General features: G+C 67.4%; 49 protein-coding genes and 14 pseudogenes (1 of these 63 only partly in view). 30 read left to right on the forward strand and 33 right to left on the reverse strand.

The annotated features are described in order from the left end of the window. Positions 1-464: 464 nt before the first annotated feature. Together OG435_RS00005 and OG435_RS00010 are read left to right on the forward strand one after the other, a co-directional pair. On the forward strand, positions 465-1,634 hold the full coding sequence (locus OG435_RS00005) for a DNA-binding protein (protein WP_266874678.1): 1,170 nt from the start codon (positions 465-467) through the stop codon (positions 1,632-1,634). A gap of 151 nt (positions 1,635-1,785) precedes the next feature. Then, entirely contained in the window at positions 1,786-2,577 is a 792-nt protein-coding gene (locus OG435_RS00010; RefSeq protein ID WP_430625541.1) for a TnsA-like heteromeric transposase endonuclease subunit, read from the forward strand. A gap of 641 nt (positions 2,578-3,218) precedes the next feature. On the opposite strand, the gene OG435_RS00015 is transcribed toward OG435_RS00010, so the two are convergent. The 3 genes and pseudogenes from OG435_RS00015 to OG435_RS00025 form a co-directional block, all read right to left on the reverse strand. Next, positions 3,219-3,938, reverse strand: a complete 720-nt coding sequence (locus tag OG435_RS00015; protein ID WP_266874679.1) for an IS6 family transposase — start codon at positions 3,936-3,938, stop codon at positions 3,219-3,221. A gap of 347 nt (positions 3,939-4,285) precedes the next feature. Then, complete coding sequence (locus OG435_RS00020) at positions 4,286-7,519, reverse strand: hypothetical protein (RefSeq protein ID WP_266874680.1); 3,234 nt, start codon at positions 7,517-7,519, stop codon at positions 4,286-4,288. 413 nt (positions 7,520-7,932) lie between these two features. Continuing rightward, positions 7,933-8,055, reverse strand: a pseudogene (locus OG435_RS00025) (IS6 family transposase); the annotation flags it as partial. A gap of 737 nt (positions 8,056-8,792) precedes the next feature. On the opposite strand from OG435_RS00025, the pseudogene OG435_RS00030 reads away from it, so the two are divergent. Further along, a pseudogene (locus OG435_RS00030) lies at positions 8,793-8,885 on the forward strand (IS6 family transposase); the annotation flags it as partial. A gap of 42 nt (positions 8,886-8,927) precedes the next feature. Here OG435_RS00030 and OG435_RS50555 read toward each other — a convergent pair. The 3 genes and pseudogenes from OG435_RS50555 to OG435_RS50565 form a co-directional block, all read right to left on the reverse strand. Further along, entirely contained in the window at positions 8,928-9,410 is a 483-nt protein-coding gene (locus OG435_RS50555; protein WP_430625734.1) for an integrase core domain-containing protein, read from the reverse strand. After that, positions 9,387-9,659, reverse strand: a pseudogene (locus tag OG435_RS50560) (IS3 family transposase); the annotation flags it as partial. The pseudogene OG435_RS50560 and the gene OG435_RS50555, both read right to left, overlap by 24 nt. 35 nt (positions 9,660-9,694) lie before the next feature. After that, the gene (locus tag OG435_RS50565; protein ID WP_430625735.1) at positions 9,695-9,865 is read right to left on the reverse strand and encodes a hypothetical protein; all 171 of its coding nucleotides are present in this window, start codon (positions 9,863-9,865) and stop codon (positions 9,695-9,697) included. On the opposite strand from OG435_RS50565, the gene OG435_RS50570 reads away from it, so the two are divergent. From OG435_RS50570 to OG435_RS00065, 5 genes and pseudogenes are all read left to right on the forward strand, one after another. Further along, entirely contained in the window at positions 9,830-10,648 is an 819-nt protein-coding gene (locus OG435_RS50570) for a hypothetical protein (protein WP_430625542.1), read from the forward strand. The two genes, OG435_RS50565 and OG435_RS50570, sit on opposite strands and share 36 nt — an antisense overlap. Further along, complete coding sequence (locus OG435_RS00045) at positions 10,617-11,822, forward strand: ISAs1 family transposase (RefSeq protein ID WP_266874681.1); 1,206 nt, start codon at positions 10,617-10,619, stop codon at positions 11,820-11,822. Before OG435_RS50570 ends, OG435_RS00045 begins: the two co-directional genes overlap by 32 nt. 13 nt (positions 11,823-11,835) lie before the next feature. Continuing rightward, complete coding sequence (locus tag OG435_RS00050) at positions 11,836-13,272, forward strand: DUF11 domain-containing protein (RefSeq protein ID WP_266874682.1); 1,437 nt, start codon at positions 11,836-11,838, stop codon at positions 13,270-13,272. A gap of 425 nt (positions 13,273-13,697) precedes the next feature. Then, positions 13,698-14,156: pseudogene (locus OG435_RS00060) on the forward strand (IS5 family transposase); the annotation flags it as partial. Between the two features lie 50 nt (positions 14,157-14,206). Beyond that, a pseudogene (locus OG435_RS00065) lies at positions 14,207-15,022 on the forward strand (IS5 family transposase). Between the two features lie 9 nt (positions 15,023-15,031). On the opposite strand, the gene OG435_RS00070 reads toward OG435_RS00065, so the two are convergent. Both OG435_RS00070 and OG435_RS00075 read right to left on the reverse strand, forming a co-directional pair. Then, the gene (locus OG435_RS00070; protein WP_266874683.1) at positions 15,032-15,433 is read right to left on the reverse strand and encodes a hypothetical protein; all 402 of its coding nucleotides are present in this window, start codon (positions 15,431-15,433) and stop codon (positions 15,032-15,034) included. Between the two features lie 125 nt (positions 15,434-15,558). After that, a protein-coding gene (locus OG435_RS00075) for an IS3 family transposase (RefSeq protein ID WP_266874684.1) occupies positions 15,559-16,754 on the reverse strand; the annotation gives its coding sequence in 2 pieces (ribosomal slippage) (positions 15,559-16,475 and positions 16,475-16,754; 1,197 coding nt in all). 490 nt (positions 16,755-17,244) lie between these two features. Between OG435_RS00075 and OG435_RS00080 the strand changes: the two are divergent. From OG435_RS00080 to OG435_RS00095, 4 genes and pseudogenes are all read left to right on the forward strand, one after another. Further along, positions 17,245-17,778, forward strand: a pseudogene (locus tag OG435_RS00080) (transposase); the annotation flags it as partial. A 69-nt stretch (positions 17,779-17,847) separates the two neighbouring features. Beyond that, entirely contained in the window at positions 17,848-18,156 is a 309-nt protein-coding gene (locus OG435_RS00085) for a transposase (RefSeq protein WP_266874686.1), read from the forward strand. Continuing rightward, a complete protein-coding gene (locus tag OG435_RS00090; RefSeq protein ID WP_266874687.1) occupies positions 18,153-19,070 on the forward strand; it encodes an IS3 family transposase in 918 nt (305 codons plus the stop codon). Before OG435_RS00085 ends, OG435_RS00090 begins: the two co-directional genes overlap by 4 nt. Before the next feature lie 28 nt (positions 19,071-19,098). Then, positions 19,099-19,728: pseudogene (locus OG435_RS00095) on the forward strand (IS30 family transposase); the annotation flags it as partial. Between the two features lie 249 nt (positions 19,729-19,977). On the opposite strand, the pseudogene OG435_RS00100 reads toward OG435_RS00095, so the two are convergent. Further along, positions 19,978-20,735 (reverse strand): annotated as a pseudogene (locus OG435_RS00100) (IS6 family transposase). A 245-nt stretch (positions 20,736-20,980) separates the two neighbouring features. On the opposite strand from OG435_RS00100, the pseudogene OG435_RS00105 reads away from it, so the two are divergent. Continuing rightward, positions 20,981-21,205, forward strand: a pseudogene (locus tag OG435_RS00105) (IS3 family transposase); the annotation flags it as partial. A 29-nt stretch (positions 21,206-21,234) separates the two neighbouring features. Here the strand turns inward: OG435_RS00105 and OG435_RS00110 are convergent. From OG435_RS00110 to OG435_RS00120, 3 genes are all read right to left on the reverse strand, one after another. After that, positions 21,235-21,459 (reverse strand): hypothetical protein, encoded by a 225-nt coding sequence (locus OG435_RS00110; RefSeq protein ID WP_266874688.1) that lies wholly within the window; start codon positions 21,457-21,459, stop codon positions 21,235-21,237. A 163-nt stretch (positions 21,460-21,622) separates the two neighbouring features. Beyond that, on the reverse strand, positions 21,623-22,540 hold the full coding sequence (locus tag OG435_RS00115; RefSeq protein WP_266874687.1) for an IS3 family transposase: 918 nt from the start codon (positions 22,538-22,540) through the stop codon (positions 21,623-21,625). Continuing rightward, entirely contained in the window at positions 22,537-22,845 is a 309-nt protein-coding gene (locus OG435_RS00120; protein WP_266874686.1) for a transposase, read from the reverse strand. Before OG435_RS00120 ends, OG435_RS00115 begins: the two co-directional genes overlap by 4 nt. Positions 22,846-23,502: 657 nt before the next feature. Here OG435_RS00120 and OG435_RS00125 point away from each other — a divergent pair. From OG435_RS00125 to OG435_RS00135, 3 genes are all read left to right on the forward strand, one after another. Then, entirely contained in the window at positions 23,503-23,811 is a 309-nt protein-coding gene (locus OG435_RS00125) for a transposase (protein WP_266874686.1), read from the forward strand. Then, positions 23,808-24,725 carry an IS3 family transposase gene (locus OG435_RS00130; protein ID WP_266874687.1) on the forward strand — a complete coding sequence of 306 codons (918 nt, stop codon included), beginning with the start codon at positions 23,808-23,810 and terminating at the stop codon, positions 24,723-24,725. Before OG435_RS00125 ends, OG435_RS00130 begins: the two co-directional genes overlap by 4 nt. A 221-nt stretch (positions 24,726-24,946) precedes the next feature. Further along, on the forward strand, positions 24,947-26,032 hold the full coding sequence (locus tag OG435_RS00135; protein WP_266874689.1) for a hypothetical protein: 1,086 nt from the start codon (positions 24,947-24,949) through the stop codon (positions 26,030-26,032). Positions 26,033-26,219: 187 nt separating this feature from the next. Here the strand turns inward: OG435_RS00135 and OG435_RS00140 are convergent, their stop codons facing one another. The 3 genes and pseudogenes from OG435_RS00140 to OG435_RS00150 all read right to left on the reverse strand — a co-directional run bounded on the left by OG435_RS00140 (position 26,220) and on the right by OG435_RS00150 (position 27,821). Continuing rightward, positions 26,220-26,624: a hypothetical protein gene (locus tag OG435_RS00140; protein ID WP_266874690.1), complete on the reverse strand. Its 405-nt coding sequence runs from the start codon at positions 26,622-26,624 to the stop codon at positions 26,220-26,222. After that, positions 26,621-27,023 (reverse strand): annotated as a pseudogene (locus OG435_RS00145) (IS5/IS1182 family transposase); the annotation flags it as partial. The gene OG435_RS00140 and the pseudogene OG435_RS00145, both read right to left, overlap by 4 nt. Positions 27,024-27,101: 78 nt before the next feature. Next, positions 27,102-27,821 carry an IS6 family transposase gene (locus tag OG435_RS00150; protein ID WP_266874691.1) on the reverse strand — a complete coding sequence of 240 codons (720 nt, stop codon included), beginning with the start codon at positions 27,819-27,821 and terminating at the stop codon, positions 27,102-27,104. A 69-nt stretch (positions 27,822-27,890) separates the two neighbouring features. On the opposite strand from OG435_RS00150, the pseudogene OG435_RS00155 reads away from it, so the two are divergent. Then, positions 27,891-28,196, forward strand: a pseudogene (locus tag OG435_RS00155) (DDE-type integrase/transposase/recombinase); the annotation flags it as partial. Positions 28,197-28,953: 757 nt separating this feature from the next. Continuing rightward, positions 28,954-29,328 (forward strand): hypothetical protein, encoded by a 375-nt coding sequence (locus OG435_RS00160; protein WP_266874692.1) that lies wholly within the window; start codon positions 28,954-28,956, stop codon positions 29,326-29,328. A gap of 3 nt (positions 29,329-29,331) precedes the next feature. On the opposite strand, the gene OG435_RS00165 is transcribed toward OG435_RS00160, so the two are convergent. Then, positions 29,332-29,829 carry a hypothetical protein gene (locus tag OG435_RS00165; RefSeq protein ID WP_266874693.1) on the reverse strand — a complete coding sequence of 166 codons (498 nt, stop codon included), beginning with the start codon at positions 29,827-29,829 and terminating at the stop codon, positions 29,332-29,334. Positions 29,830-29,939: 110 nt separating this feature from the next. Between OG435_RS00165 and OG435_RS00170 the strand changes: the two genes are divergently transcribed. Further along, positions 29,940-30,620, forward strand: coding sequence for a hypothetical protein (locus OG435_RS00170; protein WP_266874694.1), 681 nt, complete (start codon positions 29,940-29,942; stop codon positions 30,618-30,620). 95 nt (positions 30,621-30,715) lie between these two features. Here the strand turns inward: OG435_RS00170 and OG435_RS00175 are convergent, their stop codons facing one another. From OG435_RS00175 to OG435_RS00195, 4 genes are all read right to left on the reverse strand, one after another. Then, on the reverse strand, positions 30,716-32,020 hold the full coding sequence (locus OG435_RS00175; protein WP_266874695.1) for an acyltransferase family protein: 1,305 nt from the start codon (positions 32,018-32,020) through the stop codon (positions 30,716-30,718). A gap of 143 nt (positions 32,021-32,163) precedes the next feature. Beyond that, positions 32,164-33,330 carry an ISAs1 family transposase gene (locus OG435_RS00180; protein ID WP_266874696.1) on the reverse strand — a complete coding sequence of 389 codons (1,167 nt, stop codon included), beginning with the start codon at positions 33,328-33,330 and terminating at the stop codon, positions 32,164-32,166. A 490-nt stretch (positions 33,331-33,820) separates the two neighbouring features. Then, on the reverse strand, positions 33,821-33,985 hold the full coding sequence (locus tag OG435_RS00185; protein ID WP_266874697.1) for a hypothetical protein: 165 nt from the start codon (positions 33,983-33,985) through the stop codon (positions 33,821-33,823). 462 nt (positions 33,986-34,447) lie between these two features. Then, entirely contained in the window at positions 34,448-35,056 is a 609-nt protein-coding gene (locus OG435_RS00195; RefSeq protein WP_266874698.1) for a hypothetical protein, read from the reverse strand. A gap of 244 nt (positions 35,057-35,300) precedes the next feature. Between OG435_RS00195 and OG435_RS50025 the strand changes: the two are divergent. Then, a pseudogene (locus OG435_RS50025) lies at positions 35,301-35,416 on the forward strand (IS5/IS1182 family transposase); the annotation flags it as partial. Here the strand turns inward: OG435_RS50025 and OG435_RS00200 are convergent. The 5 genes from OG435_RS00200 to OG435_RS00220 form a co-directional block, all read right to left on the reverse strand. Next, complete coding sequence (locus tag OG435_RS00200; protein ID WP_266874699.1) at positions 35,398-35,688, reverse strand: transposase; 291 nt, start codon at positions 35,686-35,688, stop codon at positions 35,398-35,400. The pseudogene OG435_RS50025 and the gene OG435_RS00200 overlap by 19 nt on opposite strands. Positions 35,689-35,846: 158 nt before the next feature. Then, positions 35,847-36,023 (reverse strand): hypothetical protein, encoded by a 177-nt coding sequence (locus OG435_RS00205; protein WP_266874701.1) that lies wholly within the window; start codon positions 36,021-36,023, stop codon positions 35,847-35,849. Between the two features lie 223 nt (positions 36,024-36,246). After that, positions 36,247-38,595: an ABC transporter permease gene (locus OG435_RS00210; RefSeq protein WP_266874702.1), complete on the reverse strand. Its 2,349-nt coding sequence runs from the start codon at positions 38,593-38,595 to the stop codon at positions 36,247-36,249. Between the two features lie 2 nt (positions 38,596-38,597). Continuing rightward, positions 38,598-39,386 (reverse strand): ABC transporter ATP-binding protein, encoded by a 789-nt coding sequence (locus OG435_RS00215; RefSeq protein WP_266874703.1) that lies wholly within the window; start codon positions 39,384-39,386, stop codon positions 38,598-38,600. Then, positions 39,383-39,889 (reverse strand): PadR family transcriptional regulator, encoded by a 507-nt coding sequence (locus tag OG435_RS00220; protein WP_266874704.1) that lies wholly within the window; start codon positions 39,887-39,889, stop codon positions 39,383-39,385. The genes OG435_RS00215 and OG435_RS00220 overlap by 4 nt, the downstream gene beginning before the upstream one ends. A 167-nt stretch (positions 39,890-40,056) precedes the next feature. Here OG435_RS00220 and OG435_RS00225 point away from each other — a divergent pair, with 167 nt between their 5' ends. The 5 genes from OG435_RS00225 to OG435_RS00245 all read left to right on the forward strand — a co-directional run bounded on the left by OG435_RS00225 (position 40,057) and on the right by OG435_RS00245 (position 47,000). Then, the gene (locus OG435_RS00225; protein WP_266874705.1) at positions 40,057-41,331 is read left to right on the forward strand and encodes an ABC transporter substrate-binding protein; all 1,275 of its coding nucleotides are present in this window, start codon (positions 40,057-40,059) and stop codon (positions 41,329-41,331) included. Between the two features lie 210 nt (positions 41,332-41,541). Next, positions 41,542-43,245 carry a glycoside hydrolase family 13 protein gene (locus OG435_RS00230; protein ID WP_266874706.1) on the forward strand — a complete coding sequence of 568 codons (1,704 nt, stop codon included), beginning with the start codon at positions 41,542-41,544 and terminating at the stop codon, positions 43,243-43,245. Positions 43,246-43,346: 101 nt separating this feature from the next. Continuing rightward, the gene (locus OG435_RS00235; RefSeq protein WP_266874707.1) at positions 43,347-44,672 is read left to right on the forward strand and encodes an ABC transporter substrate-binding protein; all 1,326 of its coding nucleotides are present in this window, start codon (positions 43,347-43,349) and stop codon (positions 44,670-44,672) included. A 10-nt stretch (positions 44,673-44,682) separates the two neighbouring features. Continuing rightward, entirely contained in the window at positions 44,683-46,038 is a 1,356-nt protein-coding gene (locus OG435_RS00240; RefSeq protein ID WP_266874708.1) for an ABC transporter permease subunit, read from the forward strand. Then, the gene (locus OG435_RS00245; protein WP_266874709.1) at positions 46,035-47,000 is read left to right on the forward strand and encodes a carbohydrate ABC transporter permease; all 966 of its coding nucleotides are present in this window, start codon (positions 46,035-46,037) and stop codon (positions 46,998-47,000) included. The genes OG435_RS00240 and OG435_RS00245 overlap by 4 nt, the downstream gene beginning before the upstream one ends. 189 nt (positions 47,001-47,189) lie before the next feature. On the opposite strand, the gene OG435_RS00250 is transcribed toward OG435_RS00245, so the two are convergent. The 4 genes from OG435_RS00250 to OG435_RS00265 all read right to left on the reverse strand — a co-directional run bounded on the left by OG435_RS00250 (position 47,190) and on the right by OG435_RS00265 (position 50,572). After that, on the reverse strand, positions 47,190-47,909 hold the full coding sequence (locus OG435_RS00250) for an IS6 family transposase (RefSeq protein ID WP_266874710.1): 720 nt from the start codon (positions 47,907-47,909) through the stop codon (positions 47,190-47,192). A gap of 202 nt (positions 47,910-48,111) precedes the next feature. Next, the gene (locus OG435_RS00255) at positions 48,112-48,315 is read right to left on the reverse strand and encodes a cold-shock protein (protein ID WP_266874711.1); all 204 of its coding nucleotides are present in this window, start codon (positions 48,313-48,315) and stop codon (positions 48,112-48,114) included. A 232-nt stretch (positions 48,316-48,547) separates the two neighbouring features. Further along, on the reverse strand, positions 48,548-48,886 hold the full coding sequence (locus OG435_RS00260) for a MerR family transcriptional regulator (protein WP_266874712.1): 339 nt from the start codon (positions 48,884-48,886) through the stop codon (positions 48,548-48,550). Between the two features lie 429 nt (positions 48,887-49,315). Then, a complete protein-coding gene (locus OG435_RS00265; protein ID WP_266874713.1) occupies positions 49,316-50,572 on the reverse strand; it encodes an IS256 family transposase in 1,257 nt (418 codons plus the stop codon). Positions 50,573-51,181: 609 nt separating this feature from the next. On the opposite strand from OG435_RS00265, the gene OG435_RS00270 reads away from it, so the two are divergent. After that, the gene (locus tag OG435_RS00270) at positions 51,182-51,571 is read left to right on the forward strand and encodes an ATP-binding protein (RefSeq protein ID WP_266881481.1); all 390 of its coding nucleotides are present in this window, start codon (positions 51,182-51,184) and stop codon (positions 51,569-51,571) included. Positions 51,572-52,075: 504 nt separating this feature from the next. Further along, positions 52,076-52,918, forward strand: coding sequence for an IS3 family transposase (locus OG435_RS00275; protein ID WP_266874714.1), 843 nt, complete (start codon positions 52,076-52,078; stop codon positions 52,916-52,918). An 11-nt stretch (positions 52,919-52,929) separates the two neighbouring features. On the opposite strand, the gene OG435_RS00280 is transcribed toward OG435_RS00275, so the two are convergent. Then, positions 52,930-54,627, reverse strand: coding sequence for an ISAzo13 family transposase (locus tag OG435_RS00280; RefSeq protein WP_430625543.1), 1,698 nt, complete (start codon positions 54,625-54,627; stop codon positions 52,930-52,932). Positions 54,628-54,737: 110 nt separating this feature from the next. Between OG435_RS00280 and OG435_RS00285 the strand changes: the two genes are divergently transcribed. From OG435_RS00285 to OG435_RS00290, 3 genes and pseudogenes are all read left to right on the forward strand, one after another. Beyond that, positions 54,738-55,142 carry an IS3 family transposase gene (locus OG435_RS00285; RefSeq protein WP_266874715.1) on the forward strand — a complete coding sequence of 135 codons (405 nt, stop codon included), beginning with the start codon at positions 54,738-54,740 and terminating at the stop codon, positions 55,140-55,142. A 12-nt stretch (positions 55,143-55,154) separates the two neighbouring features. Continuing rightward, positions 55,155-55,286 (forward strand): annotated as a pseudogene (locus tag OG435_RS50575) (IS3-like element ISTesp3 family transposase); the annotation flags it as partial. Positions 55,287-55,347: 61 nt separating this feature from the next. Beyond that, a pseudogene (locus tag OG435_RS00290) lies at positions 55,348-55,626 on the forward strand (IS30 family transposase); the annotation flags it as partial. Here OG435_RS00290 and OG435_RS00295 read toward each other — a convergent pair. From OG435_RS00295 to OG435_RS00305, 3 genes are all read right to left on the reverse strand, one after another. After that, a complete protein-coding gene (locus OG435_RS00295) occupies positions 55,626-56,024 on the reverse strand; it encodes a hypothetical protein (protein WP_266874717.1) in 399 nt (132 codons plus the stop codon). The pseudogene OG435_RS00290 and the gene OG435_RS00295 overlap by 1 nt on opposite strands. Then, positions 56,021-56,875, reverse strand: a complete 855-nt coding sequence (locus tag OG435_RS00300; RefSeq protein ID WP_430625544.1) for an IS5 family transposase — start codon at positions 56,873-56,875, stop codon at positions 56,021-56,023. The genes OG435_RS00295 and OG435_RS00300 overlap by 4 nt, the downstream gene beginning before the upstream one ends. A gap of 145 nt (positions 56,876-57,020) precedes the next feature. Continuing rightward, positions 57,021-57,114: the end of a transposase gene (locus OG435_RS00305; protein WP_430625736.1), read on the reverse strand. The gene runs 251 nt beyond the window's last position; 94 of the gene's 345 nt are visible here — the last part of the coding sequence; its start codon lies off the right edge, out of view — the gene reads right to left on this strand; it ends in the stop codon at positions 57,021-57,023.

A 57,114-nucleotide genomic window follows, 5' to 3' on the forward strand; every position in this document is an offset into this window, starting at 1 on the left:
ATACGGATTGAACCGGTGCATGCCACGGCACAGTCGATGCTTCATTCTGGACACCAGATACATACGGGGATACGGGCCCTGGCCCAGCGCTGCTGTTCGGCTTCCGCTATTGGCGATCAGCGAATCTGCTCAGCACTCAACAAACCCGCTCAGTCCAACACATGGTTTGCGTAGGTGATGCTGGCACTCGCCGGCACCGCGCGCAACAGGAATCGCCCAGAGGTAAGTTGGGCATCGAATCGGCATGCTTGCCGTACCCCAGGAGCCTGCCCCGCGGCTAACGGGACCCTTCCGCATCGCGCCCATTGCCAGCGAGACGACCTGGTCACTGCTCTGCCGGATTGCCACCCTCTACGGCCAGGAGCCCGGCTTCATGCTGGGGCACTGGCGGTGGAAGAACCACCAGCCCCGGCGGCGCGCTGCGCGCAGACGCAGAAGTTCTGCTCAGTCCAGCAGGCCGGACCGTGCTGGCTGGACTGTGCGGAGTCTCCGAGGAGACGCTCAGGCGCGCGCTGCCGTCCTGGGGAAACGAAGAGGACGATCTCTCCGGCCAGGACTCCGCAGGTGCCCCGCTGGCCCTCTGGCGCGTTGGCGGCGCCGTCGTACGTCCAGTGGCATTCGGCTGCCAACTGTGCGCGGCGCGGCGTACCGGACTGGCCGTGCAGGTGGTCCGTTATGCCGAGCGGTGGGAGCGGGTGTGCGGGCGGCATGGACGGTGGCTGCTGGACGCGGACGCCGACCAGCCCCTGGAGAACCTCGATCTGCGTGGCAGTCCGGAGGTCGTCGCGGCGCAGCAACGCTGGGGTGTGATGGAGCGTCGTGCTCGGCGGGTGGGGGTGGAGCCGGCCGAGGTGTTCGTTCTCGCGCGGGCGGTGGTGTGCCGGTGGTGGGAGCAGTCTCTTCACTGGGAGCAGGAAGAGATTTGGCCCCGACGTCTGCAGCAGGTCGTCGGCGGCAGGGTGAGCGGTGACATCGCCCGGTGGCGTGCCGTCGGCCGGGACGCGGTGCTCTTTCCCGAGGTGGTCGCCGTGGCCGGTGCGCTGCTGGATCCGGCCATCGAAGAGCTGGTGTGGGCCGACAGCGGTTGGGAGCGTCCGCGGCCCCTGCCCGGGGACGGCGAGTTCGGCCGCCGTCTGGGAGAACTGGTGGGACGGCCCTGGCTCGGGCCACTGATCGCGACGGACGGTGGGCCTCTGGTCTCGTGGCAGGCCGCCAATATTCGTAGGCGACGGCATACGGCAGCGGTTGATCCCTACGACGCCGGTCCGTGGAAGGTCAGGGCCGATCAACAGCCACCCACCTTGGCTGCCCTGCTCCGTGAGCAGACCCGAGAGAAGGTCGCGGGCGGTTCTGGTACGAACTGGCGCTCCACCGTGCCGCCCGAGCAGCGCATGTTCATCACCAACCTCATCGAGGCCGCCCAGGAAGACCTGCTCCAGCTACGCGGCGCGCACCAAGGCCGCACCGCCAACGCCGCCCGCCTACTCCTGCAACGGCTCAGCCACTCCATCGGCCTCCTCGACCAAGCCCTGCGGGAAACAGCGCTCGCAGCGGTGACCGCGGGCGTTGCACTCCACGACGTCGAGCAATGGGCAGGCCTCGACACCAACACCACGGACGAGGACGACGAGTAGCCCCGGGACCGCGGGGAGACGCAACTGGCACGGCTACCGCATCCCGGCATCCCACACGAGCAGAACGCGCAAACCGGGCCAAACTGCAGGTTGGGGTAGTTAACTCAATCCCGTGGCAGGGACTGGCAGTGCGCAGCAGAGCGTGTCCCCGGTGTCCGGATTCGAGGTGGCGTTCGCCGGGTTCGGCGGGCAGGCCGTGGTGCAGCGGTGGGTGGATGCGGCGGTGACCGTCGCGTTCGAGGAACTGGCACCGGTCTCCGCGTTCCCGGTGGTCCCCGGCAGACGCTGGGGACCGGGGCTGTGGTGGTCGGCGACCACCGGGCGCCATGTCGCCTCCGGCTCGAACGCGATGCGAGCCCAGTTGATGGTCCTGGACCGTGACCCGGACGTCGTGGGTCTTGCCGGGCGGCCCGTGCGGCTGCAGTGGCACGACGAACAGGGGCGGCGGCGATCGTGGACTCCGCAGCTCTTCGCCCGGCGTGCGGACGGCACCGCGCTGCTCGCCGACTGCCCCAGCCACCCTTCGGCGGGAGGAGAACGCGCCCTGGCTGCCGCCCTGATGATGGAGCGGGCGTGTGAGCAGGTCGGCTGGAGCTACCTGCGCCTGGACCCGCTCGATGAGTTGCTGGCGGCCAATCTGCGGTGGCTCGCCGGCTACCGGCACCCCCGCAACCAGGTCCGCCCCGCCCTCACCGCCGCCGTCCTGGAAGCCTTCGCCCGCCCGCGGCCGCTGATCGAAGGCGTCGAAGCGATGGGCGATCCCATCAAAGCCCTCCCCGCCGCCTTCCACGCCCTGTGGCACGGACACCTGCACGTTCCCCTGGACAAGCCGCTGCACGAACGCGTCCTGGTCCAGCCAGGCACTCTCCCGTCATCCGAAGCCCTTACGGCCGCCGGTCCGCACCGTGAGGCCGGCGGCGGCCGGGTCCGGGAGGTGCCATGACCACACCGCGCAGCGGACGGCCCGTCGTAGCGGTCGGCGCGTACATCGACTTCGGCGGTGCGAGGTGGCAGGTCGTGGCGCTGGCCGGACAGTCCGTGCACCTGGCCGGCGACGACGGCAGCAGTGCCGTGGTACTCGCCGGGCATCTGTTCGCCGACCCTGCCTTCAAGCTGGCCGGCGAGCAGGCCGAGCAGGTTCGGCCAGTGCCGCAGTGGGGGTTGTTCGAGACCGCCCCCGCCGCGGCGCGGAAGAAGGCGCTGGCCTGGCAGAGGCACGTCCGGGAGGTCGAGTGCGGACGGCCGGGTGGCCAGGACAGCGGGGAGGTGGTGCGGGCGCAGTACGACCCGGGCCGGTGGACGCTTGCCGAGCGGGAGCAAGCCAAAGCCGCCGAGCTCACCGCGCTGGGGTTCGCCAAGGTGTCACGTACGACGGTGCAGCGGATGAGGCTCGCCTACCGCAAGCAAGGTCTGTGGGGGCTGCTCGACCACCGCACCACCCGCGCTCCCGCCCCGGCGGGACGGCAGGACGAACGGGTGGCGGACGCGGTGAAGGAAGCACTGCGCCGGGTGCTGTCACGTTGTTGGTGGTGTGATCGTTTGATTGCGCGTCAGGCCATGCGGGGGCCGTCGGCGGCCCGCTGCTCAGGCTGTGGCGGGCATGCCGGTGGTGCCGGTGATCTGGTTCCAGACGGCGAAGCGGATGGTCATCTCGAAGCGGTGGCGTCTGGCGGTCATGAGGTGGCGGTGGGGGCGGAAGTCGGGTGAGATCCCGGTGAACGCGGAGAGGAAGCGTTGCGCCCCGCCGACGCTGCGGAAGCCCTTCATCGCTCGTTCACGCTGACGGGTGGGCTGGTGGGAGTTCTCCGCCCGGTTGTTCAAGCCCTTGTGCGAACGGTGCTCGACCGAGGGCATCACCTCACGGTGCGCGGCCCCGTAGGAGCGCAGCTTGTCGGTGACGACCACCCGGGGCACCCGCCTGGTCGTGGTCAGGAGCCGGCGGAAGAAACGCCTGGCCGCAGCCTTGTCACGACGGTTCTGGACCAGGATGTCCAGGACGTTCCCGTTCTGGTCGACGGCCCGCCACAAGTACTTCCACGCCCCGTTGATCTTGATGAAGACCTCGTCGAGGTTCCACTTGTCGCCGGGCTGCGGGCGGCGCCGGCGCAGAGCGTTGGCGTAGGCCTGACCGAACTTCAGACACCAGCGGCGGACGGTCTCGTAAGAGACGATCACGCCCCGCTCGAGCATCATCTCCTCCACCTCACGGAAGGAGAGCGGGAAGCGGAAGTACAGCCACACACAGTGCGCGATGATCTCGACCGGGTACCGGTGGTTCTTGTACGACGGCACCACAGACGACACGAACCCCAGCCCCTCACCAGACGGACAACCCGAAGATCATCTCACCCTGCCCCGACAACGTGACAGAGCCTCCCCTTGCCATCGGCCCGCACAGCCAGCCGACGGTCCCACCCTGTACGCTCACTCACCCGAAAGGTGCCTCTACGGGGAGCAGCCATGAACGGCATCCTTCCGGGTCTTCGATGTCTCCATCAAACCCGGGGCGGTTCAGACGGTTCGGCTCCGAGCTGAGCCGCGGCCGGTGCACGCAAGAGCCCCGCAGGGCCGCCCCGCCTCCGTTGTGGAGACGGGGCGGCCCTGCGGGGAGGGCCTGAGCCCGGGCCTGTGCGCGTGTGCCGCGCCCCGGCTCAGCGGCGACGGCGGGCCGCGATCAGCAGCGCCGCACCGATCCCGGCCGCACCCAGGGCTCCGCCTCCCCACCACAGGGCGTTGCTGCCCGTGGAGGCCAGAACCTGGTCGACCAGGGACTGCCCGCCGTCGTCGGCGGGAGGCTGCTGCCCGTCGCCGGGCGGCGGGGTCTGGTCGTCAGGGTTACCCGGGGCGTCAGGGTTACCCGGGGCGTCAGGGTTACCCGGGGCGTCAGGGTTACCCGGGTCATCCGGCTTGCCCGGGTCATCCGGCTTGCCTGGGTCATCGGGCTTGTCGGCGGTGGCCTTCACCCGGGTGCTCGCGCAGATGTCCTGGCACTCCTCGGGGTTGGCCGCATCCGAACGGGCCGCCAGCACGTCGAACGGGAACTCCTTGGCCTCCTCCGGAGTGAAGGAGAGCGTCAGCGACTTCTCCTCCCCCGCCTTCAGGTCTCCGACCTTCCACGTCCCGTAACCCTCACCACCCGGCTCGCCGTTGAAGTTCGCACCACCGTCGTGAGTGAGGCCGTTCACCGTCGGCAGGCCGACCTCGACGACCGTGTTGCGGGCCGTCGAAGGACCCTCCTTGTTGGCCACCGTAACCTTCACCTTGGCCTGCTCGCCCACCTTGACGGTGTCCTTGCCGTCCAGCGCCGCGATCGTCACATCGAGACCCGCGACCTGCTGCACGTCAACGCTCTTCTCCACCGAGTCTCCGACCTTGCTGCCCTTACTCTCGTCCAGCTGCGTCTTCGACTGCTTCACCGTCGCCCGATAGTCCAACTTGTCATGATCCGGGAGCACCGTACCCGTCAACTTGAGCACGGCCTGGCCGTTGACCGGCACGTCCGCCGGCTTCCACAGACCGTCCTCGTACGTCCCCCCGTTCTCCCCGGGCGCCGCCTCGGCATCGCCTGCCCCGGCCGGCACCGGAACCTCGATCTCGAGCCCCCGCGCCTTGGACACACCCGGGTTCGCCGTCTTTACTGTCCACGACACCTTCTGACCCGGCAATGGGAGACTGCCCGAGCCCCCGTCCGGGGTCACCGTCAGAAGCGCCGCAGCCCGCTGCACCACCGTCAGCTCGTTCACGGCCATGTGACCCTCGACCGCGTTCTCGCCATCGCACGTCTTCCGGTACTCACCGCGCGAGTCAGGGATATCGGCCCCTACGACGCACACCCGGTGCACCGTCTTCTCCTCGTCGGCGGGAACCTCCCCCTTGACCGTCAGGTCGACGGTCTGGCCCGACTCGATGCCGGGTACGGTCCACACCCCGTCCTTGTACGACGTCCCGTCCGGACCAGCCTGCTCTTCCACCTTCATCCCCGTGGGCATGGAATGGGCGATCTGCACCGTCGAGGCCTTGGACGGGCCATCGTTCTTCACAGCGATTTTGTACGTTACCTGGTCGCCCGGCACATACTCCTTCTTCGACGTGTCGCCAGCCGGAGGCACGACCGAGACGCCGACGTCGAGCTTGGCACTCCGCTCGATAGCGACAACCTTTTCGGACGTGTTGTCGGCGGGAAAGGTCTCCGTCATACCGTCGTACGAGGACGCATCGATCTTGGCCTCGAGGCGCAACGTGGACTCGTTGGCCGGCACCCTGACGGGTAGCTTCAGCGTGGCGCTGTCTTGGTTCTTAAGCACGCCCACGGTCCACAGCCCGTCTTTGTAGCCCTCTACATTACCCTCGGCCAATTCGGTGCCAGAGGGAAGAGGAACGTGCACCTTGACTTCCCGGGAGGTTGCCGGACCCTTATTCTTCGCCTCAACCGTAAGCCACGCCAGATCCCCCGGCTTCAGCGTGGCGTTCTCCTTGAGGGGCCCATTCGCGTCACTGACATCAGCCCGGACCGCGAGATCAATACTGTTCGTGGAATCTGTCGTATAGGTCCTCTTAGAAGCTTCGTCCTTGCCGTCAAGAGTTGCCGAGGAGACTGCCGCATGCACCTCCAGCGCACCCGTACCGCTCACCGTTCCAGCAAGGACGATTTCTTTGGATTCCCCGTTCTTCAGCCCCGGGATCAAGCATTCAAGGTCGTTCCCGACCTTGCTACACCCGTCTGCTGAAAGGTCCTTGATGTTCAGTGGATTCTGAACCTTGAGGAGCACGTTGCGCGCTTCCGCCGGTCCTCCATTTTTGACTATTACGGCAACATCAGCCTGGTCTCCGAGTCGATACGGATCAGACGCGGGCCTGGTAAATCCACCGCCCTCACTGAAGCCAACGTCGGCGTACGCCAGACCGATTCGAGTCCCCGTCAGAGGATGTTCCTCACCATCAAGAACAAGAACCGGTTGGTGCCCAAAGTCCTTCCCGAGAGTGGTCGCCTTTTGCTTGTCGGTGACCTTGAGCTTGTAGGAGACCCTATAATAATCCCCCTTCTCCAGCTCTCCCCCTCCACTTTCCGAGGCACCCTTGCCAATCGGGATGGTGAGATTTTGCTGCGCATCGACCTTAGCGCCCGGGGCGGGAATGAGCGTTGGCGGTTTGCCGATCTCCACGCGACCAACCTTCGCGCTCTCCGGGTCATATGCGACTCCCGGCGGTAGATGAATCTTGAACGATGCTCCTCGACCAGGCGCTCCGCCTTCATCGATGATGTCGTAGGTAACTTCTCCGGGATCCACATTCAAGGGTTCAATGACTCCCGGATTTCCGCTGACCACCGGACCGTACTCGATCTTCACATTGTCGATCACGGCGCCGATTTGCGAACTAAATTTCGCCTGTATTTGTGCCGCTTGCTTTACTTCAACTTCACCACTGATAGTGCGCCATGTCGCGGAGTTCACGTATACCTGTTTAAGCGGATCCGTGGCAGGGCCTACGTTGTACTTCAGGACGGCGTCTGCACCTGGATTCTGCACCCGGACGTCGAAGCTGAAGCGAATTTTCCCGGCCTCGACACCAAAGTCCTGGTAAATGGTTACATCATCCAGGAGGGCCTCCTGTGTCCCATGAGTTGGCCCGTACTGTCGACCGATGAGCGGCTTCTTGGGGCCTGCCCGCCAACCAGTTGGGTCCTTACGTTCACCTTGAACCGCGACCCGGGGCTCTTCAAAACTCCCGTTCCGGAAACTGGAGGGCTTATCCGGGAGTGATTGCACCCCTTGGCCGCTTTCCGCGCTCGCATACTGGAGCGCCAGCGTGGACATGAGCAGTGAGGCCGTTCCGGCCCCGACCCATGCCATCTTGCGTGAAGCCCTACGCTTTCTGCTTCCCATGTGCGGGAACCTTCCGTCTGTCGAACCACTGTTGGTGCAATCAGGACATTCTCCGAGGCACGCGCCCTCGGCACACGTACCGGAAAGGCAGTCGTTCGGGAGAGCCGACAGGCCGCCGGGCGGGCGCGGCCGGAACGGCCGACCGGAGCGGGAAAAGGGGGACGGCAGATCGGCCGGGGCCGGTCGCCTCCGCTCAGTAGTCACCGCGGTGGCGTTGTCACGTTGTCGGTGGTGTGATCGTCTGGGGGCGTGAGGAAGCCGTCGTCGGCTGGTTGTTCAGGCCGCGGCGGGCATGCCGGCGACGTCGGTGATCTGGTTCCAGATGGTGAAGCGGACGGTCATCTCGAGGCGGTGGCGGCGGGCGGTCATGAGGTGGCGTCCGGTTCGGAAGTGGGTGAGATCCCGGTGAACGCGGACAGGAACCGCTGCGCTCCGCCGGGGCTGCGGAAGCCTTTCATCGCGCGTTCCCGCTGCCTGGTGGGCTGGTGCGAGTTCTCCGCCCGGTTGTTCTGTGAGTTGGGGGTGTGGTGGCGGTGGTTGGGTGTCATCGGTGTATGACGGCTATTGCTGCTGGTAGAGCGTGGTTCCTGGCTGTGTGGTGGCTGTCATGGGGTGACGAAGGTGCTGCCGTTTGCTGCTAGCACGGGGGTGGTCTGGCTGTCACGGGGTTGAAAGTTCCTGTGTCTGGGGCGGCTGGCATGGGCTGTGCTGGCGGGTATGGCTGCTGGGTCGGGACGCGGTGTGCTGGATGGGGATTCGTCGCTTGCTGTGGGGGTGGGTGCGGGACGTGGTGTGGTGGTTCGGCGTCTGCTCGCGGTGGATGGGTCCGGGGTTGTGTCGCGTCTGCATGTGAGGGTCGCGGCGGAGGTTGCTGGGGTCTCGGAGCGGACGGTGTGGCGTTGGCTCGCTGAGGGGCGGGAAGGGCGGGTTGAGGCGAGGCCGCGGCGGGACGGGTTCGCGTTGAGTGAGCCGCTGTGGGCGGTGCTTGCGGAAGAGGGCGGGAACGTCTCCGGTTTGTATCGGCGGATGACGCGGGCGCACGCTGATGGCGGGCTGGAGGAGTGGGGTGTTGGGGGGGCTTGACGGAAACCTTAAAATCCCAGGTCAGAGACCTAGCGCAGAAGCGACTGAAAACGCTCCGCTGTTCTTTCTGGAACGCAGGGCACATCGCCGCAGGTCAGAACCCTGAAGATCTCGAACCGCGGCTCTGTCACGTTGTCGGGGCAGGGTGAGATGATCTTCGGGTTGTCCGTCTGGTGAGGGGCTGGGGTTCGTGTCGTCTGTGGTGCCGTCGTACAAGAACCACCGGTACCCGGTCGAGATCATCGCGCACTGTGTGTGGCTGTACTTCCGCTTCCCGCTCTCGTGAGGGGCCCTGCGTTTTCCGGACAGCTGCTAATTAGTTAATTCAGGCTGCGAGCTGCTGGTTTAGGTACTCGTCGTGGACCTCTCGTGGGGTCCGGTACCCGAGTCCCGAGTGACGGCGCTTGGTATTGTAGCGGACCTCTATGTAGCGGGCGATGTCGCGGTAGGCGTGTTCGCGGGTGGGGTATACGGTCCGGTGGACACGTTCATTTTTCAGGGTCGCGAAGAATGATTCCGCCATGGCATTGTCGTAGCAGATCCCGGTCCGGCCAACGGATTGCCGGATTCTTAGCCCGGTCAGTGTATTGGCGAACTGGGTCGAGGTGCAGTCGATGACGGTGGCGAGGAATATCCAGCCTTCCCAGGTTGGAATGTATGTGATGTCGCCGACCATTTTGCGGCCGGGTGCGTCGGCGGTGAAGTCGCGGTTCACGAGGTCAGGGATCGGGCCGGCGGAGCCGTCGTTCTCGGTGAGGCTGTGGCGCCACGGTCGCGGCTGACACGCCTGGAGGTCCAGTTCCCGCATGAGGTCACGCACGAGCTCGGGTCCACAGCGGACGCCCCACGCGGACAGGTCGGCGTGCACCCGCCGGTAGCCATAGGTGCCGTCAGAATCCTCGAACGACTTGGTGATCAGCAATTTCAGATCCTCCCGCCGCCGGGCAGTCGCCGAAATCGGCCTGCTCCGCCATTCATAGAAGCCGGAGCGGGATACTTCCAGCCAGTCGCACATCTTGGCAACCGGCACCGTGTCTTCGGTGTTCGTGGTGAACATTGCGTACTCTGCATCGATGAACTCGAACTTGTCGCTCACCGAGGATCCTTGGCGAAGTACGCTGCAATTTTTTCCAGGAAGGCGACTTTCTGTCGCAGCTCGCGCAATTCTCGCTCCTGCTCCCGCAGGCGGGCGCGCTCGTCGAGCGTTAGTGCCGGCTCCTCGCCAGCATGCTCACGACGGTACGCGTTGACCCAGTTTCCCAGAGTTCCTTCAACGAGTCCGAGTTCCCGGGCGACCTGGGCGACCGGACGCGACGAACGCTGGAGAAGGACGCCTCGAAGAAGATCACATTCTCGGGCACTGTGGAGAATATCGGTTCTCTCGAGGCCGTTGGGAAAGTTTCGTCGAGCGCCTATAACCCGACGGGCAGCGACGGTTCGATCACGTACACGAGCAAGTCCAGCAATGATATAGATCTAGGCGTACACGCCAAGATTCTTGACGGTGACACCGGAGACCAACTGCCAGAGGGCAGTGTGGTGAAGCCAGGGCAGAAGCTACGGCTCGTCGTCGATGCCAGCAATGCAGGCCCTTCGCCCACCGGCCGGTTCAAGGTGCATGTCCAGCTTCCCCAGGGCGTTGTGCCGAGCGAGCCCGCGGACGGTTACGACAAGGCGACCGGGGAGTGGAGCATTGGTCAGATGCAGGCCGGTGGACGGGCGTCTTTGACGTTGCCGGTAACGGTTCCAGCCGACGAAACGCGCCTGACCTTCAAGGCGGATATCGACCCGGATTCGTACAGGGACCTGAACGAGATCGACTCGAAGAACAACGTATCGCAGGTATCCGTGGAGCAGGGCGGTTGCAAGTTCCGGGGTCGTGCGAGCCGGTCGGTGTTGTGGCGGGTTGGGGTGGTTAGAGGAGCAGGCGCGGGCTTCGTGATCATTTGGGTGTCTACGCCCGTTGATCATGAGGTGGCCCGTGCCTGCTGCCATATCTTCTCCCGTCCCGGCTGTGCTTGTGAGGCTGGGTCCGCTGGACGCTGACCGGGTCGCTGATCTGCGCCCCTACTTCGATGCAGTGCCCGATCCGCGCTCACTGCGGGGCCGCTGGTACTCACTGACCGCGGTCCTGCTGGTGTGTGCCTGCGCGGTCGTCTCGGGAGCCAGGAGCATCGACGAGCTCGCCGAGTGGGGCCAGCGCGCCTCGGACACACTCCTGACAGTGATCGGTATCCGCCGTCACCTGCTCGGATGGCGGCGCGCCCCGTCGCCGGCCACGATCGGTCGCGTGCTGGGGGCTGTCGACGGCGATGTGCTGGACCGGGCGGTGGGCGCCTACCTGGCCGACCGGCACCGTGCTGCCACCGAGCCCACCCGGACACCACCCTCGGCGTCGGAGCGGCTGCGTGTGATCGCTGTCGACGGCAAAGCACTCAAGGGATCAGCCCGTCTCACCGCGAAGCGCCGACACCTGCTCTCCGCGGTCACACACGGCACCGTCGTCACCATCGCCCAGGTGGAGGTCGGCGCGAAGACGAACGAGACCACACACTTCCAACCGCTTCTGACACCGCTGGACCTGGCCGGCACCGTCGTCACCTTCGACGCCCTCCACTCGGTCCGAGCGAACATCACCTGGCTGGTCGAGACCAAGAAGGCCCACTACATCGCCGTGATCAAGACCAACCAGCCGACGGCTCACCGCCAGCTCGCATCCCTGCCGTGGCGGGACATCTCCATCCAGCACACCGCCTCCGCCACCGGGCACGGCAGGCGCGAGTCCCGCTCGGTCAAGACCTGCGCCGTCCCCGACCAACTCGGCGGGATCGCTTTTCCCCACGCCCGCCTGGCCATCCGCATCCACCGGCGCCGCAAGCAGACCGGCCAGCGCGAGACCCGGGAGAGCGTCTACGCCGTCACCAGCCTCGACGCCCACCAAGCCACCCCAGCCGACCTGGCCGCCGCAATCCGCGGGCACTGGGGCATCGAGAACTCCTCGCACCACACCAGGGACGTCACTTTCGCCGAGGACGCCTCCACCGTCCACACCCGAACCGCACCCCGCGCGATGGCAACTCTCCGCAACCTCGCCATCGGCGCCCTGAAAACCCTCGGCGCCGCCAACATCGCCAAGACCACCCGAGCCATCCGCCACGAACCGCAACGAGCACTCGGCATCCTGGGCATCACCCACGATCCGGACACCCACGGAACTTGATCAAGCCCTGTCCGTGGAGGTGGCGCGGAAGGCCGATTTGAAGGTGGCTGTGTCGGCGGCGCCGTCCGCTGGTGGTGCCTCGGAGGAGTACACGCCGGGTGAGTCGGTCACGTACACGATCGGTGTGAAGAACGACGGGCCCTCCACGGCTCCGGGTGTGAAGGTCGCGCATGTCATGCCCACGGGCATGAGGGCGGAAGACCCGTCCGGTCCGAACTGGACGTACTACAAGGACGGGGTGTGGACCATCCCGAGCGTCGCGGCCGGTGAGACCGTCGAGTTGACGGTGAAGGGGATCGTCCCCGCTGATCAGGAGAAGACCGTTCATCGGGTGTGTGTCGTGGGGACCGCGTCTGGTTTCCCCGGTGAGTACAAGCCCTGTGACGAGAGCAATGACATGGCCGGCCATGTGGCGGTCAGCGAGCTGCATGTGGTGCAGCGTGCTGCCTCGCTGGTGACGGTCGTTCCGGAGGGGGGCACGAACGCGCGTCCGCTGCCGGGGCAGAAGGTGTCGTGGACGGTGAAGTCGGCGAATCCTGGTGTATCGCAGGCGAAGGGGCTGGAGATCGAGGTTCCGGTTCCTGCCGGGGTGACCGGGGCGGAGTCCGTGCTGGAGGGCGGGGGCTCGTACGAGGACGGTCTGTGGAAGCCGGCCGATGTGCCGGTTGGTGGCGCGGCGGTGTTGAAGCTGACCGGTACGGTGCTGCCTGACCACGACCAGCTGGATTACCGGGCGACGGTGAAGAAGTCGACGACGCCGCTGGACGAGTCCAAGAGCATCAAGACGGCCGAGAGCACGGTTGCCGTGCAGCAGGTGGCGGGTCTGGATGTCGCGATCACGCCGGTCGACGGCAAGGACTCGGTCAAGGTGGGTGAACAGGCCAGGGTGAAGGTCACGGTCGCCAACAAGGAAGGTCCGTCCACGGCCCGCGGGACCGTGGCCGAGCTGGGCATCCCGCCGGTGGAGGGCCTGACCCATGACGGTGGCTCCGACTTCGGCAACGAGGGGACCTGGAAGGTGGGTGATCTGAAGCCAGGCCAGGAGAAGTCGCTGACACTGACCTTCATTCCGAAGGAGGCGAAGGATTTCACCTTCGACGTGCTGTCGGTCCATTCGGATGCGGCCAACCCGCAGGAATGCCAGGACATCTGCGCCAGCACCCAGGTGAAGGTCACCGCCGACGCGCCAAATGACAACCCGGACAAGCCCAACGACCCCGACAAGCCGAACAGCCCGGACACGCCTGGCGATCAGACCCCGCCGCCGGGTGACGGCCAGGAACCGCCCGCCGATGGCGGCGGAAGCAAGGGCGGCGACGACGGCGGGAAATCCCTCGTCGACCAGGTCCTCGCCAGCACTGGTAGCAGCGCCATGTGGTGGGGCGCCGGCGCCCTGGGCGCGGCCGGGATCGGAGCGGCCCTGCTGATCACAGCCCGCCGCCGCCGCTGACCCGCGGCAGTACATCGCATGGCCCCGGAAGGAACCCGCCCGCATATGAAGCGGGTGTCCCTTCCGGGGCCGTGTGATGCGGGGCGGGCAGCGGTCCGTTCGACACCCAGATCGAACAGCTCCTCACCGCTTACAGCCGCGCCGCGGGACGTGACCCCCCGCCTTCCGAGGCAGGCTCGAGACGGTCGCGTCCTCGGAGCGACCCTGTTGCCCATTCGGCTATGCGGCGAGGGTGAGTTCGAGTCGGGCGAGGTGGCTGGTGTGGCGGCGGTCGAGTGGCCTGCCGTTCCACCAGGCGTTCAAGCGGATGAGGTTGAGGGCGACGGCGCTGTAGACATGTTCGAGGTGGGTCTTGGCCAGGCCGCGATAGCGGGCCCTGCGGCTGTCGGTGACGGCGAGGGCCTGGCGGATGGTGCCCTCTAAAAGGGGACCTGACAGGTCCGAATCCTGTCGACCGGGGCAAGTTCGGATCGAAGATCCACTTGATCACCGAGCGGACCGGTCTGCCCCTGTCCGTCGGCATCTCGGGCGCCAACCTGCACGATAGCCAGGCCCTTGAGCCCCTCGTCCGTGGCATACCGCCCATCCGCTCACGCCGCGGACGCCGACGGCGCCGACCCGGCAAGCTCCACGCGGACAAGGCCTACGACTACGCCCACCTGCGGCGGTGGTGACGTGAACGCGGAATCAGGCACCGCATTGCCCGCCGAGGCGTTGAATCCTCGCAGCGGCTGGGCCGCCACCGCTGGACCGTCGAACGCACCATGGCCTGGCTCTCCGGCTGCCGCCGCCTACACCGCCGCTACGAACGCAAGGCAGAGCATTTCCTTGCCTTCGCCAGCATCGCCTGCACTCTCATCTGCTACCGCCGACTCACCAAATGAGATGACTTCTTAGACCGTGTCCTATGTGGTGAGGCGTCGTTGACCTCCATATGGGTCGGGGTACTTGGAGTTGGATTGTTCCGGACGGGCTGTGGGAGATCGCGGAGCCGCTGATCCCACCGTCGAAGGTCCGGTCGCAGGGCGGCGGGACGCAGGGCACCCCTGATGAGACGCTGTTCGCAGCCATCATCTATGTCCTGGTCAGTGGGTGCGCCTGGCGGGCGCTGCCCGTGCTTCGGGATATCGAAGTCGACGGCTCACCGCCGGTTCCTGATCTGGTCGAGGGCCGGAGTCTGGGGCCGGCTCCACGAGGAGCTCCTGCACCGCCTGGACGACGCCGGCCTCCTCGACCTGTCCCGGGCGGTCCTGGACTCCGCCCCCGTCAGGGCCAAAAAGGGGGCGAACTCACAGGTCCGAGTCCCGTGGACCGAGGCAAGCCGGGTTCCAAGATGCACGTCCTGTCGGACGCGAACGGACTGCCTCTCCTCGTCGGCGTCACCGCGGCCAACACCCACGACAGCCTCGCCCTGAAGCCCATGATCATGGGCCACCAAACGAGACACGACCCCCACCGCGGCCGCTACTTCAAGCCTCAGCGCCTTCACGCCGACAAAGCCTACGACGTTCCCCACCTGCGGAAATGGTTACGCGGCAAACGCATCGGGGTCCGCATCGCACGCAAAGGCGTCGAGTCCTCCGAACGTCTCGGCCGACGAAGGTGGGTGATCGAGCGGACGATGTCCTGGCTGACCGGGTATCGCCGTCTCAACCACCGCTACGAGCGCCATCCCCGCAACTACCTGGCCTTTCTCGGCCTCGCCGCCGCCCTGTGCTGCTACAAGCGACTCGTCCGCCTCACCACATAGGACACGGTCTTAGAAGCTCTCGGCCGGCACGATGAGCCCGGCATTCCGGATGGCCTTTCTGATCGACTCAAGGTAGCTAGGGCCCCACTGTCGGTAGATTTCCACGGCACGCGCCCGGCCGGCTTCGCTGAGGCCACTCCAGACCGCCGGGTCGAACGCTCCCTCCAGGCCGACGAGGACCTCCTGCTCGGCCCGCAGTCGCGCCTTGAACTCGATGACCCAGGGCCATTCGTCGGTGTCTCCAGCAGCCCTGAGGATCTCCTGGTAGTCCTTCGGCATCACCGATTGGAAGTCCTGCAGCAGGGAGAACTCACCCTCGGTCGAGGCGGCCCGCAGATAGCTGCAGTGCACCTGGAACCACACGATCACACCCTCGAAACCCAGGTACCTGGACCGCTCAGTCTCATCCATGCGTTCCCATCGGGCGAGCATGGTCGCGTAGTCGGCGTCCAGGAAGGCGCTCGTTTCCCTGGAGAGCGCCTCGACGACAGGATGAGGGGCCTCGCGTTTTTCGGACAGGGATCTGACCGTTCATTTCACGCGGCTATTCGCAACCTTGCATACTCGGCGTGGACTTCCTGCGGAGGCCGGTAACCGACAGCCGAGTGAAGGCGTTTGCGATTGTACCAGAATTCGATGTAGCGAGTGATGTCCTGCCGGGCGGCCTCGAGGGTCAGGTAAGTCACACGTGAGACACGCTCGTTCTTCAGAGTTCCGAAGAACGATTCGGCCATCGCGTTGTCGAAACAGATCCCGGTGCGCCCAGACGATCTGCGGAGGCCGAGCCGGTTCAGCGCCTTCCCGAACTCGGCTGACATATAGTTACTTCCGCGATCGGAGTGAAAAATTGCCCCCTTGGTGAGCTTCCTGTTGCGGGCTGCGTTGCGTATGGCCCGGGATATCAAAGGCGTCTGGTAGTGGTCGTCCATCGCATACCCGATGACTTCCTTCGTGCAGCAGTCGATGACCGTCGCGAGATAAAGCCAGCCCTCGCCAGTCGGAATGTAGGTTATGTCTCCGACGAGCTTTTCACCCGGGGTGTCGGCGGTGAAGTTCCGGCCGACGAGGTCGGGCACTGCGCCCGCCGCAGCCTGGGTCAGGCTGAACCGCTTCGGGCGGGGCTGGCAGGGCATCAGGCCCAGTTCACGCATGAGCTGGCGCACGAGCTCCAGGCCGGCGGCGTGCCCCCAGCGCGCCAGCTGGGCGCGGATGCGCCGGTATCCGTACGTACTGTCGGACACCTCGAAGGCTTTCTTGACGAGCAGTTTCAATTCCTCGCGCCGCTGAGCCGTCGCAGAATCAGGACGGCGTCGCCAGTCGTAGTAGCCGGACTTGGACACGTCGAGCCGCTCACACATGAACTCGACAGAAAATACGTACTCCGCGGTGTCGAGTCGCATCGTTTCGATGAACTCGTACTTGCGTGCTACCGGGGATCCTTCGCGAAGTACGCCGCGCATTTTTTCAGGAAGGCGTTCTCCATCTCGACTTCGCGAATGCGGCGTTCGAGTTCCTTCAACCGGGCGCGTTCACTCACCGTCAGCTCAGCGTCAGCGGCCGGCTCACGCCGTTTCTGGAACTTTTTCACCCAGCCCCGGAGTGTCTCCGGGTTCAATTCAAGCTCTCGGGCTGTCTCCGAGACGGTCTTGCTGGAGCGGAGCGCGATCTGGACTGCTTCCTCGCGGAACTCCGGGGTGTACTTGCTGGGCGGTGCCACTTCGTGCTTCCTCATTCCCTTGACAGGACAACCCTATTGGGCCCCTGTCCGAGAACTTCGGGGCACCTCAGGATTCCCCGTACCCGCGCCGCCCCTGCAGGCCAAGATGTGGATCCTGTCGTAGGCAGCGAAGGCGGGGCCGAGTACGCCTGCACACACGTGCCCGGCGGCGGTACAAACCTTGGGGCTCTCGCAGAGCCACATGGCACCCGGTACCGTACGCAGTTCGCCGTTGCAGTCACTGAAATGTGCATAGACGGTGGCCAATTCAAAGTCGGATGCCGGGAAGAGCTGGAAATTCGCGACCGCGCCCCGCGAACGTGCCTGCGCCTCTGGGGCACCCGCCGACCCGGAAGCCACCAGCTGGAGCTCGGTCGTCGACACACCCTGCCCCGGAGGCCCGTAAGTCACGAGCACCCGCCCCTGGGGAATGGACGCACGCGGGCCAAGGGAGGGCGAAGGCGGTTTCCATCGGTGGTCGCGACTCCTGAAAGGAGCCGGTCCTATGCAGAGGCATCCGCCGAACCGTTTGCCGCTGTCTGTGCCGAAGAGGTACTTCGAACTGCGTAGAGGTGGGCTGAAAGGGGCTGCCGCTGCCCGCCAGGTGGGCGTATCCACCAGCGCTGGCTCGCTGTGGTTCATCAAGGCTGGACGCATGCTCCTGCCCGATGTGCCCATCGACGACCGCTACCTCACCCAAAACGACCGCATCGCGATCGCAGAAGGACTGCTCGCCGGCCGTACTCCCGGGCAGATCAGCCAGGAGATCGGCAAGCACCGCTCCACCGTCTACCGGGAGATCTCCCGAGGCCGCGGCCCCGGTGGTGCCTACTCCCCGTGGTGGTCGCACAACCAGGCCATCCTGCGCCGACGCCGCCCGAAAGAGGAGAAGTTCCAGACCAGCAACGAACTGCGTGCCTTCGTCAACGACAAGCTGGGGCAGCGCTGGTCACCGCAGCAGATCACCCGTCACCTCGCCCGCACCCATCCTGGCCAGACCGACATGAACGCCTGCCCGGAGACCATCTACCGCGCCCTCTGAGGTTCCCCCGGGATGCGGAGAGTGTTGACATCGGGTCAGATGGGACTCATGAGAGGACCAGTGGCCATGGCTGCACCCCGGAAATACTCGCTCGAGTTGCGTGAGCGTGCGGTACGGATGTATCGCACCGCGGAGCCGAAGCCCCAGATCAAGAAGCTGGCTGTCGACTTCGGCGTGCATCCCGAGGCCCTGCGCGGGTGGATCCGCCAGGCGGAGGCGGATGCCGGCGAACGCGATGACCGGCTCACCACCGACGAACGCGCCGAGCTCGCGGCCCTGCGCAAGGAGAATGTCCAGCTCAAGCGGGCCAACGACGTACTGCGGACGGCCTCGGCGTTTTTCGCGGCGCAACTCGACCCGACCCGGCCCAGGTGACGGCGCTCGTTGACGAGCACCCGTGCCTGGGAGTCGAGTGCGTACTTCGGGAACTGCACATCCCCTCCTCCACCTACTACCGCTGGCGCCGTGCAGAGGCCGAGCCGTGCGAGCGAAGGCGCCGTGACGTCGAGCTGACCGAGCGGATCAAAGAGATCCACGCGGATTCCGGCGGCAACTACGGCTCGCCGCGGGTACACGCCGTCCTCAAGCGTGAGGGTGTCCACGTGGGCCGCAAGCGGGTCGAGCGCCTGATGCGCGAGGCCGACATCGCGGGGGTCAGCCCACGGCGCAAGGGCTTCACGCGCCGGGACCCGAAGGCCACCCTGGCCCCGGACCTGGTCAACAGGGACTTCACCGCACCGGCTCCGAACCGGTTGTGGGTCACCGACCTCACCATGATCTCCACCGGTGAGGGGCCTCTGTGGCTCTCGGCGATCCGCGACGCCTTCTCCCGCCGGGTGGTCGCCTGGGAGACTTCCGCCCGCGCGGACGCCGACCTGGTGCTGACCACCCTGGAGTACGCCCTCGCGTCCCGCGAGGTCGAGCCCGGCCAGCTGATTCATCACGCGGACCACGGCTGTCAATACACGTCTATCAAGCTCACAACCCGGCTAATGAGAGCTGGAGTTGAAGCGTCCATGGGCTCGATCGGCGACTCATACGATAACGCTCTCGCGGAGAACCTCTGGATGCTCATCAAAACCGAGGGCCTCCGTGGCCGGACCTTCACCACCCGGGCTGAGGCGAACCTCGCGCTCTTCGAGTACATCGATGGCTTCTACAACTCCCGTCGCATCCAGGAACGGCTCGGCTTCCTCAGCCCGATCGAGTACGAAGAGAAGCACTACGCCAACCAGGCGACGGCCGAACCAGCGAACCTGAACACCCGTCAACCCCTCCTGACCAGCTAATCAGCAACTCCCGAACAACGGGGGAACCTCACTCTACCGCGGACTCCTGGACAAGCGCACCGCCCGGCTGAGGACCCGGCGCTCCCGCCGCAAGAAGCAGCGCCGCGGCATACCGTCCAAGAACGCCATCCCGAACATGCGGCCGGTCCACACCCGCCCCCGCGAGGCAGAGGCCAGACAACGAGCAGGGCACTGGGAGGGCGACCTCATCGTCGGAAAGGCACAGGCCTCCGCGATCGGCACCCTGGTCGACCGTGCCACCCGCTACGTCCGGCTCATCCACCTGCCCCAAGGCTGGAAAGCTCCGCAGGTCCGCGACGCGCTCGTCGCCCAGACCGCCGCCTGGCCCGCCTCGCTGCGGCGCACGCTCACCTGGGACCAGGGCCGAGAGCTCTACCACCATGAGGAAATAGAGGACCTCACCGGATTCCGGATCTACTTCTGCGACCCCCACTCGCCCTGGCAGCGAGGCACCAACGAGAACACAAACGGACTGCTCCGCGAGTACTTCCCGAAAGGCACGAACCTCTACCACTACACCGCCCGCGACCTCGCGCAAGTCGAACGTGAGCTCAACGAGCGCCCCCGTCTGGTCCTCGGAGACCGAACACCGGCCGAGGCCATGAGACGCTGGTCAAGAGAACTCGCCTACTGCTGAGTCGCAACGATCAGTGGAAACCGCCGAAGAACCATGGGCCAAAAGGTACAGATCGGGCACAGTATCGCTGCTTTCGCTCAGTAGCGGGGATGCAGAACCGTTTCCCGCGCCGCGCTGGTTGGCGATGCTAGCGGCGGCGTGCCGGGCACCTACTGGCCATACAGCCAACCTTCCGGGCAGGCCATCCGACACCACACGCCGGTTGAGATGGTGCGTCAGGGCATGCTGGGGCCCGTTCTGGTCCTGTGCTCAGGCTGTGGCGGGCAGGCCGGTGGCGCCGGTGATCTGGTTCCAGATGGTGAAGCGGACCCTCATTTCGAAGCGGTACCGGCCGGCGGCCATGAGGTGGCGGTGGGGCCGGAAGTGGGGTGAGATCCCGGTGAACGCGGACAGGAAGCGTTGCGCCCCGCCGACGCTGCGGACTCCTTTCATCGCGCGTTCACGCTGCCTCGTCGGCTGGTGCGAGTTCTCCGCCCGGTTGTTCAACCCCTTGTGGGTGCGGTGCTCCACCGAGGGCATCACCTCCCGGTGCGCAGCCCCGTAAGAGCGGAGCTTGTCCGTGACAACCACCCTGGGGACCTGCCCGGTGGTGGCGAGGAGCCGGCGGAAGAAACGCCTGGCCGCAGCCTTGTCGCGGCGGTTCTGGACCAGGATGTCGAGGACGTTCCCCGTCGGCATCGACGGCCCGCCACAGGTACTTCTGGACCCCGCAGATCTTGATGAACACCTCGTCGAGGTGCCACTTGTCGCCGGGCTGCGGGCCTGCGGCGCAGGGCGTTGGCGTATGTCTGCCCGAACTTCAGACACCACCGCCGGACCGTTTCGCAGGAGACGACGATGTCGCGCTCGAGCATCATCTCCTCCGCCTCACGCAAGGAGAGCGGGAAACGGAAATACAGCCACACACAGTGCGAAATGATCTCCACCGGGTAGCGGTGGTTCGCGTACGGCGACACCACAGACGACACGGTCGAGTCCCTCCCCGAACCGGACAACCCGAAGATCATCCCACCCCCACCCGGATAACGTGACAGCGCGCCCTGAACCCCACCGGCGCCGGCCGAAAACGCTGGACCACCGCTGGAAGCGAGCCCTTCAGGCCTTCGACATCGCCTTCAACGCACGCCTCACCAGCAAGCGAATCTGACCTACAAAGCAACCACGGTTACACCGTCTACTGGACAGACCCGCCCGCCACTGAACCCCCAACAACACCAAAACCACCGTTAACTTTACGGACCCGGTCGGCGACTCGTACGACAACGCCCTCGCAGAGAACCTGTGGACCCTCATCAAGAGCGAGGCCATCCGCGGCCGCATCTTCACCACCCGCGCCGACGCCAACCAAGCCCTCTTCGAATACATCGACGGCTTCTACAACACCACCCGAATCCAAAAGCGCCTCGGCTACCTCAGCCCTATCGAGTACGAGGAGAAGCACCAACCAACCAGGCAGCCACCGAACGAGCGAACCTGAACACCCATCAACCCATCACGACCAGCTGATCAGTACCTCCCACTCACCGGGGGAGCCTCAGCCTGATCAGCCCACCGGTCGGTGCCCGCGGCCCTGATGGTCGCCGAGTTCGCCTCGACGGCCCGCTGGACGGTCGAAGCGACCGTGCCGAGCTGGGGCAGGAAGACGCCCATGCCGACGCCGGCCTGCTGGAGCAGGACGAGCTGGCGGGCCATCTGCGGCCAGTCCTCCCCCTTCATCAGGTCGCCGAGCACCAGGCGTCCAGGACCGGGCGCAGCTGTGCCTCGGCCCAGCCCGGGGCGAGACCTACGGCGGCACCTGTGCCCGCCGCCGCCCGGGGCATGCTGCCCCGTACCGAAGTGCAGACGGTCACTTCGCGCCGCGGATGAGGTTCCCCCGTTGTTCGGGAGTTGCTGATTAGCTGGTCAGGAGGGGTTGACGGGTGTTCAGGTTCGCTGGTTCGGCCGTCGCCTGGTTGGCGTAGTGCTTCTCTTCGTACTCGATCGGGCTGAGGAAGCCGAGCCGTTCCTGGATGCGACGGGAGTTGTAGAAGCCATCGATGTACTCGAAGAGCGCGAGGTTCGCCTCAGCCCGGGTGGTGAAGGTCCGGCCACGGAGGCCCTCGGTTTTGATGAGCATCCAGAGGTTCTCCGCGAGAGCGTTATCGTATGAGTCGCCGATCGAGCCCATGGACGCTTCAACTCCAGCTCTCATTAGCCGGGTTGTGAGCTTGATAGACGTGTATTGACAGCCGTGGTCCGCGTGATGAATCAGCTGGCCGGGCTCGACCTCGCGGGACGCGAGGGCGTACTCCAGGGTGGTCAGCACCAGGTCGGCGTCCGCGCGGGCGGAAGTCTCCCAGGCGACCACCCGGCGGGAGAAGGCGTCGCGGATCGCCGAGAGCCACAGAGGCCCCTCACCGGTGGAGATCATGGTGAGGTCGGTGACCCACAACCGGTTCGGAGCCGGTGCGGTGAAGTCCCTGTTGACCAGGTCCGGGGCCAGGGTGGCCTTCGGGTCCCGGCGCGTGAAGCCCTTGCGCCGTGGGCTGACCCCCGCGATGTCGGCCTCGCGCATCAGGCGCTCGACCCGCTTGCGGCCCACGTGGACACCCTCACGCTTGAGGACGGCGTGTACCCGCGGCGAGCCGTAGTTGCCGCCGGAATCCGCGTGGATCTCTTTGATCCGCTCGGTCAGCTCGACGTCACGGCGCCTTCGCTCGCACGGCTCGGCCTCTGCACGGCGCCAGCGGTAGTAGGTGGAGGAGGGGATGTGCAGTTCCCGAAGTACGCACTCGACTCCCAGGCACGGGTGCTCGTCAACGAGCGCCGTCACCTGGGCCGGGTCGGGTCGAGTTGCGCCGCGAAAAACGCCGAGGCCGTCCGCAGTACGTCGTTGGCCCGCTTGAGCTGGACATTCTCCTTGCGCAGGGCCGCGAGCTCGGCGCGTTCGTCGGTGGTGAGCCGGTCATCGCGTTCGCCGGCATCCGCCTCCGCCTGGCGGATCCACCCGCGCAGGGCCTCGGGATGCACGCCGAAGTCGACAGCCAGCTTCTTGATCTGGGGCTTCGGCTCCGCGGTGCGATACATCCGTACCGCACGCTCACGCAACTCGAGCGAGTATTTCCGGGGTGCAGCCATGGCCACTGGTCCTCTCATGAGTCCCATCTGACCCGATGTCAACACTCTCCGCATCCCGGGGGAACCTCAGGACACCACCCTCACGCACGGGGCTCTGGACGCCAGCCGTCGACGAAACCGGCGGACTGGCCCGAGGCCAGGCCCAGCTCGACGCAGTATCGGTCGGCCACGCTGCCGACAAGGCGGTTTTGCGGTGGCAGGAGGGAATGAGACACCTTTCGATCAACCATCATCCTGGCATGCCCACGCTATATCCAACGCTGGCACTCTGGCCCCAGACGCCCGACACCTGAGACCGCGCCCGAGCAGGACGCCGTCCATGCACCCGGAGGAGTGACCTGTGTCCACACTGCTCAGACACGCCCTGCCCCGGAGAGGAACCGCGTTATCCCGCCTCCTCGTCCTGGTGGCCACGCTAGCCATGGCCTGGATGCCCACAGCCGGACCGGTCCACGCCAACGGCCGGCCGGCGCCCAGTGAGGTGCGCCTCGACTCATGGATGGCGGATCTGGCTCCGCGGCTCACCGGCACTCCACTCAACCGGATCGCCATTCCCGGCAGTCACGACGCCGGTTCCTGGAGCATCACTGAGGTTCCCCCGGGATGCGGAGAGTGTTGACATCGGGTCAGATGGGACTCATGAGAGGACCAGTGGCCATGGCTGCACCCCGGAAATACTCGCTCGAGTTGCGTGAGCGTGCGGTACGGATGTATCGCACCGCGGAGCCGAAGCCCCAGATCAAGAAGCTGGCTGTCGACTTCGGCGTGCATCCCGAGGCCCTGCGCGGGTGGATCCGCCAGGCGGAGGCGGATGCCGGCGAACGCGATGACCGGCTCACCACCGACGAACGCGCCGAGCTCGCGGCCCTGCGCAAGGAGAATGTCCAGCTCAAGCGGGCCAACGACGTACTGCGGACGGCCTCGGCGTTTTTCGCGGCGCAACTCGACCCGACCCGGCCCAGGTGACGGCGCTCGTTGACGAGCACCCGTGCCTGGGAGTCGAGTGCGTACTTCGGGAACTGCACATCCCCTCCTCCACCTACTACCGCTGGCGCCGTGCAGAGGCCGAGCCGTGCGAGCGAAGGCGCCGTGACGTCGAGCTGACCGAGCGGATCAAAGAGATCCACGCGGATTCCGGCGGCAACTACGGCTCGCCGCGGGTACACGCCGTCCTCAAGCGTGAGGGTGTCCACGTGGGCCGCAAGCGGGTCGAGCGCCTGATGCGCGAGGCCGACATCGCGGGGGTCAGCCCACGGCGCAAGGGCTTCACGCGCCGGGACCCGAAGGCCACCCTGGCCCCGGACCTGGTCAACAGGGACTTCACCGCACCGGCTCCGAACCGGTTGTGGGTCACCGACCTCACCATGATCTCCACCGGTGAGGGGCCTCTGTGGCTCTCGGCGATCCGCGACGCCTTCTCCCGCCGGGTGGTCGCCTGGGAGACTTCCGCCCGCGCGGACGCCGACCTGGTGCTGACCACCCTGGAGTACGCCCTCGCGTCCCGCGAGGTCGAGCCCGGCCAGCTGATTCATCACGCGGACCACGGCTGTCAATACACGTCTATCAAGCTCACAACCCGGCTAATGAGAGCTGGAGTTGAAGCGTCCATGGGCTCGATCGGCGACTCATACGATAACGCTCTCGCGGAGAACCTCTGGATGCTCATCAAAACCGAGGGCCTCCGTGGCCGGACCTTCACCACCCGGGCTGAGGCGAACCTCGCGCTCTTCGAGTACATCGATGGCTTCTACAACTCCCGTCGCATCCAGGAACGGCTCGGCTTCCTCAGCCCGATCGAGTACGAAGAGAAGCACTACGCCAACCAGGCGACGGCCGAACCAGCGAACCTGAACACCCGTCAACCCCTCCTGACCAGCTAATCAGCAACTCCCGAACAACGGGGGAACCTCACACCGCACGATCGGGGCAGTGCCGTACCGGCTACATCTACGACCTGGCCACGAGCTTCCCGCAGTTGGCGGCGAGCGTCGCGAGGACCCAGCGCGTACCGGTTGCCGAGCAGCTCTCAGGCGGATCCCGCTACCTGGACCTTCGCCTGTGCAAGCAGGATGGCCGATGGTTCACGTACCACGGCTCTCCCTTGGGCACCCCGTTCTTCGAGCCGAATGGTGACGCCGAGCAGATCGCGCGATGGATCACCGGGCACCCTTCGGAAGTAGTCATCGTCAGCCTGTCCGTCACCGCTCCCGCCGGGGAACTGTCAGCGGCCACCGCAGACGCGTACGAGCGTCTGGCCGGCGTCGTCGGTACGGCGAGGCTCGCACCTCAGCCACAGTTCTCCCCTTCATCCACCTACGGCAGCCTCCTGGCCGCGGGCAAGAACGTGATCCTCGTCGACGGCTCGGGGCTCGCCGGGCGGAACTGGGTCTGGAGTGCTCCGGCCGTCTCGTCCGACCGGGGCAGCTATCCTGCGGACAGCCCGCCGGCCGGCAACTACCTCAGGGACTTCGCCAGCCCCAGGGCACTGTTCGACGAGACCATCGCACGCGACCAGGCGGCACTGGCAGCGGACCCCGGAGCCGAAGCGGGGAAGTTCTTCGTCATGGCCGGGATCATCCAACCGGACACTCTCCTCGGCCTGGCCGGTCTGCAGCAGAGCTTCACGGCGCTCCCCGACTCCATGACCTGCGCGTCCGGCACATTCTACGACCCCCGCAACGGCGGAGAGTGCTGGTCGTGTCCAGCCGGGTACATACGCAACATCACGCCCGTCACCGAAGGCAACGCGTGCTGGCTGCCCAGCCGGGCGGTGAGCACCGCCGCGACGTACGTGCGCAACGAGACCTGGGCATGGAACTGTCCCCCGGGGACCTTCTGGGACCCCCGCATGGATTCCTTTCCCTGGCGCGGGCAGTGCTGGTCCTGCCCTGCTGACTACCTGCGCAACATCACCCCCGTCACCAGCTCCAATGCCTGCTGGCGCATGATTCCGATCCGCTACGCGCCAGCGGGCCCCCACGGCCCCTCCGGCATCACCCGCGCGTTCCTGCTGGAGCGCGCCGCCTCGTTCAACGGGCTCCTGTACCAGCGGCTGACCGGCCCCTGGAAGGCCCCAGGGCTCAGGCAGCACCTCAACATCGTCGCTGCAGACGACGTTACCGGCGCCCCCGACGGTCTCCGGCCGGGCGACCTGGCCCGAGCGATCATCGCCTACAACACCCTCTGAGCCGCACTCCGGAACGGGCAGACCGCCGGCCTGCCCGTTCCCGGACCACCGGGATGACAGGGCGGCTTGCAAGTTCCGGGACCGTGGGGTTTGGCCGGGCCGGGGGCGGTGTGAGAGGACGGTTCGTGACTGGATGTCCATTCCGGTTGAGGCTCGGGCAGGGGCTGCTGGTCTCGGTGCTCGGCGGCTACTGCTTCCTGGTGAAACTGCCGGCGTCGACCTCGGTGAGGACACCGAGCTTGACCAGGCGTTTCAGTTTGGCGCGAGTGCCCTCGATGTTCTTCGGAAGCAGTTCGTGGTCGAGGGCCTGGCAGACGTCGCGGGCTCGGACGGGTCCCGTGGCCTCGTTGAAGACGGCGAGGATGCGGGGGTAGTCCGGATGCTCGGGCAGCTCGGTCGAGTCGGCTCGGGCGGGGATCCGGTCGGCGAGGGCGGTGATGGTCTTCCGGGTGATCGCGAGGTGTTCGAGGTGGGTCTCGGCCTCTCGCAGCCGGGCCTGCAGTTCGTTGATCTGGGCGCGGAGGCCGTCGGCCAGGGCCCGGGCGGCGTTCTCCTGGATGCCGAGCGCATCGAGCAGGGGCTGGACGTTCACGCGGTCACCGCGTGCGGTTCGCGCCAGGTGGGGGGTGTTCGCGCCGGTGAGACGGCGGGCCATGGTGTGGGTCATGGCCCAGTAGACGCGGGAGGCGGAGGAGGCGGGGCGGTGTTCGTAGTCGCGGACCAGGCGCCGGTGCAGTATCAGGATTCCGTAGGTCTGCTCGACCCTCCACCGCTTCGGCTGCGGGACGAACCCCGTCTCCTGCGGGTTGCGTACGACGATCTCGACGTCGATGTCCAGGCCGGCTCCATGCGCGACGACCTGGTTCTTGAATCCCTGGTCGACCAGAGCTTTGCGGACGGTGCCGCCGGCGTTCTCGGCGACCCGGTCCAGCAGGGAGATGCCCGCGGCGTTGTCGTGCGCGCTCGCGGCCAGCACGATGACGGCGATGACCCGGTGCTGTCACGTTGTTGGTGGTGTGATCGTTTGATTGCGCGTCAGGCCATGCGGGGGCCGTCGGCGGCCCGCTGCTCAGGCTGTGGCGGGCATGCCGGTGGTGCCGGTGATCTGGTTCCAGACGGCGAAGCGGATGGTCATCTCGAAGCGGTGGCGTCTGGCGGTCATGAGGTGGCGGTGGGGGCGGAAGTCGGGTGAGATCCCGGTGAACGCGGAGAGGAAGCGTTGCGCCCCGCCGACGCTGCGGAAGCCCTTCATCGCTCGTTCACGCTGACGGGTGGGCTGGTGGGAGTTCTCCGCCCGGTTGTTCAAGCCCTTGTGCGAACGGTGCTCGACCGAGGGCATCACCTCACGGTGCGCGGCCCCGTAGGAGCGCAGCTTGTCGGTGACGACCACCCGGGGCACCCGCCTGGTCGTGGTCAGGAGCCGGCGGAAGAAACGCCTGGCCGCAGCCTTGTCACGACGGTTCTGGACCAGGATGTCCAGGACGTTCCCGTTCTGGTCGACGGCCCGCCACAAGTACTTCCACGCCCCGTTGATCTTGATGAAGACCTCGTCGAGGTGCCACTTGTCGCCGGGCTGCGGGCGGCGCCGGCGCAGAGCGTTGGCGTAGGCCTGACCGAACTTCAGACACCAGCGGCGGACGGTCTCGTAAAAGACGATCACGCCCCGCTCGAGCATCATCTCCTCCACCTCACGGAAGGAGAGCGGGAAGCGGAAGTACAGCCACACACAGTGCGCGATGATCTCGACCGGGTACCGGTGGTTCTTGTACGACGGCACCACAGACGACACGAACCCCAGCCCCTCACCAGACGGACAACCCGAAGATCATCTCACCCTGCCCCGACAACGTGACAGAGCCAGCTGCGCTCCTACGGGGCCGCGCACCGTGAGGTGATGCCCTCGGTCGAGCACCGTTCGCACAAGGGCTTGAACAACCGGGCGGAGAACTCCCACCAGCCCACCCGTCAGCGTGAACGAGCGATGAAGGGCTTCCGCAGCGTCGGCGGGGCGCAACGCTTCCTCTCCGCGTTCACCGGGATCTCACTCCACTTCCGCCCCCACCGCCACCTCATGACCGCCAGACGCCACCGCTTCGAGATGACCATCCGCTTCGCCGTCTGGAACCAGATCACCGGCACCACCGGCATGCCCGCCACAGCCTGATACGAAGTGGCTGACGTCATGCCGACGGCACTGCGGAGCCGTGCCCACAGAGAGATCGGCAAGGTGCCGCTGGGAACTTCGTCAGGTGAGCCGGTCTCGTGTGTAGCGATCCGCTCTGCTCGGAAATCGTGAGCGTCTCCGCGGAACGTGACGGAGTCCTCCCCGATCCCGACGACGTCCAGAAGGGTGTCTAGGGCCTTGTCTGCTTGCTCGTGCGGCTGAGTGAGCCAGACATACGAAACGCCCAGCGTATTGCCATCGTGCTTGCTGATCGCGAAGCTGAAACCTTCCAGCCGGAACAGAACGACATCGAGCTCGTCCAGCCCGTCCCACGACCGCTCCACGTGCAGACGTAGCCGCTGAGCTATGGGCTGCACCGGCAGCGCCAGCACTCCGATCATCTGGAACAGCGGAGCGGAGTGCTCCCAGACGCTGTACTGGGAGGCGGGATTCTTCCCGGTGTAGTACGGCGGCTGTGTGGCCGGCTGCCAGTGGGGCTCAGGCCCTGGGACCTCGATCTCTGTCACAGCGAGCTCCTCCCCACGGCCTCCAGCGACCTGGTGGTCAACCTACCTCTACCGGCTCGACCGGCATCATGCGGCGTCGCTCAAAAGGAAGCAGAGTGACCCAAGCCATTGATCATTAGTAGGTTCGTGCCACCGAGGTTTGATGAGCGCGGGGTACTGGTGAGGGGCGGCTCGCGCCGGAGGAGTGAACCGCCGAAGTGGCTGTCAGTCGCCCCAAGCAGAATGCGGTCATGAGCTACGACTTGGCTGTTTGGGAAGGCGCACGCCCCGCCGACGACACGATGGCGACGACAACCTTCGAGGACCTCTACCGGAAACACATGAGGCACATGGGAGGCCAGAAAGCTGCGCCTACCCCCTTGATCAGGCAGTACGTCGAGGCACTGGTGGCACGCTGGCCCGACCTGAGCCCCGATGACGACGATGAGGACGAGAAAGCCAGCCCTTGGTCCGACGGCCCCTTGGTCAACAATGCCAGCGGCCCGATGCTCTACTTCGGCATGGTCTTCAGCAAATACAGGGAAGCCGTGCCGTTCGCCACTGACGTTGCGAAATCTCTCGGTCTCACCTGCTTCGACCCACAGGATGGGCGCCTCATCGCCTGATCTCTAGCGTTCCCAACGGGGCGGCAGCGCCGCTCGATCACGCCAGTAGTCCGCATCACGCGGGTCCGCCAGCCAGCCAACCAATCGCTCGGCGCCGACTTCGAACGCTTGGCCAATCGAAGTACCCGTGCCGACGGCAAGCTCAATGGCATCGACATCGTGAGTTGCGTGATCGGTCTCGCACCAGCAGGCCACGCTCACCGCTGCACTGACCACCAGCCGCCCGTCCTCTGTCCACAACATCTGGAGCAAGAACTCCGGCTGGTCACCCCCGCCCGAATACGCGACCACATCCACGCCGAAGACAACGGGAGTGCCCGGACTCGCGCCGGGAAAGACCGCATGGGCGAGTGCCCACTCCCACTCGGGCCGCTCGTCCCATGTACGCGCAGCATCCACCGCTCGGGCGGCCTGCTGCACCGCTTCCAGATCAACAGCGGAAGCCTGCGGGAAGATCGTGGAGAGGGGCACGTCGTCAATGACACCTCGGCTCATTGTCATAGCCCTGATCATCGCTGCCGAGCTTCCCGAGCGACAGCCGGTCGAGCGCCGTGTGATCCGGCATCCGCCATCACTCAAACTTCGATGGCACAGGACATCTGGGCCTGTTCATGGTCTGGTTGAAGTACACGCCGGCGCCCCGGGACGGAGTCGCCGCGGTGGTGCGGACGGGCCCGGGGGCGGAGCCGGTGCGGTGCGAGCGGCGGATCAACCGGGTGCTCGTCGCGGTGCGGGGGCTGCTGTCGTACGCGGTGTCCTCGGGCGAGGCGCCGCGCGGGGTGCTGGGGCAGATCTACGAGCTCGCGGACAGCCGGGATCTGCCGGCGGCGGCAACGGGTGAGGACGGGGGCCTGTTCTACCGGCTGCGTGCCGTGCACCGGCTGAGGGAGCCAGCCGCCGACGTCGACCGTGCAGCCGACACCGAACTCGTGGCGATGTTCACCGTCTGCCGCAGTGCACGGGACCGCTTGGTCGTTCTGCTGCTCGGACGGGTGGGGCTTCGGCGCGGTCAGGCGGCCGGGCTGCGCCGCAGCGACGTTCATCTGCTGCCGGACTCGTGGGCGCTGAGCTGCGAGTACCCGGGTGCGCACCTGCACGTTCGGAGGCGGGAGAACTCGAACGGGGCCTGGTCGAAGTCCCGGCATGCGTGGGTGGCGCCGCTGGACTCTCCGGTGGTCAGGCGACGTGAAGGTCACCTTGATCATCGGAGCCTCGTTACGTCCGGGACTGCCACAGCGAAGGTTCGTCACACCCCCGTGACCTGCCGCTTCTCCCAACGGCCAGGACTATGAATTAGCCCTGGCCCGCCACAATGCCCGCCGGACGGCGTCGGCGTCCTGACCGGCGCCGCGCCGTTCCCGGGGGCCGGCCCCTGGACCCCCGCTCCTCAAACGCGGGAGGGGCTGGATTTCGGCGCGCCCATCCGGATCTCCGCTTCGCCCGATGCCGCGCGGGTTAGGCCGTCGGCGTAGCCGAGCGGTACCGGCGCGCGCGGTTCACGGCGCGGTTCCGCCACGCCAGGGAGGCGGTCGGTTCCGCCGGGGGAACGAATCGGCCGGCGCAACGATGCGGGCATGTGGTGCATGAGCCAGCGGTTCGCCGGTTCTTCCACAAAGCGATAGAGAACCCAGGAAAGACCAGTCACAACCAAGGCCATCCCCAGGAGGCCGAAGAGAGCGTCATTATTGTCGGAAAGGCGCCCGTATTCATAAGTGGACCAGCGGATTACGGCGTGATGTATGAGGTAGAAGCAGTAGGACCAAATGCCGAGATTCACCAGGACGCGACTCGTCAGCAGTCCACGCTGCCCCTTGATCTCCCTCTGGGTGAAGGCGAGCATGATCAGCGCTGACAGCACGGCAATCGTCGGGCGCTCCGTGTAACTCAACTGCTGACCCCAGTATGCGGGCAAGCCGGCCTGGAGCTGGAAGTAGGCGTAGGTGTAGGCGCAGAGGCCCAGTACGGGCACGGCCGGGTGCAGCCGCATTCTCCAGCCGCGCTTCACCGCCAGCGCCAGAGTGATGCCCACCAGGAACTCCGGCAGATGGAAAACCGGAGTCTGGTTCACCCAGAAAGACCAGGGCGCACGATAGTTGGCGTTGCCCACATGATCAGCAACGATCATGGCAACCAGACCCGCAGCGGTGAGCACCGTGAGGGTGCGGGTGCTCACCTTCACGATGCGCCGCGCAACGAAGGGGAAAAGGGCGTAGAAAAGGACCTCGACACTGAGCGTCCAAGTCACGGGGTTGCCGGGCAGTGAGGGCTGGGCATGCGGAAGCCACGTTTGTACCAGGAAGAGCGACGCGATGAAGCTGCCCCAGTCGACCCGCACTCCCGCCATTCGATAGAAAACAAAGAAGGCCGGAACGGCTGCTACGAGCGAGGCCGGCCAGATACGAGCGATCCGACGCCAGTAGAACGCACCTGCCCGTTCCTGTGGCTTGTGCACCCAAGTGAGAAGGAATCCGGAGAGGACGAAGAAGAACGTGACACCCTGGCCGCCCATTTGGGAATAGGGAAAGATCAGCGGTGCTGTTCCATGACCCGTCTTGTTGCCGATTCCTGTGAAGTGGTGCATGAAGACGCCGAACGCTGCAAAGAACCTGAGTCCCGTCAGCGAGTCGAGGCGAGAGGGCAGAACCGCTGGATCCGACCTTTTGCGAGCATGGCTGCGCCTCTTCGTCGGCATTTCTCGACTCCCTGGGATTCGATGGATACGCAACCGACCATAGGGAGCGGGGTTGCGCGGTCGTCTCCGCCGACCGGCCCATCGGCGGGGGGATGCACACGTCGACTGCTCTGTGGGATCAGGGCTATTCATAGTCGGGTGGATCATGCTGCATCGCAGGTCAGGGGCAGTCCGAGGAGGTCGAGTGGGCGGGTGAAGGGCTTGTAGGAGACCTCTCGGAGTCCGGCGGCGATGTTGTGGTGGCCGGCGTCCCGGAGGATGTTGATCGCGAAGTTTCGTAGCGTGGCCATGTTGGCGGGGCCGTGTCCGGTCCGGATCCTGGAGGCGTCCTCCGCGAATGTGGTGTCCCGGACGTGGTGGACGGCCTCGATGCCCCACTGAGCCCTGGCGATACGGCTGATGAGCTGCGGTGATGCCTCGGACGAGGTCATGTCGGTGATGGCGTGGACGGTCTGTCGGGTGACCTTGCCGGTCTTGAGGTCTGTGCGGTGCCGCAGGATCTTTGCTGCCTGGACGACGTGGGGCAAGTCCAGGCCGAGGCCGGTAACGGTGAGCGTGCGGACCGAGCGGGTCTCGCGCCGGCCGTGCCCGGCCTGGCGGTCGTAGCGGCGAGCGGTGACTTCCTTCCACGGCAGAGCTCTGACGGCAGCGTGGAGTTTGGGCTGGTTGCCCTTGACGACCATCAGGTAGTGGGCGTTCTTCTCCTCCACCAGCCATTTCGCGTGCTCGCGCTGGGTGTGCAGCGCGTCGGCGGTCACTACTGTGCCGGTCAGGTCGAACGGCGCGAGCAGCGCGGTGAAGCCGGTGATCTCGTTCGTCCTGTCCGGCACCCGGAGCTGGCTGACGGTGCGGCCGGCAGCCGTGACCGCGGACAGGAGGTGCGCGGCCGGGGTGGTGTCGGTGCGCGAGCCGCGGGCACTTTTGCCGTCCACCGCCACCGATTCCGTGCCGGCCAGGCCGTGACCGAGAAGGTCGGCGAGCCCGCCGGGACACACCTGAACCAACACCCGCCGCACGGTCGAACCCGACGCCGCCCGCCGTAACCCGAGGGGCCCGCGCGCGTGAAACCCCAGGCCGGAAAGCGTGTCCTGCGGCGCGTGACGGGCCCACTGCCCGATCGCCAGATAGGAACGGGCACCGGCCAGGACCGCGCACGCGGCTGTCAGAAACACCGAGGCCAGGGTATGACGCCGTCCCCGCCGCTCACGCGGATCGGGCACGACGGCCAGTCGGGCCGCCACCTCGGGAAGCTCACGGTATTCACGCGAGGGCGACTTGATCAGACAGACGGTGGCAGACTGGCGACACATCGAGGCTCCGGTGGTCACGCGACGTGAAGGTCACCTTGATCATCGGAGCCTCGTTACGTCCGGGACTGCCACAGCGAAGGTTCGTCACACCCCCGTGACCTGCAGCTTCTCCCAACGGCCAGGGCTATGAATTAGCCCTGGGGGCGTGTCCCAGGAGGCCGCACGGTGGGCCGCGTGCTTTTTGGCCCGGTGCGCGCCGAAGGCGCAGGGCCAAAAACCCTGCCCCGGAACGGGGCAGGGCGGTCCGCGAAGCGGACTGAATTGCCGGTGAACGCGCCCGAAGGGCGCCCGGCAATTCACCCGCAGGGCCCGCCAGGGCCCGGAGGGCGGCACGCGGCCCACCGTGTGGCAGCCGTGGGCCACGCCCCCAGAAAAGCCCCGTCCACCGGCCCGCACGCGGTCTTGCAGTCCCTGCTGCGCACCGGTCCGGGACGGCCGGTTTTCGTCTGCATCCGCAGCGGGGGCGCCGCCGAGACGACCTGCTCCGGCGCTATCGCCGCCGCTCGCCGAACGCCCCCCGCGCCAAGAACGAGAAGACGATGGCGGCGCAGGAGACGATGCAGGACAGGACTCCCGCCCAGGACAGGAGACTGCCGAGAGCGGGGCCGGACGGGACGAGCCCGGCGAACACCAGCAGACAGACCCCCAAGAGCAAGCCGACCACCGCCGTAGGCGGGGCGGCCGGGCGGGGCCGTCGCGAGTCGACCATCCGGCGCAGAGGCGTACGCCAACAACCAAGCGACCCCCGACACGCTGATCGCGGTGTCCGCCGCCTCCAACCGATCCAAGTCCGACAAGGACCCGGCGGAGTGACTACCGTCGGATGGCTCGTATCACTGCTCGTACGCCGCGAGCTGGGTCGGAACCAAGCTGCGCTGGGACCTCGCGGCCGACGAGGCTGAGGTCCAGGCGCTCCTCGGACTCGCCGAGGACTGCCCCACCACCACCGTCGTCTACGAGAGCGCCCTGTAGGCCGCGGGACGGGACCCGCTTCCCGGACCTGCGTGGCCGACACGTACGGGCGCGCTGTCCTGGGAGGCTGGTTGGTGGAGCTCGTCCGGGTCTTCCTTCGCACGTCGGTCCGGACGGGCCGCCCCCTTCGCCGGGATCAGCGTGGTCAGCGGTAGGGGCTCCAGCGTCCGAGGCGTGCCAGCAGCTTGCGGGCGGCATCCTCGTTGAGGCCGAGTTGGGCGGCGGCCTGCTTCGTGTCGAGGTCGTTGGCGGTACCGCGGGCGGCCCAGTAGCCGACCCGCTCCGCTGTGACCTCCAGCCGGCGGGCTGCACGTACCGCCGCGACCGGGGAGGTCTTGGTCAGCTTGTCGATCTCCTCCTCCAACCGGGCCAGCAGCATGGTGACGGTCTCGGGCAGGGGGATGGTGGTCGCTTCGACCTGGTCGGTGTGCGCGTACCAGTCCCGGTCGCAGGCATCCGCCTGCTCGTCCCCGGCCTCGGCCAAGTCCTGGTCACCGATCGCCTCCCAGTCCAGGCGGTGTTCGGGACCGGCCCAGCCACAGGAACACACCGCGCGCACCGCGGCAGCCCGCGGTACGTGGGGCCAGCGGCCGTCGTAGACGCTCCACTGGGAGACCGGGTCCCCTCCCCCGCCGGAGCCGCTGTCGAAATACACCGGGGCAGGAACGGTTCCGTCACCCAGGACAGCCTCGACCGCGCCGGTGTGGGAGGTGCCGAACTCCTCAGTCGTCCACGTCTCGCGCCTACTCACCACGACCCCGCCCTCTCCCCTGCCCCCGTGTTCAGGCAACCCACGATGCGGAGCCGCCTCACCACGACGATGCCGCAGCCAGTCCGCATCGCAGGCGAGTTTTCACGAAGTGGTTACGGGGATCTCAGCGGCGCCTCCGGCTTTCAGAGGGTGGTACGTGAGCGGATGTTCGTTTCGGTGTCGCCTGATCGTGTGGCTGCAGGAGCTCCTGGCCGGTCGGCGGGTCTGTCCGTGTTGGAGTAGCGGGGTGAGCGAACGCAGGTCCTACAAGAGCGACTTGTCCGATGAACGCTGGGCTCTGATCGAGCCGGTAACCACTGGATGGAAGACCAAGCACCCATCCGTCAGCGGCCATCAGGGCAGAACGGTCGCTTTTTCAAGATCTCGATCGTCTGCTGCTGCTCCCGGTTCTGCCTGCGCAGGCGCTTCAATTCATCGCGTTCGGCACTGGTCAGCTCGCCTGGAGCGCCCTCACCACGGTCGGCCTGATCGCGGCGGACCCAGTTGCGCAGACTCTCCGGGCTGACCCCGAGCTCCCGGGCGACCTCCGTCACCGTCCTGCCCGAAGAACGGACGAGCGCGATCGCGTCCCGCCGGTACTCCGCCGAGTACCGCTTCCTGTACTTACTTCCCACCTGGCACTACTTCCTCTGGGCTCTCACGTCCCAGTCTCCAGGTGTCCAAGACCAAGGGGAAGCTTCACACCAGTCCGTACGGATGGCCGGCTCGAGCTCGCCCGAGACGTTGCGGAGCAGCAGCCCGCCGCGCGTGCTCGAGTCCTCCACCGTGACCCTCAGCAGGGTCGCGGGAACCGGGTCGCGGCGGACAGCCGCTGGACGTCCCGGGCCACGACATCACTCAGCACGAACAGATCGACGGACAGCGCCCGCACGCGCGCTAGCCAGGCGGACTCCTGCCCCACCGGACAGGGGCCGGCTGCCTGCGCCGCCGCGAGAACAAGCGACGACATGGTCGGTGCGCACCGCGGACTCGGAGGCCAGCGGATCGGGGTGATACCGAAAGGCCGGCTCTGCCACGGGCAGCATTGTCCCAACCAGAAACGGGCACCGCGAACCCATCCGTTTGCCGCACGCTGCGATGCAGCACCCCCTACACACGAAGATCAGAGGCTAAACGGCAAGCCAGTAGCCTGAAGATCATCCCATCCCGCACCGACAACGTGACGGGGCCTGTCAAAGGGTTTCGCTGAGCGAGTCCGCCAGGCGGCGCCGGGCCGTCTGAGTCGCCGGTACTGCCGCAGCCGCCACCGCGCCCAGCACCGATCCTGCGATCACCGTCAACAGCACCGGCAGCGGAGGCAGTTGGGCAATCCCGGCGCCGATGCCACTCGATGCGCCTTGGGTGTCCACCAGCCAGGTGCCGGACAGGACGCCCAGGCCTGTGCCCGCGAGCGCGGCGACGAGCGCGGTCAGGCCCGCGGCCGTCACGATCATCGCGCTGATCTGCCGGGGCGTGAGCCCTATCGCCTTCAGAGCGAGCAGGTCGCGCGCCCGGTCGCGTACGCCCGCGCCGATCAAGGTCAACAGTTCGATCAGTCCGATGAGGGCCAGTACGGCGATCAGAGCCCCGATCACCCCGCGTGCCGGTTCCAGCCGGCCGGCCGGGTTGGGTGTCTCACGGATCTCGAGGGTTCCGCCGACGGGCGTGGCGAGTGCGCCGCTCACGGCCCGGGGGTCGGCACCGTCGCGCAGTTCCAGGGCGTGGTAGGCGGGACGCAGCTGCGGGTCACTCTCGCGCAGTGCGTCGAGGGTCGTGGTGATCACCCGACCGCCGGATTCGGGCTCGATGGTGCGGCCGACGAGGTGCAGGATCTGCGGCCGCCCGCCGACCGTCATCCGTACCCAATCGCCGACCCGTACGCCGAGGAGGTCCAGGAGGCCCTGGCCGGCCACCGCCTCGTCGGGTCCGGCGACCGCGCGCCCTTCCACCACCGCGGAGGGGTAGGGCTGCCGGGCCGTGCCGAGTCCACGCAGCGTGATGGTGCCGGTCTGGCCGGGGATGAGCGCCGCCATCTCCGCGCCCGGATGGAAGGCCTCGATGTCCGGAACGGCCGCGAGGGCGCTCTCCAGCTCCGGGTCCGACGGACCGGCGGGCTGCTCGGCCCGAACGGTCAGGGCAGTGGCAAGCCCCATCTGCGCGGGGCGGCTGCGGAACTGGTCCAGGGTCGACCAGGCGACGAGGGCGACCGTGATGAGCATAAGGGGCAGCGCCAGCCGGGCCAGCGGTACCAGGGTCCGGCCCCGGCGGGGGAACGCTGCGCGCCATCCGAGGACGAGGGCGGGCGGTACCCCTACGCCGAGTGCCCGTTTCCCGAGCCCGGTCATCGGCGCGGCGGACGGCAGCGCGGCCCGGGCCACCGGCACCGGGGGCACTCGTCCGGCCCGCCAGGCCAAGAGTCCAGAGGAAGCCGCGATCAGCAGCACCGCGCCGACGGGGATGCCGATGATCAGGGCGGTGTGGCCGGGCAGGTCCTGCCACACGGCAGCAGCCTCTCCGATCCGCCCGGGTATCCGGGCGCCGAGCAGGGCGATCGCCGCGGTACCGAGGGCCACCCCGAGGAGCACGAAGGCCAGATGCTGGACCAGGAAGCCGCGCGCGACCTGGCCCGGAGTGAAGCCGATCGCCTTGAGGACGGCGATGTCCCGGAGCTGGCCGCGGACGCGGGCGCCGATCGCCCCGGAAGCGGCCAGGGCGGCTGCGAGCAGGGCGCCGAGGCCGAATACGGCAAACATCGCGCCCAGGAGGCGGTCGTCGCCGCCCGCGTCGGCGCGGGCCTGCTGCCACTTGGTGACCTCGGCCACCCGGTCGGCGCCCAGTACGGTGACCGCGCGCTGGACGATGAAGTCCGTGTCGTCCGGGTCCTCCAGGCGCAACCCCACGCTCTGCCCGGTGTCTCCGCGGGCGATCTCCTCGAGCGTGGCGGGGAGCACCCAGCCGACGCCCGCGGCGCCGCCCGGCTGGAAGCGGGGTTCGGCGACGTCGGCGGTCCCGCTCACCCGCAGCAGGTGCGCGGTGCCGTCCGGGCCGGTGACGCGTAGGGTGTCGCCGGGCTCTGCCCAGAGAGCCCGGGCGACCGACGTCTCCAGCACGACGGAGCCGGCGAACTCACCCGAGCCCGTGCCCGGGGCGGGGCCTTCGTCCGGCGCCTCGAGCCAGCTGCCCGCGCCGACAAGCGGCCGTCCGGTCTGCGGGGGCTCCACCGAGGCCGCGCGGAGCGTCACCTCGGCGCGCGCGCCGCGGGACTCCACCGTGGTCGCCGCTGTGCGGTAGGGCCCCGACAGTGCCGCGACTCCGTCCACACCGGACAGGGCGTCCGTGTCCGCGCCGGCGCGGGTGTGCAGCCAAATGTGGGCGCCGTGGGACTGGTTGAAGACCCGCTGCCAGGGGTTCGCGGCGTAGCCGAAGAGCGCGCCGGCCAGCAGGAGCGAGCCAATGACTCCGGCGCTGGCGAGGACGACGAAGAGGGCTTCGCCGCGGTGTGCACGGAAGTCGGCCTGCGCCCAGCGCAGGGTGGCCCGCACGGTCACTCCTTCAGTTCGAGTACGCCGGAGACACCGCTGGCCGGGCCGGGACGACCTCCGCCGAGCTGTGCGTCGTCGGCTATCCGGCCGTCGAAAAAGCTGATGACGCGGTCGGCGGCGCTGGCCATCCGAGCGTCGTGGGTGACCATCATGATCGTCTGGCCGCGCTGGTGGAACCTGGTGAGCAGCCGCAGCACCTCTCGGGTGCCCTTGCTGTCGAGGCTGCCGGCCGGCTCGTCGGCGAGCAGCAGCCGGGGGTGGTTGACCAGGGCGCGGGCGAGCGCCACCCGCTGCTGTTCGCCGCCGGACAGCTCTCCGGGCATGGACTGCTCGCGGCCTTCGAGTCCGAGTTCGGCGAGCAGTTCGGCGCGGGAGTCGCGGGCAGCCTTCGGGGAGACGCCGGCGAGCAGGGCGGGCAGTTCGACGTTGTCGGCGACGGTGAGGTTGGAGACGAGGTTGAAGAACTGGAAGACGACGCCGATGCTGCGGCGCCGCAGCACGGCCCAACGGGCCTCGCGGTATGCGTCGACCCGTTCCCCGTCGAGCCAGAGCTTGCCGCCGTCGGGCCGCTGGAGGCCGCCGATCAGGTGCAGCAGCGTGGACTTCCCGGCTCCGGAGGGTCCGGTGACCGCGACGAACTCGCCGGGCTGGACGGACAGGTCCACGCCGCGGACGGCGGGCACCGGGGCGCCTTCGCCGTGGTGCGTCTTGGTCAAGCCCTCGGCGCGAACGATGGGAACGGCGGGGCGGACGATGGGCACGGCTGGAGCGGCGGTGGCGTCGTCGCTCATTCCAGCTCCTCCTGACAGCGTTCCAGCCAGTCGAGGTCGGCCCGCAGGTGCAGCATGGCGCCCTCGATCAGCAGTTGGGAGATCTTGTTGTCGCGGTCCTCGGCGGCGGCCAGCTTCGACAGGTCCCGCATGGTGTTGAGATACTGGCGCCGCTGCTTGTTGATCAGGGCGATCGGATCGGCCAGACCCGACTGCGGTGCGAGCGCCAGTTTCATGAAGAACTCGTCCCGTACCCGGGGTTCCTCGGCGGTTTCCTCGAACCACGCCAGTACGGCTTCACGCCCGGCGTCCGTCAGCTTGTACGTGCGTTTGTTGGGTCGGCCGGACTGTTCGACGTCCTCGCCTTCGATCAGGCCGCTCTTCTCGAGTCTGCCGAGGGTGACGTAGATCTGGCCTACGTTCGGCTGAGGGTACGCGGCGCCCAGGAGCTTCTCAAGGTCCTGCTTGAGTTCGTAACCATGCGCAGGGCTACGGGTGAGGAGCGTAAGGAGCGCCAGCCGCACTCTCTCCCCCTCCTTCCCGCTCCGTAGTCAACCGTTCACTGGTGCCAGGCCGGATGTCGCCGACGGCTGTCCTGTCTGCCTGGACGTCTAGTATCGCCCATGCCTAACGGGTATATATAGGCCACGATGATCGGCAGTGCAGCCGGATCGCGCTCTGGGAGGAATCTATGCGGTGGATGCGTGCCGCGGGTAGAGCCCTCCTGGTGGTGGCGGTCGTGCTGGCGGGGTACTCCGGTCTCGGCGTGCGCTCCGACGCGGGCGCCGCCTCCGATGCCCGCGGCCCGCTGACGCTCGTGACGGCGGGCGACCTGACCGACTACCTCGGTCCGCTCCTCGACGACTGGAACGAGAGCCGTCCCGACGAGCGTGTGAGTCTCATCGAGCTGCCCGACTCGGCGGACGAGACCAGGGCCCAGATGATCAGCGAACTGCGATCGGGACGCGACCGGTTCGACGTGCTGAACATCGACGTGGCCTGGACGTCCGAGTTCGCGGCGGCCGGCTGGATCTTGCCGCTCGAACGGGACCGGTTCCCGCTGGACGCGTTCCTGCGGCCGGTCGTGGACACCGCGACCTTCGACGGACGACTGTACGCGGTCCCCTACGTCACGAACGCGGGCCTGCTCTACTACCGCAAGGACATCCTGGACCTCGCGGGCGAGCAGCCGCCGCGGACCTGGTCCGAACTGGCCCGCCAGGCACGCACGATCGCGCCGCGGTACGGGCTGGACGGCTACGCCGGCCAGTTCCTCCCCTACGAGGGGCTCACCGTCAACGTCACCGAGGCCGTGCACTCGGCGGGCGGTTCGGTCCTGCGTAACGACGGCGCCCGCGTCGCCGTCGACTCCGACGGGGCGCGCGCCGGGCTGCGGTTCCTCGCGGACGGGGTGCGGGAGGGCTGGATCTCCCGCGAGGCGCTCGGCTACAAGGAGGAGGAGTCGCGCAAGGCGTTCCAGGACGGCCGGTTGCTCTTCCTGCGGAACTGGCCCTACGTGTACGCGGACGCGAGCGCGGTGGGGTCCAAGGTGGCGGGCCGGTTCGGCGCCGTGTCGCTGCCGGGCGCCGACGGTCCCGGCACCAGCGTGCTGGGCGGCTCCAACCTCGCGGTCAGCGCTCACACGCGTCATCCCGCGTCGGCGGCCGACCTGATCTCCTACCTCACCAGTGAACGGGTGCAGCGACGGGTCCTCACCGAGGGCTCGCTGCCACCGGTGCGCGCCGCGCTGTACGAGGATCCCGAGCTGGTGCGTGCCTATCCGTACCTGCCGACCCTGCGCGAGAGCGTGCTGTCGGCGGTGCCGCGCCCCAAGAGCCCGCGCTACGACCAGGTGAGCCTCGCCGTGCAGGCGGTGGGGCAGGACGTGATGGCCTTGCGCCAAACACCGGACGAGGCGGTAGCGCGGCTGGCGCGCGAGCTCGGGGCCATTTCCCGCACAGGCTGATCGCACTTCTACACCTCCCCGAAGACTCCTACTTACATGTTAAGTAGGAGTCTTCTTTCGTGCACCTGGTCATTCTGTGGCAAACCACCGCAGCTTTCACCTGCTTCTGGATTCATCATTGACATCTTCCAGTCAGCACTACTTAACATGCATGCATAACAGCGCACCTGATCCAGGGCGCTCTCGCATTCAGAGACAGGTCGACGCGAGATGCTCAGCACCCTTCCGGCCGGTACCGGTCACCCCTCCCACAGCGCCGCCCCTTCCGCGCCTTGGTGGCGCGACGCGGTGATCTACCAGGTCTACGTCCGCAGCTTCCTCGACAGCACCGGGGACGGCGTCGGCGACCTCGCCGGCGTACGCGCCGGGCTTCCCTACGTGAGGAAGCTCGGTGTCGACGGCATCTGGCTCAGCCCCTTCTACCCGTCGCCACAGCACGACCACGGCTACGACGTCGCCGACTACTGCGGCGTCGACCCGGTCTACGGCGACCTCGCCGAGTTCGACCGGCTGGTGTCCGACGCCCACCGGCTCGGGCTCAGGCTGCTGCTCGACATCGTCCCCAACCACTGCTCCAGCGAGCACCCATGGTTCCGCGAAGCGCTCGCCGCGGCGCCTGGCAGCGCCGCACGCTCCCGCTTCCACTTCGCTGCGGGCCGCGGCCCCGAGGGCGAGGAGCCGCCCAACAACTGGCACGCCATGTTCGGCGGCCCAGCCTGGAGCCGGACCACCAGAGCCGACGGCACCCCCGGGGAGTGGTACCTGCACCTGTTCACACCCGAGCAGCCGGACCTGAACTGGCGCGATCCCGTCGTGGGCGACGACTTCGAGCGCGTGCTCCGCTTCTGGCTGGACCGGGGCGTCGACGGCTTCCGCATCGACGTCGCCGCCGGGCTCTTCAAGCACCCCGAGCTGCCCGACTCGGACGACCCCGCCGCAGACGAGCGGGCCCGCGACGCCGTCAACCAGCTGGCCTGGAACCAGCCCGAGGTGCACGGCGTGTGGCGCCGCTGGCGCTCGGTCTGCGAGGAGTACACCGCCCGGGACGGTCACGAGCGGCTGCTCGTCGGCGAGGTGTCCGTACCCACCGCACGCGAGCACGCCGAGTACGTCCGCCCCGACGAACTGCACCAGGCGTTCTTCTTCGACCTGCTCAGCGCGCCCTGGGACGCCGATTCCTTCCGTACGACGATCACCGAGGCGATCCGCGACATCGCGGCCACCGGCTCCACCGTCACCTGGGTCCTCAACAACCACGACCAGGTCCGGACGGTCACCCGCTACGCCGGCGAACCCGGGGTCGAGGGCAGCGGACTGGGAGCGGCCCGGGCCCGCGCCGCCGCCCTCCTGATGCTCGCCCTGCCCGGCGCCGCCTACGTCTACCAGGGCGAGGAACTCGGCCTGCCCGAGGTCCTCGACCTGGCCGACGAGGCCCTCACCGACCCGATCTTCCGCCGTACGGGCAGCCGCAAGCACGTACGGGACGGCTGCCGCGTACCCATGCCCTGGTCCGGGCACACCTCCCCCTTCGGCTTCAGCCAGCAGACGGCCGGCGTCAAACCGTGGCTTCCGCAGCCCGAATGGTTCGCCGAGCACGCGACCGACCGCGCCCTGGCCGACACCCGTTCCTTCTGGCACCTCTACCGTGACGGCCTCCAGCTGCGGCGCACCCTGCCGCAACTCGGCGACGGCACCCTGCGCTGGCTGGACTCGCCCCCGCAGGTACTGGCCGTCGTCCGCGGTGACGGCCTGATCTGCGCGGTCAACTTCGGCACGGAGCCCGTGCCCGCGCCGGTCCCCGGTACGCCGCTGCTCGCCAGCGGGCCCTGTCCCGACGGGGTGCTCCCCGCGGCGACAGCGGCCTGGTGGGCGGGCGAGTACCCGGCTCCCGGCCCGGCGACCCCGCAGCCGTAACGCCCGCAGCCCTACCCGGCTGCCACACCCCCTCGGCCCTGTCACCCCGCAATCCCCGTGCAGCCCCTCTCCAGCCCAGGACCTCCCCGAAAGGACCCGTCATGCGACGACCCGGCAAGACGACCCGCCGCAGTGCCGCCACCGCCACCCTCGCCCTCGCCCTCGGCACCACCGCCTGCGGCGGCGCCACCGGACCCGCGAGCGGCGGTGAGCTCAGCGGCCAGACCGTCACCGTGGCGGGTGTGTGGACCGGCGCCGAGCAGCAGAGCTTCACGAAGGTCCTCGACGCCTTCACCCAGAAGACCGGTGCCAAGACGGTCTTCGTCCCCTCCGGCGACAACGTCTCCACCTTCGTCGGAAGCAAGATCGAAGGCGGGGCCGCACCCGACGTGGTGATGGTGCCCCAGGTGGGCGTGCTCCGGCAGTTCGCGAAGAAGGGCTGGCTCCAGCCCCTGTCCGACCAGACCTCCCAGACGGCCGGATCCACCCTCGCGCCGGTGTGGAAGAACTACGGCACCGTCGACGGCACGTACTACGGCCTCTACTTCAAGGCCGCCCACAAGTCGACCGTCTGGTACGCGCCGGAGGCCTTCGCCCAGGCCGGCGTCACCGAGCCCAAGAGCTACGGCGACATGCTGAAGGCCGGCCGCACCCTCGCGGACTCCGGCCGCCCGGCCTTCGCCATAGCAGGCGAGGACGGCTGGACCCTCACCGACTGGTTCGAGAACATCTACCTCTCCCAGGCCGGACCGGAGAAGTACGACCAGCTCGCCCAGCACCAGCTGAAGTGGACCGACGAGAGCGTGGTGCGGGCCCTGACCACCCTCGGGGAACTGTTCAAGGACAAGCAGCTCGTCGCGGGCGGCGCCCAGGCGGCGCTGGGCACCGATTTCCCCTCGTCGGTCGCGCAGGTCTTCGGCCCGGAGCCCAAGGCGGGCATGGTCTACGAGGGCGACTTCGTCGGCGGTGTCGCCAAGGGGCAGTTCGGCAAGAAGCTCGGGCAGGACGCCAAGTTCTTCCCCTTCCCCTCGGTCGACGGCGGCCGGGCGCCGGTGGTCAGCGGCGGTGACGCGGCGGTCGTCCTGAAGGACGGCAAGAACGGCAAGGCCAGCATGCAGTTGGTCGAGTTCCTGGCCAGCGCCGAAGCCGCCGAGGTCTGGGCCGGCGCGGGCGGCTTCCTGTCCCCGAACAACGAGGTCGACTTGGCCTCATACGGCGACGAGACGACGCGCGACACCGCCAACTCGCTGATCTCGGCGGGCAATTCGATCCGCTTCGACATGTCGGACCAGGCCCCGGCCGCGTTCGGCGGCACCAAGGGCGCCGGTGAGTGGAAGCTCCTCCAGGACTTCCTGCGCGACCCCTCGGACCCGCAGGGCACCGCCGCCAAGCTCGAGGCCGAGGCCGCCAAGGCCTACGGGAACTGAGGCGACCGCCATGGCTGACATCATGACCAACCGCCCAGCCACCGGTCGCCCCGCGGCCGGCGGTCGGCGCCTGGCGCAGCGCAGGAAGCGCCGCCTCGCGTTCGTCTTCGTCCTGCCGGCCCTGCTGCTGCTCGGCGCGCTGGTCGTCTACCCCGTCCTCTTCTCCTTCGGCCGCAGCCTCTTCGACGCCGACGGCGACCGGTTCGTCGGAGCCGCCAACTACGCGGCGATCGTGCAGGACCCGGCCACCCTCAAGGCCATCCGCAACAGCGCGGTCTGGGTCGTCGTCGCCCCCACCCTGCTCACCGGGCTCGGGCTGATGCTCGCTGTCCTCACCGAGAAGGTGCGCTGGGCGACCGCGTTCAAACTGGTGCTCTTCCTGCCGATGGCCGTGTCGTTCCTCGCCGCGGGCATCATCTTCCGACTCGCCTACGAACAGGACCCGGACCGGGGAGTCCTCAACGCCGCCGCCGTCGCCGTCCACGACGGCTTCGACGACGACGCCGCCTATCCCACGGCCCGGCCTCGGGAGGGCCACGGCCTGACGGGCAGGGCGGGCCGCCCCTACAGCACCGAGGCGACCGTACGGCCCGGAGACTCGATCGGCCTCGGGTTCATCGGGGTCGCACCCGACGCCATGCCTGCCGGCGCGCAGACCGCCTCCGACCCGGCGGGCACCGCGCCCGGCGCCGACGCGATCGGCGGCGTCGTCTACCTCGACTTCGCCCCCGGCGGGGCGGGCACGCCGGGCCGGGTCGACCCGGGCGAGAAGGGCTTGCCCGGAATGAAGGTCGAGGCCGTACGGGACGGCCGGGTGGCCGCCGCCACCACCACGGCCGAGGACGGCTCCTTCCGTTTCGCAGGACTGGCCGACGGCGACTACATCGTCCGGCTGCCCGCGGCCAACTTCGAAGCCCCGTACCAGGGTGTGAACTGGCTCGGTCCGGCGCTGGTGACGCCCGCCATCATCGGCGCCTACCTGTGGGTCTGGACCGGCTTCTCGATGGTCTTGATCGGCGCCGGCCTCGCCGCCATCCCGCGCGACGCACTGGAGGCCGCCCGCATGGACGGCGCCACCGAGTCTCAGATCTTCCGCAAGATCACCGTGCCGCTCCTCGCACCAGTGCTCACCGTGGTCTTCGTGACCCTCGTGATCAACGTGATGAAGGTCTTCGACCTCGTGTGGATCATCGCGCCCGGGCCGGTCCAGGAAGAGGCGAACGTGCTGGCAACCCGCATGTGGATGGTCTCCTTCGGCGGCGGCGACGACCAGGGCCTCGGCAGCGCGCTCAGCATGGTGCTCCTGCTCCTCGTCGTCCCGGCGATGGTCTTCAACGTCCGGCGTTTCCGAAGGAGTGGAGCATGAGCGGCCACAGCACCGTCGAGCGGCATGGCGCGTCCCGGCGGGCGGCGAAGGTCCGGCCCGCCGCACCGCCCTCTCCCCCGTCTCTCTCCCCTACGTTCCGGTCGTCCACGCCCGGGCGGCGCGGAGGCCGCATCTCGCGCCTCCTGGGCAGCTCCGCCGTCCAGGGCGTCCTGATCCTGATCGCCCTCGTATGGATCACGCCGCTGGCGGGCCTGCTCCTTTCCTCGATGCGCTCCGAGCAGGACAACGCCACCGACGGATGGTGGACGGCGCTCACCGACCCCTCTCAGCTGTCCCTGGACAACTACTCCGCCCTGCTGAGGGATTCCGGCATCGGGGCGGCCTTCTGGAACACCGTCCTGATCTCCGTGCCGACCACCGTCCTGGTCGTCGTCATCGCGGCACTCGCCGGATACGCCTTCGCATGGCTGGAGTTCCCCGGCCGGGACGGGATCTTCCTGGTGGTCGTCGGGCTCCTCGTGGTGCCGGTGCAGATCGGGTTGCTGCCCGTGGCGAAACTCTTCGGCGCGGTGGGCCTGTTCGGGACGATCGCGGGCGTCGTCCTCTTCCACGTCGCCTACGGACTGCCGTTCGCGATCTTCCTCCTGCGCAACTACTTCGCCGCGATACCGCGCGAAATGCTTGAGGCCGCACGGATGGACGGCGGCAGCGAGTGGCGGATCTTCTCCCGCCTCGTGCTGCCGCTCGGCCGCCCGGCCATAGCGAGCCTGGCCATCTTCCAGTTCCTCTGGGTCTGGAACGACATGCTCGTGGCACTGCTCTTCGCGGACAACGAGTCCCAGCCGCTCACGGTCGCACTGCAGTCCCAGATGCGGCAGTTCGGAAGCAACATCGGCGTCCTCGCGCCGGGGGCGTTCCTGTCCCTGGTGGTCCCGGTGATCGTCTTCTTCACCTTCCAGCGGCACTTCGTCCAGGGCGTGATGGCGGGCTCGGTGAAATAGCCACCGTAACACGCGCCGTACAGGCTTCCGTATGCGCACGCATACGGAAGCCTGTACGGCCGCCGGTGCGCGGCGTCGGCAAAGCCTCACTCACGGCTGTAGTACCGGCAGCCGGCCTTGTCACGTTGTCGGCTGCATGATCGTTTGATGGTGGATCAGAGTGTGGTGGGGCCGGGGCGGGGCTGTGCTTCAGGCCGTGGCGGGCATGCCGGCGGCTCCGGTGATGTGGTTCCAGATCGTGAAGCGGATCATCATTTCGAAGCGGTGGCGGCCGGCGGTCATAAGGTGGCGGTGGGGTCTGAAGTGGGGTGAGATCCCGGTGAACGCGGACAGGAACCGCTGCGCGGATCCTGGGCTGCGGAACCCCTTCATCGCCCGTTCCCGCTGCCTCGTAGGCTGGTGCGAGTTCTCCGCCCGGTTGTTCAACCCCTTGTGCGCACGGTGCTCGACCGAAGGCATCACCTCCCGGTGCGCAGCCCCGTACGACTTCAGCTTGTCCGTGACGACCACCCTCGACACTCGCCTGGTCGTGGTGAGGAGCCGGCGGAAGAAACGCCTGGCCGCAGCCTTGTCACGACGGCTCTGCACCAGGATGTCCAGGACGTTCCCGTCTGCATCGACCGCCCGCCACAGGTACTTCTGCACCCCGCCGACTTTGACGAACACCTCGTCGAGATGCCATTTATCGCCGGGCTGCGGACGCCGTCGGCGCAGGGCGTTGGCGTAGGTCTGCCCAAACTTCAGGCACCACCGGCGGATGCTCTCGTGGGACACGACTACGCCGCGCTCGAGCATCATCTCCTCCACCTCACGGAAGCTGAGCGGGAAGCGGAAGTACAGCCACACACAGTGCGCAATGATCTCCACCGGGTACCGGTGATTCGCGTACGACGGCACCACAGACGACACGAGCGAGCCCCTCCGGACACCGACAACCCGAAGATCATCCCAGACGCCCGGACAACGTGACAGTGCCGTCCAAGGCCGGAATGCGGTGGGTGTGATGGGCGTCATCATGGCCGCCGGCCTCGCGGCCGGCTGCCTGTGAGGGACACTGCGCCCGGGGTACTCGGGGTACTCGGGGTACCCCGGGGCAGAGTGGCGGAGGGTGTCAGGCCGGGGTGATGTTCTCGGCCTGGAGGCCCTTTTGCCCCTGGCCGATGTCGAACGTGACGGCCTGGCCTTCCTGGAGCTCGCGGTAGCCCGAGGAGTTGATCGCGGAGTAGTGGGCGAAGACGTCGGGGCCGCCGCCGTCCTGGGCGATGAAGCCGAAGCCCTTCTCCGCGTTGAACCACTTCACAGTTCCCGTAGCCATGTCCATGCCTTCCAGTCGACGAAACGCCTCCCGCAGTCTGCGGAGGCGGAGGTGATCGCCCTGGTTCCTGCGGCACAGCACAGCAAAATGCCCACACCTACGGCGTGGGCAAGGGGGACTTCCGAACCACGACAGCTAACGCAGACGCTACAGGCCACGACTGCCCGTCACCAGGGGAAACGACACGTCATCACCGAGGCGGGGCCCGCCGGATTCCCGGCGGGCAGGTCCATCAAGCTACGGTGGGGGAACCCGTCGACGTGGCGTTGCGCCGGTACTCGGCGTTGATGCGCTGGGCCTCTTCGAGCTGGTCTTCGAGGATGACGATGCGGCAAGCCGACTCGATGGGTGTGCCCTGGTCGACGAGCTCGCGGGCGCGGGCGGCAACACGCAGCTGGTAGCGGGAGTAGCGGCGGTGGCCGCCGGCGGAGCGGAGCGGGGTGATGAGGCGGGCTTCGCCGAGTGCCCAGAGGAACCCCTGGGTGGTGCCGAGCATGTCGGCGGCCCGGCCCATGGTGTAGGCGGGGTAGTCGTCGTCATCGAGACGCCCGTACGAGTCGTCTGCTGTCATTGAACCTCTCTCGTGGAACGCGTGGAGGGGCCCTGGCGCCATAGGCGCCAGGGCCCCGAAGGAACTGACTACACCATCTGCCGGCCCTGGGACTGCGCCGGCGTTCTGTGTCCGCGTGTCCGACCGGAATGCTGTCGGGGGTGCGGGGATCGCGGTTGCTTGACCGGAGACCACCTAGTCTCTCGATGTCCTGCGGTACCCGGACTCAACACTCCGTCCGGGCGATCCTGATGATGCTTCGGTTCCTCCGTTCATCCCTCTGGGATCACTTCACTTGCCAAACCGGTACTGCTCTTACGGCGGTACTGCACCTGCGGGTACTGCTGGTGATGCGAACTGCTGCGGCCCGTCCCGGCACCGCCCTTCGGCAGCCAGCCCCGTCGCCCGTCCTGGAGCAATAGTCAAGAGTTGTGGATCAGCTGAGGTGGTTCATGCCGCGAGGGTCTCGTCCTGATCGACGAGGTGACCGTTCTCGAAGCGGTTGCCGGCTCGGACGAGGGCGACGAGGTGGGGTGCGGTGACCGCGCGCCAGCGGGCCTGGGCGGATTCCACGAGCTTGAAGACCATGGCGAGGGCGGCGGTGGGGCTGCCGGCGCCGCGGGTGACCTTGGTCCGGAGCTTGACTGTGGAGAACGTTGATTCGATGGGGTTCGTGGTCCGCAGGTGGATCCAGTGCTCGGCGGGGAAGTCGTAGAACGCCAGCAGCTCGTCGACCTCGCCGGTGATCTTCTTCACCGCCTTCGGCCACTTCGCCCCGTACGTCTTCTCGAACGCGGTGACCGCCTTCTGGGCGTGGGTGCGGTCCTCGGCGTTGTAGATTTCCTGGAGGGCTTTCCTCGCGCCGGGCTGCGCGGATTTCGGCAGCGCGTTCATGACATTGCGGGTTTTGTGAACCCAGCACCTCTGATGGCGGGCGGCGGGGAACACCTCCGCCAGGGCCCGCCACAGCCCCATTGCCCCGTCGCCGGTGACCAGGACCGGGTCGCGCATGCCGCGCCGGCGGCAGTCCCGCAGCAGATCCGCCCAGGACTCGGTGGACTCCCTCAGCCCCTCGGCGATCGCGATCAGCTCCTTGGTGCCGTCGACGCGGACGCCCATCAAGACCAGCAGGCACGAATGGGTCTGGGACAGACGGATCTTGGGGTGGATGCCGTCGGCCCACACATAGACGTAATCGGTTTCCGCCAGGTCACGGCGCTGGAAGACGGCATGATCTGCTGTCCACTGCTTCGTCAGCCGGGTCACCGTCGCCGGTGACAGGCCGGCCGTGCCGCCGAGGAACTGCTCGAGTGCGGGCACGAAGTCACCCGAGGACAGGCCGTGGAGGTAGAGCAGGGGCAGGACCTCGCTGACCTTCGGGGACTTCCGGCACCACGGCGCGAGGATCTTCGAGGAGAACCGTTCCCGCTCGCCGGTCCCAGCGTCGACTCGTTTGTCGTTCACACGCGGCGCGGCCACCTCGACCGGTCCCGCGGCCGTGGTCACCGACCGGGGCCGGTGACGGCCGTTGCGGACCACCAGCCTCCGGCCCCGCTCGTCGTGCTGGCCAGCGAGCTCGGCTATGTACTGCTCGACCTCGGCCTCCAGGGCTGCCGCGAGCATCCGCCGGGCGCCCTCCCGGACGATCTCGTCGATCAGAGAGATACCAGACTCGGTGGTGCCGTCTTCGTTGACTACGCTGAGCACGGGCGTGCCTTCCCGACCCGCGCTCGAACGCGGGCCCATTCGGTGACCATGAGTCGATCACCCGGGAAGGTACGCCCTCCGCATCCCACGAGGCACCCCGCCCCAGGCCGATCCACAGGTTCCGAGCATTGCTCCCCGTCCTGCGTCTGCTCTGGCTTAGAACCCCACTGCCGAACCTCCCGGTGCCCGCATCCACACTCGACGCGTTCACCGAGGTACCGCCACCTGCGTTAACCGCGGTCCTGCTGACGGCGGCCCCTGATGACCGCAGGCCGCCCGGTCCGGCCGTCAGCCCCGTCGCCATCCTGCACAAACCCGGCTTCAAGACTCCACGGCCACCCCGCGCTGCTGAACTGCAACTGCGTACTGCTGCCGGGCAGTTCATCTCTGCCCGACCCTTCTGTCTTCCTGGCTACGAGAGAAACCATAACCACAGGAGCAACGAATGTCTACTCCAGCCAGCACAGATTTTTATGTACTTTCGGCTGAGGAATCCGGGTTCCTCGTGCGGAGATAATTGAACATGGCGGGGTTCCCCAGGCACGGCCCAGGGCACATCACGCGGGGCGGGACACGGCATCGTCAGTCAGCGACCCGGCGGAGCACCTCATAGACACGACGCACCTCGACCCGGCGGCCGCACTCTCCACCGACAGCGTCGCCCAGACGCGCGAAGCGACCCGCGACTTCCTTAAGGCGCTGTCGCCGGCCGCGGACACGGATGTGGCCGACAGCGTGGTCCTAGTCGTCTCCGAACTCGCTGCCAACGCCCTGCGCCACGGCGGCGGCACCTACGCTCTGCGGCTGACCGCGCACCCCACCACCATCGAAGTCGCCGTCGAAGACCCCAGCTGCCAGCACCCGCACATACGCACCCCCGACCTGCACCACGGCGCCGGCGGATTCGGCTGGCACATGGTCAACGACCTCGCCCACCACGTAGTCGTCACCCCCACACCCCAAGGCGGCAAGACGTTCCGCGCACTACTCCCCCGATAGGGCGGGTTGAGGCGGAGCCGGCCGGCCGACAGGACGGCCGTGGACTGCGATGCGCCCACCGGCCTCCGTGTAGATGGCGGACGCAGCCACGTCACGTTCCGGAGGGTGTGACCGCACGCTGTCGGGCACGAGGTCGCCGAGGTCCAACGAGCAGGGGTCCGGTCAGCCGCGGTGGAAAAGGTCGGGATCGCGTGAGCGGTGCCGGCCTGTCGCCGGACCGCCGGATCCTCCCAGAGCGGGAACCTCCCGGCCCTCCTGGAGCCATTGCCGTTCCACAGCGTCGTAGATCGGCGAATCCGACACCAAGCTGCCACCCAGCCCCAGCCCAGGCCCCGTGGAACACCTTGGTGCGGGAACGTTTCTCTGGTCCATGACCAGCCCAACGACCCGTACGGGACACCGTGGCGGGCCGTGATCCACCCGTCACCTCACAGGCGTCGCGCGGGTGACGTGCGCGCAGCACTCCCACGCCGTCGGCGGGCAAGCTCGGCGAGACCGGTCGGCGTGACCGCGCCGGTCACCGAATCGCGGTTCACCGATCCTGAAGGCCGCGGTGAGTTTCTTCGCGGCCGAGCTCGACCGGCCACACACACGCTCGTAGCGTTCATTGCCGAGCACCGGGACCGCTTCGGCGGAGTCGAGCCGATCTGCAGGATTCTCACTGAGCACGACTGCAGCATCCACCCGTCCACCTACTACGCCCACGTGAAGGGGCAGCCCTCCGCGCGGGCCGTGCGCAACGCGGAGCTGACTGAGGTCCTCAAGCAGATCCACCGCGAGAACTACGGCGTCTACGGGGTCCGCAAGATGTGGGCCGCCCTCAAGCGGGCCGGCGACCCTGACGTGGCCCGCTGCACCGTCGAGCGGCTGATGAAGGCCGCTGGCCTGTCCGAGGGCGGTACGCGGCAAGAAGGTCACCACCACGGTCCAGGACGCGGACCAGCACGTTCAGCGGGCCCCGGACCGGGGGCCTTGACCCCGGGTTTTGGACACCGGCGAGACTTGGATCTTGATGGTCCAGGAGAACGGAGTCCCCGTGGGATGAAGCACTATCCCATCGAGTTCAAGGCGGACGCGGTCGCGTTGTACCGCTCGAGGCCGGGAGCGACGATCAAGTCCGTCGCGGCCGATCTCGGGGTGAATACCGAGACGTTGCGGAACTGGATCCGGGCCGCTGACGGGCGCCGACCCGGCGCCCACTCCGTGCCGCCGGCCGCCAAGCAGGCCGACGGTGATGACGTTCAGGCGGAGCTGGCCGCGGCACGCAAGAGGATCCGCGAGTTGGAGGAGGAACGCGACATCCTCCGCAAGGCGGCCCGGTATTTCGCGACGGAGACGCGCTGGTGAGGAGCCGTAATTCAACTACTGCCTGAGTTGATGTTGTTGTCGTGGTGTTCGATCACGTGCTTCAGAGCTTCAAGCGTTCGTGGCGGGTGCGTTCGTGAGGTGAGGGTGGGAGTGAGATCGTTTCCGGCGAAGGCCAGCAGTGGCCTGCTTGTCTTGGCGTGGTAGCTCAAGGTGTTGCGGTCGTAGCCGAGGATCTTGCCCATCAAGGTCAGGGTCACGGTGTTGCGGCTTCTGAGCAGGGCGACCAGGATGCGGTGGAGGTGGTCGAGGATGCCGAAGCCGGGATTACGACCTCGCCGATCTCGCCCCTCTCTTTGGCGTTGGGCTTCGGCAAGGACTTGGCGGCACGGTTCGAGCCTGAGGAGGAGCTCGTCAAATTCTTCGCGTGTCAGGCCAGTCAGAACGGGATGGGCGAGGAGAAAGGTGGCCTCGGCCGGGATCGGCGGTCCCGACTCGTCGTATGGGCCTTCTGAAAGAATCTGGTCAGGGGCTCGTGGGGCGATGGTGTAGTTCCATTCGCCGTGGAAGTCGTCTCGTCTGACGCGCCGGTCGACGCTCTTGCGTTCGGCCCGGGAGAGGACACGGCCGGTGGGGTAAGCGTTCTCGTCGAGTGCAGCCGTGACGGTCAGGCCGGCGCTGGTGCGGGTGCGGGTGGCCGAGATGGTCTCCAGCAGCACTTCGTAGCTGGTCAGAGGTTGCCCGCGCAGGCTGTGGGTGATCCGGGAGAACAACCGGTGTTCGACTTTGTTCCATTTTGAAGTACCCGGTGGAAAGTGCATTACGGTGATGGCCAGGCCGGACTCATCAGCGAGGCCGGCCAGGCCCATCTTGAACAGGCGGGAGTCGGCTGAGTTGGCCCCGCCGGAGTCCGCGGTCACCAGCAGACGGTCCGCTGCGGGATAGTCCCTGCGCCCCTGGGCCTTCCACCAGCGGCGCAGGGATTCCACCGCGAAGGCAGCGGTGTTCCGGTCGGTTCCCACGTTCACCCAGCCGCTGTCGCGCCCCAGATCGTAAATGCCGTACGGGATGGCGAGCGGGGTATCGGGTCGGATGAAATCGTGGTCGGGGGCGCTGATCGGCTCGCCTTTGGGGCGGTAGGTGCGGCCGGGCCGGGCGAAGTCACCAATCGGTTCCTTCTGCTTCGCATCCACGCTCACCACCGGCAGCCCTTCCTCCGGGAAGCGTTCGGCGGCGGTGTTGATGTGCCGGAACTGCGCGTCCCGGTCGGGCACCTGGCTGCCGGCCCGGGTCTTGGCCATGCCCTGCAGACTGAAGCCCCTTGCCCGCAGCAGCCCGCCGACCACCGGGGCGCTGACCGGATGTCCCGCATCACCGAGCTCCCGTGACAGATCCCGAAGCGAGGCAGTGGTCCAGCGCAACGGCGATACCGGATCACCTACCACCCGCGGCTCGATCAGCAACTCGAGAGCCGCCACCAGCCCAGGGTCACGCTCGGCCGCAGACTTCCGTCCGCCGCCGGGTCGGCGCACCCGTCCCAGCGCCTTCGCTCCACCCGCCAGTTCTTCACGCCCCCGCGCGATGGTCGACTCAGAGACCTCCGCCAGCCTGGCCACGGCCCCGGTTCCCCCATGGCCCAGCGCCTCGGCCTCGGAAGCCAGATACAGACGGCGCTGCCGCTCATCCAGATGCGGTAACACCGCCGCGAACTTCACATCCAACATCACAAGGACTTCATCCGTAATCGCCATACAAGGCAACTATCATACGAAACCAGGTAACTTGCCCAGATCAAGCAATAGTTCCCTTACGGCTCCTGAACCGCTGCCAGTTCGTTGAAGATCACCACCGCCGTCACGGCGTGAAGCGGCTCTGCGAAATCCTCGGTCTCTCCCGGTCGAGCTTCTACTACTGGCGCCGCACCGCGGCCGCGAGAGCGGCCCGGCACGCCGTCGAGGCCGTGCTCGTGGCTCGGATACGCAAGGTCCACCAGGACTCTGACGGCACTTACGGAGCCCCCAGGATCACCGCCGAGCTCCGGGACGAGGGCTGCCCGGTGGTCAATCACAAGCGGGTCGCGAGGATCATGCGGACCATCGGGCTCGGGGGAGTCCGCCTGCGCTGTCGGCACCGCACCACCATTGCGGACCAGGCCGCGTCGAAAGCGCCGGATCTGATCGGCCGTGACTTCACCGCGGCCGCGGTGAACACGAAGTACGTCGGCGACATCACATATCTGCCGGTCAGCGGCTCGAAGCCGCTCTAACTGGCGACCGTCATCGACCTCGCCTCACGACGGCTGGCCGGGTGGGCGATCGCCGATCACATGCGAGCCGAGCTCGTCATCGATGCCCTGGCGGCTGCTGAGCAGACCCGCGGGAGCCTGGCCGGAGCGGTGATGCGCACGGACCACGGATCTCAGGGCGGATTCAACTGGTCGTCGCAACACCTCGTGATCGTGGAGGTGTGGGGTGGTTCGTCGTCAGCAGGCAGCGGACAGGGCGGTGCGTCCGAAGTTGAGGTCTCCGGGGCATCCGAAGTACCAGCGTCATGTCGAGGCGGCGTTCTGGACGGAGATCGCCAAGGGCCTTCTTGCCGAGGAGGCCGCGGCCGTCGTCGGCGTGGCGCCGGCGGTCGCGACGCGCTGGTACCGCCAGTGTGGCGGCATGCGACCGTTCGATCCGAAGCCGCCTTCGGGCAGATACCTGTCGTTTCGCGAGCGGGAAGAAATCGCGCTTCTCAGAGGACGTTAAGTCCGTTTCTGGTAGCGGCCGCGTTCGGGTTGGGTGGGGAAGCCTTGGCGGGTGAGGCGTCCGAGGCGGCTGCGGGTGATGTTGACGGACGCCTCGTGGGTGGGCAGGCCGAGGAGTTCGTGCAGCTCACGAGCCCTGAATGCCTGGTCGGGGTGCTGGTTGAAGGCGTTCACGATGGTCTGGTAGGCGGTGTTCGTCTCGGTCGGATCGGGCTCGTCTCCGGTCGGCGCGAGTTCCGTGACGACCTTCCGGGTGGTGGTCAGATCCGCAAGTCGCGCTTCGATCTCGGCCAGGGCGGCGGTGAGGTGCTCGATCTGGCCGCGTAGTTCCCCGACTCGGGCGGTGGCCTCGTCGTGCTGGGTCTGGAGGCCGGCGAGGAGTTCGGCGACGTTCACGCGGCCAGTCCGAGAGTGTCGCGCCAGGCGGGACTCGGTATCGTGAGGCGGCGGGTCATGTTCGCGGTGGAGGCCCAGTAGACGCGTGAGGCGGAGGTGTCGGGCCGGTGGTCATACTCACGGGTCAGACGCCGGTGCAGCATCAGCGTGCCGTTCGTCTGCTCGACCACCCACCGCTTGGGCTGCGGGACGAACCCTTTGCCCTGGTCAGCGGGGTTGCGGTGGACGACCTCGACGTCGATGTCCAGCAGGGCGCCGTGGATGATGACCTCGTCCTTGAAGCCCTGGTCCACCAGGGCTTTCTCCAGGCGCATCCCGCACCGCTCGGCAGCCTGGTCGAGCAGGATGGTGCCGGCGGCGTTGTCGTGGGCGGAGGCGGCCAGCACGACAACACCGATGACCAGACCCAGGACGTCCACGGCCAGTCCCCGCTTTCGCCCCGACACCTTCTTGTTCGCGTCCAGCCCCGTCGTGGCCTTCGGCACACCGGCGGCCGCGCGGACGGACTGGGTGTCGATGATCACGAGGGACGGGTCCTCTAACCGGCGGGCCTTCTCACGGACCTGGCAGCGCAGGAGTTCCTGGATCCGCTGGTCCAGCCCGTCCTCGCGCCACAGGCGGAAGTAGTAGAACACCGCCGACCAGGCCGGTAGATCGTGCGGCAGCAAGCGCCACTGGCAGCCCGTCCGGTTCTGGTAGAAGATCGCGTTCACGACTTCCCGCAGGTCGCAGGACCCGGGATCTCCGGTCGCCGACCGGGCCACCCGGCCCTGCTTCCAGGCCGTGACCATCGGCTCGATTAACGCCCACTGCTCGTCCGATAAGTCGCTGAGGTACGGCTCTCTCTTCACGCCCCGCATCTCAACATGGACATGCCCACGAGGCGGTCCGGACCGCGATCAGTACCACGATCGAGCGATCACGAACCGAGGAAGATCGGACTTAACGCCCACTCATAGGTGGCCCGGTGGTCGTCAACGAACTGGAAGCGGCTGGTCACCAGTTCGTCTCTCCGGCGAAATACTTGGCCGCCTTGCGGAGTATGTCCCGCTCGGTGGCGAGCTTGCGCTCACTGGCCTCGAGCTCGGCC

This window comes from Streptomyces sp. NBC_01264, from assembly GCF_026340675.1.
Taxonomy (GTDB): domain Bacteria; phylum Actinomycetota; class Actinomycetes; order Streptomycetales; family Streptomycetaceae; genus Streptomyces.

Excerpts from the sequence above, each read along its gene's own strand:
- OG435_RS00020 (WP_266874680.1), bottom strand. The coding sequence starts at position 7,519 with ATGGGAAGCAGAAAGCGTAGGGCTTCACGCAAGATGGCATGGGTCGGG.
- OG435_RS50555 (WP_430625734.1), bottom strand. The coding sequence starts at position 9,410 with ATGCGGGAACTGGACCTCCAGGCGTGTCAGCCGCGACCGTGGCGCCAC.
- OG435_RS50570 (WP_430625542.1), top strand. The coding sequence starts at position 9,830 with ATGCTCACGACGGTACGCGTTGACCCAGTTTCCCAGAGTTCCTTCAAC.
- OG435_RS00070 (WP_266874683.1), bottom strand. The coding sequence starts at position 15,433 with ATGGATGAGACTGAGCGGTCCAGGTACCTGGGTTTCGAGGGTGTGATC.
- OG435_RS00085 (WP_266874686.1), top strand. The coding sequence starts at position 17,848 with ATGGCTGCACCCCGGAAATACTCGCTCGAGTTGCGTGAGCGTGCGGTA.
- OG435_RS00120 (WP_266874686.1), bottom strand. The coding sequence starts at position 22,845 with ATGGCTGCACCCCGGAAATACTCGCTCGAGTTGCGTGAGCGTGCGGTA.
- OG435_RS00125 (WP_266874686.1), top strand. The coding sequence starts at position 23,503 with ATGGCTGCACCCCGGAAATACTCGCTCGAGTTGCGTGAGCGTGCGGTA.
- OG435_RS00160 (WP_266874692.1), top strand. The coding sequence starts at position 28,954 with ATGAGCTACGACTTGGCTGTTTGGGAAGGCGCACGCCCCGCCGACGAC.
- OG435_RS00165 (WP_266874693.1), bottom strand. The coding sequence starts at position 29,829 with ATGACAATGAGCCGAGGTGTCATTGACGACGTGCCCCTCTCCACGATC.
- OG435_RS00170 (WP_266874694.1), top strand. The coding sequence starts at position 29,940 with ATGGTCTGGTTGAAGTACACGCCGGCGCCCCGGGACGGAGTCGCCGCG.
- OG435_RS00175 (WP_266874695.1), bottom strand. The coding sequence starts at position 32,020 with ATGCCGACGAAGAGGCGCAGCCATGCTCGCAAAAGGTCGGATCCAGCG.
- OG435_RS00180 (WP_266874696.1), bottom strand. The coding sequence starts at position 33,330 with ATGTGTCGCCAGTCTGCCACCGTCTGTCTGATCAAGTCGCCCTCGCGT.
- OG435_RS00205 (WP_266874701.1), bottom strand. The coding sequence starts at position 36,023 with ATGTCGTCGCTTGTTCTCGCGGCGGCGCAGGCAGCCGGCCCCTGTCCG.
- OG435_RS00215 (WP_266874703.1), bottom strand. The coding sequence starts at position 39,386 with ATGAGCGACGACGCCACCGCCGCTCCAGCCGTGCCCATCGTCCGCCCC.
- OG435_RS00225 (WP_266874705.1), top strand. The coding sequence starts at position 40,057 with ATGCGGTGGATGCGTGCCGCGGGTAGAGCCCTCCTGGTGGTGGCGGTC.
- OG435_RS00230 (WP_266874706.1), top strand. The coding sequence starts at position 41,542 with ATGCTCAGCACCCTTCCGGCCGGTACCGGTCACCCCTCCCACAGCGCC.
- OG435_RS00235 (WP_266874707.1), top strand. The coding sequence starts at position 43,347 with ATGCGACGACCCGGCAAGACGACCCGCCGCAGTGCCGCCACCGCCACC.
- OG435_RS00240 (WP_266874708.1), top strand. The coding sequence starts at position 44,683 with ATGGCTGACATCATGACCAACCGCCCAGCCACCGGTCGCCCCGCGGCC.
- OG435_RS00245 (WP_266874709.1), top strand. The coding sequence starts at position 46,035 with ATGAGCGGCCACAGCACCGTCGAGCGGCATGGCGCGTCCCGGCGGGCG.
- OG435_RS00255 (WP_266874711.1), bottom strand. The coding sequence starts at position 48,315 with ATGGCTACGGGAACTGTGAAGTGGTTCAACGCGGAGAAGGGCTTCGGC.
- OG435_RS00260 (WP_266874712.1), bottom strand. The coding sequence starts at position 48,886 with ATGACAGCAGACGACTCGTACGGGCGTCTCGATGACGACGACTACCCC.
- OG435_RS00280 (WP_430625543.1), bottom strand. The coding sequence starts at position 54,627 with ATGGCGATTACGGATGAAGTCCTTGTGATGTTGGATGTGAAGTTCGCG.